The organism is Klebsiella sp. SWET4 (assembly GCF_024296565.1).
Taxonomy (GTDB): Bacteria; Pseudomonadota; Gammaproteobacteria; order Enterobacterales; family Enterobacteriaceae; genus Klebsiella; species Klebsiella variicola.
In genome coordinates this window covers 205,993-262,984 of the sequence record NZ_JANCOB010000003.1, presented here as the reverse complement: position 1 = coordinate 262,984, position 56,992 = coordinate 205,993, and the positions used below count along the sequence as shown (strand labels likewise).

Here is a 56,992-nt window from a genome sequence, read left to right as displayed (position 1 = left end):
TGCAGGCCTACCGTATCGGCCACTGGCTGTGGACTCAGGGCCGACGTGCGCTGGCGATTTTCCTGCAAAATCAGGTCTCCGTCTCCTTCCAGGTGGATATTCACCCGGCGGCGAAAATCGGCCGCGGGATCATGCTCGACCACGCCACCGGCATTGTGGTCGGCGAAACGGCGGTGATTGAAGATGACGTCTCTATTCTGCAGTCGGTCACCCTCGGCGGTACCGGTAAAACCAGCGGCGACCGTCACCCGAAAATTCGCGAAGGCGTGATGATTGGCGCCGGGGCGAAGATCCTCGGTAATATCGAAGTGGGACGTGGGGCGAAGATTGGCGCCGGTTCGGTGGTATTGCAGCCGGTTCCGCCGCACACCACCGCGGCGGGCGTACCGGCGCGCATCGTTGGCAAGCCGGAGAGCGACAAGCCGGCGATGGACATGGATCAGCATTTCAACGGCATCCACCACACCTTCGAGTACGGCGACGGGATTTGATGTATTGTGCCATTTGCCGCTGTTAAGCTCAGATATGTAGCCCGGATAAGGCGCGGTGCGCCGCCATCCGGGAATGGCTCAGGTTAGCTGCGCAACACGGCGCCCGGATACCCCAGCTGGCGCCAGGCCTCATACACCACCACCGACACCGCGTTGGACAGGTTCATGCTGCGGCTGTCCGGCATCATCGGAATACGGATTTTCTGCTCTGGCGGCAGGGCATCGAGGATGCTGGCCGGCAGACCGCGGGTTTCCGGGCCAAACATCAAGAAATCGCCATCCTGATAGCTCACTGCGCTGTGCGCCGGCGTGCCTTTGGTGGTCAGGGCGAACAACCGCTGTGGCTGCGCGCAGGCGAGAAACGCCGCGTAATCCGCATGGCGCTGCACGGCAGTGAACTCGTGATAGTCCAGTCCGGCGCGTCTCAGGCGTTTATCGTCCCAGGTAAAGCCCATCGGCTCAATGATATGCAGACTGAAGCCCGTGTTGGCGCACAGGCGGATAATATTCCCGGTGTTCGGCGGGATCTCTGGTTCGAATAACACGATGTTCAGCATACTGCCCCCTTAATTGCGGGGGGCAGAATAGCAGATATTTGGCGAACCCTCACCCCGGCCCTCTCCCTGAGGGAGAGGGGGAAAACCGGCGCCGGTTGGTGGATCGGAGGGTGCGGGTAAAGGACTCACTCATCAGTCGATACTTCTCGTGGACAGAGGCTCAGGGAAACGCCGCCGCTAACCTGTCTGCCGGACAGTCCCCTCTCCCTTTGGGAGAGGGTTAGGGTGAGGGGAGAGAATGACGCCGCCTACGCGGCGTTGCCCTGCTTCAGCGCATCGAAGGTCTGCAGCGCTTCGGCGTTCTGCACCAGCGAATCACGGCTGATTTCACGGATGGTTTTCGCCCCGGTCAGGGTCATCGCCACTTTCATTTCTTTTTCGATCAGGTTCAGCAGATTCGCCACGCCCTGCTTACCGTGGGTCGCCAGGGCGTACAGATACGCGCGGCCCAGCAGTACGCTGTCGGCGCCCAGGGCAATCATCCGCACCACATCGAGACCATTGCGGATGCCGCTGTCGGCGAGAATGGTAATGTCGCCTTTCACCGCGTCGGCAATCGCCGGCAGGGCGCGGGCCGAGGAGAGCACGCCATCGAGCTGGCGGCCGCCGTGGTTAGAGACCACAATGCCGTCAGCGCCGAAGCGCACCGCGTCGCGGGCGTCCTCCGGATCGAGGATCCCTTTGATCACCATCGGACCGTCCCAGAAATCGCGGATCCACTCCAGGTCTTTCCATGAAATCGACGGATCGAAGTTATTCGCCAGCCAGCCGATGTAATCCTCCAGACCGGTCGGTTGGCCGAGATAGGCGGAGATATTGCCCAGATCGTGCGGGCGACCGTTAAGGCCGACGTCCCACGCCCACTGCGGATGAGTCACCGCCTGCCAGTAGCGGCGCAGGGCGGCGTTCGGGCCGCTCATGCCGGAATGGGCGTCGCGGTAGCGGGCGCCAGGGGTCGGCATATCGACGGTAAAGACCAGCGTCGAGCAGCCGGCGGCCTTGGCGCGCTCCAGCGCATTGCGCATAAAGCCGCGGTCGCGCAGGACGTATAACTGGAACCACATCGGGCGTTTGATGGTCGGGGCGACCTCTTCAATCGGGCAAACGGAAACGGTAGAGAGGGTGAACGGAATGCCTTTGTCGTCCGCCGCGCCGGCGGCCTGCACTTCGCCGCGGCGAGCGTACATGCCGCACAGCCCGACCGGCGCCAGCGCCGTCGGCATCGCCAGCTTCTCATTGAACAGAGTGGTCTCGAGACTCAGATCCGACATATTGCGCAAAATACGCTGGCGCAAGGCCACATCGGACAGGTCCTCGACGTTACGGCGCAGGGTATGTTCGGCGTAGGCGCCGCCGTCGATATAGTGGAACAGAAACGGCGGCAGGATACGCTGTGCGGCGGCGCGATAGTCGCTGGCGGCGGAAATAATCATCACGAGTTCTCCCTGGAATTTTCATTGTGGTCACCGGGCAGGCGGGTAATTCGCGCCTGGCGGGCCTGGTCTTCATCAAAACGTTTAATCGTGGCGTGGACAAAACCTAAGTGGCCCATCATCGCCTGGCGCGCCGCCTCGGCGTCACCGGCAACAATAGCCTCCATAACGGCCTGGTGCTGTTCAGTCAGGCGGGCAAACACCGGCGGCACCAGATACATGCGCTGGCGGCTCTGCTTAACGGAGGAGTGCAGCAGGTCGAAAAAACCGCGCATGGTTTGCAGGAGCACCACGTTATGCGAGGCTTCGGCGATGGCCAGATGGAAGCGGACATCCGCCTGCGAGGCGATATCCGGATCTTCACTCTGGGTCGCTTCAAAGCACAGACGAATTTTTTCTTTATCGGCGTCGGTGGCCCGCATCGCTGCGTGCCACGCGGTGCTGGCCTCGATGGCGTGGCGGGCTTCGAGGATGTCGAAGCTGTAGTCCGGGTCATCGGCCAGCAGCGTCTTCAGCGGCTGGACGATGTTTTGCTCCGACCACGGTTCATGCTGCCAGCGGACGAAGGTGCCGCCGCCGCGACGGCTCAGCAGCACGCCTTCATTGACCAGCATCGCCAGCGCTTCGCGCAGGGAATTGCGCGAGACGCCGAGCTGGGCGGCGAGCTGGCGTTCCGCGGGCAGTCGCATGCCCGCCTCCAGCTGTTGTTCTTCAATCAGCGCCCGGACGCGACGCGCCACGTCGTCGGCCAGGCGTTTAGGCATCACTATCACGGGATCATCCAGGTTAAAACGTAGGCCTGCAGCGTGGTGATCAGGCCCACCATGCAGGTGAAGATCAGGCTGTGTTTGACGGTAAAGCGGAACAGATCCGACTCTTTACCCACCAGGCCTACCGCGGCGCAGGCGATGGCGATCGACTGAGGGGAAATCATCTTGCCGGTGACACCGCCGGTGGTGTTGGCCGCGACCAGCAGAATATCGGAGACGCCAATCTGCTGCGCGGCCGTTGCCTGCAGTGCGGCGAACAGGGCGTTAGACGAGGTGTCCGAACCGGTCAGGAATACCCCCAGCCAGCCAAGGAACGGCGAGAAGAAGGTAAACGCGTGGCCGGTATGCGCCAGCGCCAGGGCCAGGGTCGACGACAGCCCGGAGTAGTTGGAGATAAAGGCGAACGCCAGCACCATGCCGATAGAGTAGATCGGCAGCGCCAGATCCTTCAGCGTCCCGGCGAAGGTGGTCAGCGCGTCTTTTGGCTTCATGCGCAGCCAGACGATGGACAGCAGGGCGGCGAACAGAATGGCGGTGCCGGTTGCCGACAGCCAGTCGAATTTATACACCGCGGCGTATGGCGTCGCGGCGCTAACTACCGGCGGCATACGGGCAACCATTTTGTCGAGGAACGGCACCGAAATATTGATGACGAAGTCATACATTGCGCCGCCCGGTGCGAACAGCGCTTTAAACGGCGGTACGCTCCACAGGGTCACGGTGGCGGTCAGGAACAGGAACGGCGACCAGGCGCGGATCACTTGTCCCGCCGTGTAGCGGGTGCGGGCCAGCGTCATATCCACCTGCGAGGCGCCGATATCGCCGAAGCGGAAGATGCGTACCGGCTGCCAGCGTTTGAGGAACAGGGTCAGACAGACCAGGGAGACCAGCGACGAGATGATGTCCGGCAGCTCCGGGCCAAGGAAGTTAGAGCTGAGGTACTGGGCAATAGCGAACGAACCGCCTGCCACCATCACCGCCGGCCAGGTCTCTTTGATGCCGCGCCAGCCATCCATGATGGCCATGATCCAGAACAGGACGATAATGGTCAGGAACGGCAGCTGACGGCCCACCATCTGGCCGATAGCAAAGCTGTCGATACCGGTCACCTGGCCGGCGACCAGGATCGGGATGCCCATCGCGCCGAAGGCCACCGGCGCGGTGTTGACGATCAGGCACAGGCCAGCCGCATACAGCGGGTTAAACCCAAGGCCGACCAGCAGCGCGGCGGTAATCGCCACCGGCGCGCCGAAACCCGCCGCCCCTTCGAGAAAGGCGCCGAACGAGAAGCCGACGATCAGCATCTGCAGGCGCTGGTCCGGCGTAATCGACAGAATCGATGAGCGGATGATGTCGAACTGCCCGGTCTTCACCGAGATTTTATAGACGAAGACCGCGGCGATAATAATCCACGCGATAGGCCACAGGCCGTAGAAGAAGCCGTAGACCACCGAGGCTAAGGCGCGGTCCACCGGCATTTTATAGAACAGCAAGGCGACGGCCAGCGCAATAGCGACGGTCCAGGTGGCTGCGAGGTAGCCTTTCAGTTTGAGCTTAATCAGCGCAAAAAAGAAAAACAGAATCGGTAGCGATGCGATAAGACTGGATAACCAGATATTACCGGCGGGATCGTAGTTTTGTTGCCAGAGATTCATGCAGGGTCTCCATCGGGCCGCCAGGAGAGGAGGGCTGAGTCTGCGCTCATTGCCGATCCCATCGTAGGTAAAATTGGCCCGGCCAATTAAGGGTATCAGGGTTGATGACAACGAATGGTTAATCAGATGTTGCTCTTAAGCAACGTGTTTGTGATGTATTTTGATGTATTTGTGAACTGCTGGGGGGTAGATGAAATTATTGGTTGGACCAATCGACCTGACTGAGGGTAAAAATGTGGGAAGTGAAGACAGAATGACCCTCTCCGGGCGGAGAGGGCAGGGGATCAGAATTCGCTGCGGGCGAAACCGGTCATCTCTTTCAGACCCATTTCCCGGCCCAGGGCGGTCATCGGATGGACGACCACCAGACCGCGAACGCTTTTCTTCAGCTTGCCCATATCGGCCTGCTCTTTTTTGGTGATCGCGCGGCGGAACGGCAGGCTCATTAGTTTCTGCGCCTCTTTGCTCAGCTTCTGGCTCTGGACGGAACGCAGACGTTCAATCTCCGCTTCCAGGGTGGCTTTTTCTTTTTCCAGCTCGGCGTATTTGTCGGCGGCTTCCACCAGCGACAGCTCGGCCTGCTGATGGCGGATGGCGTCGAGACGGTCGCTCAGGCGCTTGATTTCATTTTTTTCGACTTCTTTCATGATGACTTAATCTGTTAATAAAGGGGCTTCATTCGCCTATAGTATGTGCCGTGACCGCCATTGTTGATAGTTATTTATCAAAAATTCGCCGTTTATCGCCCGCAGAATGCTATACCAGCGCTCGCTAATAATTTGAATTTTATTAATATTCCGCCTAATACCCGTTCTAATTTCATTTCTGTGAAGCCCGTCGGAAGATAAGCACGTTTTCCTTAACCCGCGCCGGTGATTTGGCTAATGCTTAATCAGATTATTCCCAAAAGGAGGACGTGATGGCAAAGATCGGCGACGGCGTACCACGTTTAATCGATAAAGCGGTTGATTTTATGGCTTCCAGTCAGGCGTTTATGGAGTATTTGAAAAAATCTCCGCGTCTGCAGCATATACCGCGAGATATTCCCCAGGATAAGGAAGCGTTGTTTCTGCAGCGTCTGGAATATTATCGTCAGCTTTACCGGCCGACCTGCGACCAGACGGAGCCGGAGTCAGAGCGTTGATTTCTGGAAGGCTTTTTTTAAGCTGATTCGCGAAATCAGCTCAGTCAGGGACAACACCATTGTTGAGCGCACCATCTGCTGGTAACGCAGCTTCTGCATTGCCAGCAGTTCGGCATCGCTATCATCAAACTGCGGCGTTGGCGGCAGGGCGGCGACGCAGTGCAGCTCGCCGAACGGCCCGATAATTTCGTCGTCGGTAAAGCTGTACTCATTGCCGTCGTGGTTAAGCTCTTCGCGCAGGGCCATCAGCAGTTCGGCGTCTTCATATTCGGCACGACTTATCACCCCAAGGCCATAAATCAGCTTCAGGCGTACAGAGAGATCGCCGAGCGGCCCGCTGCCCTCCAGCAAGGGCTCGACGGCGTATTTCACCGCGTAGTCGTCTTTACGGAACACCTGAAGCACCAGAATATTGACCGCTTCCGTTAACAGTTCGACGGTGGCGATCAGGAAGCTTCGTACGGTTTTGCCAGCATTCAGACGCTCAAGCACACGGTTTTCAAATGCTTGTGTTTCTTCCATCATTGCCTGCATATCTGACAGGAGTCGTAATGGGCGCGACGTTGGTCGCGCCAGGTTGTGCATCATTTTTCCGCGTTGTAGTCGTTAACGGCCTCCGCGACGACATCACTTGCGGCATCCAGGCCGGAAATCTGCGCCAGCGCGGCCTGCGGCCCCTTGTCGGCGATCAGTGCCGCCAGCTCCTGCGCCTGCGGATCGTCTTCGCTACGGAAATGCATCGCCGCTGCAATCCCTTTCACCAGGTTGCGGTGCGGCAGACCGTATTCCAGGGTACCCAGCAGCGGCTTAATTAAACGGTCGCCAGCGCTCAGTTTGCGCAGCGGCTGACGGCCAACGCGCTCAACATCGTCTTTCAGGTACGGGTTCTCGAAACGTCCAAGAATTTTCTGGATATAAGCCGCGTGTTTCTGCGGGTCAAAGGCGTAACGTTTGATCAGCACCGCACCGCTCTCTTCCATCGCGCCCTGCACGACGGCACGAATTTTCTCGTCGAGGATCGCGTCGCGAATCGTCTGGTGGCCCGCCAGTTTTCCGAGGTAGGCGGTTATAGCATGCCCGGTGTTCAAGGTGAAGAGCTTGCGTTCGACAAATGCCATCAGGTTATCAGTTAATTCCATTCCCGGGATAGTCGGCAGCGCGCCCTTGAACTGCGTCTTATCGACAATCCACTCGCTGAAGGTTTCCACGGTGACTTCCAGCGGGTCATGGGTGGCGGAAGCCGATGGCGGCACAATACGGTCAACGGCTGAGTCGACAAAGCCGATATGGGCTTCAACCCACGCTTTATCTTCTTCCGCCAGCGCGTTAAACACGTGGCCTTTTAACTGCGTGGTGCCGCGCACCATATTTTCGCAGGCGATAATGTTCAGCGGACGTTCGCTGCCCTGCGCTTTGCGCTTCGCCAGCCCTTTGGCGATGGCCGGGGCGATGCGCTCAAGTACGACGGGACCGACGGCGGTGGTGACCAGATCCACCTCAGCGATCAGGTCCACAACCTCATCGCCGATGCTGCTGACGGCATTGACGCCGGAGACAGTATCCACCTGCTCATTCTCACCGACGACGTGAACCTGATAGCTATGACGGGCATTCAGGGCATCAAGTACGGTCTGATTGACATCGGCGAACGTCAGTTCAATGCCCGCGTCGGCCAGCAATTTACCGATAAAGCCACGTCCGATATTACCTGCGCCAAAATGTAATGCTTTCATAGTATTAACCTTCAATTAATGTTTTTACCTGAGAGGGCTGGGGTGAGGCTTTGCCCCTCACCCAAACCCTCTCCCAAAGGGAGAGGGAATGGACCGCTTTGGTTATTTATTCAACAGTGCCAGAACCTCGTCGACGCTGGTGGTTTTCGCCAGGCGCTCAATCACGGTTTCGTCATCCAGGGCGTTAGTCAGGCTGGTGATAACCTGAATATGCTCGTTGTTGCGGGCCGCGATGCCGATGACCAGACGGGCGACATCGTCTTCATCTTCCCCAAAGCGCACGCCTTCCGGGTACTGGCAGAAGACGACGCCGGTTTTCAGCACACGGTCTTTCGCTTCGATGGTGCCGTGCGGTACCGCGATGGACTCGCCGAGATAGGTCGAGGTCAGTTTTTCGCGGTCCAGCATCGCCTGCACATATTCCGGCTCGACGTAGCCGCCTTTCACCAGCTGCTCGCCGGCGAAGCGAATGGCTTCTTCTTTGGTGGCTGCTTTGCGCCCGAGGAAGATGTTATCCGCACCCAACTGGAACAGGTTTTTGTCGCCATCATCAAAGCTGTCTTTCAGGCTATCGGTAACTTTCACTTCATTCTCGATGTGGCGCTGGGCCGCGACCAGACGCTCAGTCAGGCTGGTGTACAGACCGCTGTCGAGGAAGTTGGTCAGCGAAATATGCTGCGCCTGTGGTACCTGGCGCATCGCCCGCTCGGTCAGGTCACGGTGAGTGATGACCAGGTCAACATCCGGCGGCAGGTTATTGATCGCGCTGTTGGTAACCGAGATGTTACTCAGTCCGGCATCCTGCACTTTCTTGCGCAGCACCCCGGCACCCATGGCGCTGGAACCCATCCCGGCGTCGCAGGCGACGATGATTTTACGCACATGGCTCAGGTCGTTGGTGACATTACCGGCCGCCAGCGGGCTGGCGCCTTTGGATTCCGCTTTCATGTCATGCATACGACGCGTTGCGGCTTCGATATCGTCTTCTTCTTTTACCTTGCTGGTCTTCAGCAGAATCGCAGAGACCACGAAGGAGACCGCCATCGCTGCGATAATCGCGGCGATGTTAGCGAAGTAGGCGCCTTTCGGCGTCATCGCCAGCACCGCCAGGATAGAGCCAGGGGAAGCCGGAGAGACCAGACCGCCATTGAGGATGGTCAGGGTGAAGACACCGGTCATCCCGCCGAGGATAACGGCCAGGATCAGACGTGGGTTCATCAGCACGTACGGGAAGTAGATTTCATGGATACCCCCCAGGAAGTGGATGATAGCCGCCCCGCCTGCTGACTGTTTTGCGCTGCCGCGACCAAAGAACATGTACGCCAGCAGAACGCCCATCCCCGGACCCGGGTTAGCTTCAATCAGGAAGAAGATAGATTTACCCAGCTCGTGGGACTGCTGAATACCCAGCGGCGAGAAGATACCGTGGTTAATGGCGTTATTGAGGAACAGGATTTTTGCCGGTTCCACGAAGATAGACGCCAGCGGCAGCATGTCGTGCGCCACCATAAAGTTAACGCCAGCTGCCAGAATTTTCGACAGAACTTCAACCGCCGGGCCAATGCCGAGGAAGGCCAGAATGGCGAGGATCATCCCGATGATGCCAGCGGAGAAGTTATTCACCAGCATTTCAAAACCGGATTTGATCTTACCGTCTACCCAGTTATCGAACTTCTTGATGCAGTAGCCGCCCAGCGGGCCGGCAATCATTGAGCCGAGGAACATCGGCATATCCGCGCCGACGATAACGCCCATGGTGGTGATCGCCCCGACCACGCCACCACGTTCGCCGCCGACTAATTTACCGCCGGTGTAACCGATCAGCAGCGGCAGCAGGTAGGTGATCATCGGACCGACCAGCTTCGCCAGCGTTTCGTTTGGCAACCACCCTGTCGGAATGAAAAGCGCGGTGATGATACCCCACGCGATAAACGCGCCGATATTCGGCATCACCATATTGCTGAGGAAACGACCAAAGCTTTGCACCTTGATCTTGATATCGGATGACATAAAACACCCCTTCTTCTGTTTTGCGTATCGCGCAGGCTTAAAGCCCGAGGTTTGTTGTTAATGTGGCGGCAGAGGTAGCCGGGCCCTGATTGATAGTGCGAAATCTGGCACTGAATCGTTTAGCTGTCCAGCTAGCGCCCTTTTGTGTGATACGGATCACATGAATATAGGGGGCAAAGCGCTTTTTGTAGTGATGTTGATCACATAATTCCTGTGTAAAAAAACAACACAGCGCCTTTTTAGCCGCTGATCTGCCTTTTTGTGTGATATTTGTCACAATTTTGTTTCGTGGTTTTGTTGTTTGTTTGTGATTTTGATCACAAAGAATTTCACGGTGGATTTTTGCCGCTGTGATCTCGGCCCGGTTTTGCGGCCAGGGCGAGGTGGCTCTGTAACTAAGCAACCTTAACTGCCGAATAACTTTTTTACGCCGGATGGCAAAAATGAAAGGCGTGAATTATGCTCAAAATAGCGGCCCGAATGTCAGTGGGTCGTGAATAAAATTCATATAAATTATTAGCGTAAAGCCGAGGGAATTATGTTTCTCAATTATTTTGCGCTGGGCGTTCTGATCTTCGTTTTTCTGGTCATTTTTTATGGGATTATCATTATTCACGATATTCCTTATTTGATCGCCAAAAAACGCAACCACCCTCATTCCGATGCTATTCATGTCGCCGGATGGGTCAGTCTTTTTACTCTCCACGTCATCTGGCCGTTTTTATGGATTTGGGCCACGTTGTACCAGCCTGAGCGCGGCTGGGGCATGCAGCATAAGGCGAATACGGCCCCTGATGAACCTGAAAAAGAGACCGATATACAACAGCTTCGCCAACGACTGAGCGACCTTGAACACCAGGTGGCGGCCATCCAGCGGCCGCAGTCCACCTCTGCGGCGGAGAAATAATCTATGGATCTGTTGATAATTTTGACCTACGTGGCCATCGCCTGGTCGATATTTAAAATCTTCAAAATACCGGTAAATAAATGGACGGTACCTACCGCGGCGCTGGGGGGCGTATTTATTGTTAGCGCGCTTATTTTATTAATGAACTATAACCACCCTTACACCTTTCTGGCGCAAAAGGCGGTGATATCTATTCCTATTACGCCGCAGGTTACCGGAGTGGTTAACAGCGTCACCGACAAAGCGAATCAGCGCGTCAAAAAGGGTGAGGTGCTTTTTACCATTGACCCGGCACGCTATCAGGCGCGGGTCGACCGTCTGCAGGCCGACCTGGTGACGGCGCTGCACAGTATTAACACCCTCAAGGCGCAGCTCTCTGAAGCCCAGGCCAACACCACCCGCGTGTCGGCGGAGCGCGATCGCTTATACAAGGACTATCAGCGCTACCTGAAAGGGAGCCAGGCGCGGGTGAACCCGTTCTCGGAAAGTGACATCGATAACGCCAGGCAGAATTACCTTGCCCAGGACGCGCTGGTCAAGGCGTCGGTGGCGGAGCAGGCGCAGATCCAGAGCCAGCTGGACAGCATGATCAACGGCGAGCAGTCGCAAGTGGTTAGCCTGCGCGCCCAACTGGCGGAGGCGAAATACAATCTCGACCAGACCACTGTGCGGGCGCCCAGCGATGGGTATATCACCCAGGTGCTGATCCGCCCGGGGACCTATGCCGCCTCGCTGCCGCTGCGTCCGGTGATGGTGTTTATCCCGGAGCAAAAACGGCTGATCGTCGCCCAGTTTAGGCAAAACTCCCTGTTAAGGCTGGAGAAAGGCGACGACGCGGAAGCGGTGTTTAATGCTCTGCCCGGGCAGGTGTTCCACGGCAAACTGGTGAGTATTTTACCGGTGGTGCCGGGAGGAAGTTATCAGGCGCAAGGGGCGTTACAGTCGCTGACCGTGACGCCGGGCAGCGATGGCGTGCTGGCGACCATCGAGCTCGACCCCAATGCCGAAATTGATGCGCTGCCTGATGGTATCTACGCGCAGGTGGCGGTCTACTCCGACCATTTCGCCCACGTCTCGGTGATGCGTAAAGTGCTGCTGCGGATGACCAGCTGGATGCACTACCTCTATCTCGATCATTAATGCGATCGGCGGCAGGTTGAGCGGGACGCTCACCTGCCTTTTGTCCTGCCCTGAGCCATACTCATATCTTTGTTGGCGATAATTTGTTGGCGATAAGGAGCAGGCTATGAAACTGATCGGCAGCTACACCAGTCCCTTTGTGCGCAAAATCTCCGTGATCCTGCTGGAAAAGCGCATCCCTTTTGAGTTTGTCAACGAATCCCCCTACAGCGAAAGCAACGGTGTGGCGCGCTATAACCCGCTGGGCAAGGTACCGGCGCTGGTGACGGACGACGGTGAGTGCTGGTTTGACTCCCCGGTCATCGCCCAGTATCTGGAGCTGCTGGGCGTGGCGCCGCCGATGATCCCCGCCGACCCCAGAGCCGCTCTCAGGATGCGTCAGCTAGAGGCGCTTGCGGATGGGGTGATGGAGGCCGCCCAGGCGCTGGTGCGTGAAAAGGCTCGCCCGGGCGCGCAACAGTCAGAGCAAGAGCTGCTCCGCCAGCGGGAGAAAGTGGCTCGCGGCCTCGACCGGCTGGAAGCCTGCGCGGCAGACGGAACGCTGCGCGGCGACGAGGTTAATCTGGCGACCATTTCCACGGCCTGCGCCATTGCTTATCTGAACTTTCGCCGGGTCGCGCCCGGCTGGTGCGCCACCCGGCCGCAACTGGTGAAGCTGGTGGATGCGTTGTTCCAGCGCGCCAGCTTTGCGCGTACCGAACCGCCGCGGACTTGACCCAGGCAGGTAACAGTTTGCGCAAGGAGGCGTTACAATCGCCGCTGATTGTTGACTCCCTCTCCCGTCGGGAGGGGGGAAAATAACTTACCGCCAGGCCCATTCATGACTACCGATATTCGTGCGCTTTATACCCGGCTTCCGGCCATTGACCGCTTACTACGCGACCCCGCTTTTTCTCCCCTGCTGGCGCAGCACGGCCATTCGCAGGTGGTGGCGCAGCTGCGCCAGATGCTGGATGAGGCGCGGGAACAGATTAGCCAACGGCAGACGCTCCCTGACTGGAGCCATGACTGGCTGCACGCCTGTGAGCAGCGGCTCACCGCCGGCCAGCGGAGCGCCCTGCGTCCGGTGTTTAATCTCACCGGTACGGTATTGCATACCAATCTGGGGCGCGCCATCCAGGCGGAGTCGGCCGTGGAGGCGGTTGCCAGCGCGATGCGCGCGCCGGTGACGCTCGAATATGATCTCGACGACGCCGGGCGCGGCCATCGCGATCGCGCCATTGCCGATCTGCTGTGCCAGATCACCGGCGCGGAAGATGCCTGTATCGTGAACAACAACGCGGCGGCCGTTCTGCTGATGCTGGCGGCCACCGCCAGCGGCCGCGAAGTGGTGGTTTCCCGCGGCGAACTGGTGGAGATCGGCGGCGCATTTCGCATTCCTGATGTGATGCGTCAGGCGGGTTGTCAGCTGCACGAAGTGGGTACCACCAACCGCACCCATGCCAAAGACTATCGTCAGGCGGTGAATGACAATACCGCGCTGCTGATGAAGGTTCACACCAGCAACTACAGCATTGAAGGCTTTACCAAAGCCGTCGACGAAGCGGAGCTGGCGGCCATTGGCCGCGAACTGGACATCCCGGTGGTGGCCGACCTGGGCAGCGGGTCGCTGGTGGATCTCAGCCAGTATGGCCTGCCGAAGGAGCCGATGCCGCAGGAGATGATCGCCGCCGGGGTGAGCCTGGTCAGTTTCTCTGGCGACAAGCTGCTCGGCGGCCCGCAGGCCGGAATTATCGTCGGCAAACGCGCGCTGATTGCCCGGCTGCAAAGCCATCCGCTGAAGCGGGCCCTGCGCGCGGATAAAATGACCCTCGCGGCGCTGGAAGCCACGCTGCGCCTCTATCAGCACCCGGAGGTGCTGACGGAGAGATTACCGACGCTGCGCTTGCTCACCCGTCCGGCGGAAGAGATCCGCCGGCTGGCTGAACGCCTGCTGCCTGACCTGGCGGCACACTATGCTGACTTTGCCGTCAGCGTGGCAGCCTGCCAGTCGCAGATTGGCAGCGGTTCGTTACCCGTTGACCGCCTGCCCAGCGCGGCGTTGACCTTTACCCCGCATGACGGCCGCGGCAGCCGGCTGGAGGCGCTGGCGGCCCGCTGGCGCGCGCTGCCGTGTCCGGTGATTGGCCGCATTGATGATGGTCGGCTCTGGTTGGACCTGCGCTGTCTGGAAGATGAAACCCGGTTTATGGAGATGTTGTTACGATGATTATTGCCACCGCTGGACATGTTGACCACGGCAAAACGACGCTGCTGCAGGCGATAACCGGCGTAAATGCCGATCGTCTGCCGGAAGAGAAAGCGCGGGGAATGACGATCGATCTCGGCTATGCCTACTGGCCGCAGCCGGACGGGCGGGTGCTGGGATTTATTGACGTTCCCGGACACGAAAAGTTTTTGTCCAACATGCTGGCGGGGGTGGGGGGTATTGACCATGCGCTGCTGGTGGTGGCCTGCGATGACGGGGTGATGGCGCAAACCCGCGAACACCTGGCGATCCTGCAGTTGACCGGAAAGCCGACGCTTACCGTGGCGCTCACCAAAACGGACCGCGTGGCGGCCGCCAGGGTGGAGGAGGTCCGGGCGGAGGTCGAGCAGACTCTGCGCGAGCTGGGCTTTGACGCCGTCGCTTTCTTTCCCACCGCGGCGGCGGAAAACATCGGTATTGCCGAACTGCGCAGCCATCTGCTGCAGCTTGCGGAGCGCCCCCACCCGCAGCAGCAGCGGTTTCGCCTGGCGCTGGACCGCGCTTTTACCGTCAAAGGCGCGGGGCTGGTGGTCACCGGGACGGCGCTCTCCGGCGAAGTCCGGGTCGGGGATACTCTGTGGCTCACCGGCGTGAACACGCCGATGCGCGTGCGGGGTCTGCATGCCCAGAATCAAGCGGTTGAGCAGGCGCACGCCGGGCAGCGCATTGCGCTGAATATTGTCGGCGATGCACAGAAAGAGGCAGTGCACCGCGGCGACTGGCTGTTGTCCTCACCGCCGCCGGAGCCTGCGGAACGGGTGATTGTCGAGCTGCAGTGCCATACGCCGCTCAGCCAGTGGCAACCGCTGCATATTCACCATGCTGCCAGCCACATTACCGGCCGGGTGTCGCTCCTCGAGGACAACCTGGCGGAGCTGGTGCTGGATACCCCGCTGTGGCTGGCGGATAACGACCGGCTGGTGCTCCGCGATATCTCTGCGCGTATGACGCTGGCCGGCGCACGGGTGGTGACGCTGGATCCCCCGCGCCGCGGCAAACGTAAACCGGAATATCTGCAGTGGCTGCACGCCCTGGCGGCAGTTGGCGCTGACGATGCGCAGGCGCTTGAGCTGCATCTGCAGCGGGATGCCGTCCGGCTTGAGCGCTTCGCCTGGGCACGGCAGCTCAGCGAAGCCGGAATGGCCGCCCTGATCCAGCGACCAGACTATCTGCAGGCCGGACAGCGCCTGCTCAGTGCGCCGCTTGCCGCCCGCTGGCAGCGAAAATTGTTGGATGCCCTGGCGCGCTACCATGAGCAGCATCGCGACGAGCCGGGCCCTGGCCGGGAGCGCCTGCGCCGCATCGCGCTGCCGATGGAAGATGAAGCGCTGGTGCTGCTGCTGATTGAGCAGATGCGTGAGAGTGGCTTAGTCCACAGCCATCACGGCTGGCTGCATTTGCCGGAGCATAAAGCCGGGTTTACCGACGAGCAGCAGGCGGTCTGGCAGAAGGTGGAAACCCTGTTCGGCGACGATCCGTGGTGGGTGCGCGATCTCGCGCGCGAAGTCCATGTTGAAGAGTCCCTGATGCGCGCGGTGCTGCGCCAGGCGGCGCAGCAGGGGATGATTACTGCGATCGTCAAGGATCGTTACTACCGCAACGATCGCATTGTGCAGTTCGCCCAGCGGGTGCGCGAGCTGGATCAGCTGCGCGGATCAACCTGCGCCGCGGATTTCCGCGACACCTTAAACGTCGGGCGGAAGCTGGCGATTCAGATCCTGGAGTATTTCGATCGGATTGGCTTCACCCGCCGTCGCGGTAACGATCATATCCTGCGCGATAAGGCGTTGTTTCTGTAATCATTCACGCCAGCTCCCCGGCGGACTTCGTGCAGGGGAGCTGGCGAAAAGAACTTGTTAAAACCGCTGCGTGAGACCGCCGAAGCAATTTCGCGTGAGCTGGGTTTCACGGTGCGTGAAGCGTCAGGCAAATGACCACATCCTGCAGGCCATCTGACAAAAAACAGCGCTGATTCCATTCAGGATCAAAGCGCGGGCAGGGACTATTCTGGCACCCTGCGGTTTTATCCCCAGGGAGCAGAGGATGAACCAGTTTCTTATTGCCAATGCCCAGCGGTGTATTGGCTGTCGTACCTGTGAAGTGGCTTGTGCGGTGGCGCACCAGCAGGCGCAGGATGTCGCCGCCCTGTCGACGAACCATTTCGCGCCGCGTATCCGGGTGGTGAAAAGCGGTGACATATCGACGGCGACGGCGTGCCGGCAATGCGAGGATGCGCCCTGCGCCAGCGTTTGCCCGCAAGGGGCGATTCAGCGCGACAATGACGTCTGGTGGGTCGACCAGCGGCGCTGCATCGGCTGCAAAAGTTGCATGGTGGCCTGCCCGTACGGTGCGATGACCGTTACGGTAGTGAACGAGCAGGCGCAGGCGCTGAAATGCGATCTATGCCATCACCGCGCTGAAGGACCGGCCTGCGTGGCCGCCTGCCCGACGCAGGCGCTGCGGGTGATGGTTCCCGCGGAGCTGGAAGCGCTATGCGCGCAAAAACGCCAGCGGCTGGCGCTGGCGTGAGTGGGGGCGCTGACGGGCGTTACCCGCCCGCGGCGTCAAAGACTATGCTTCCTGTTCGCGCCAGGCGAATTCAATCTCTTCGGCGAGAATTTTCACCCCGGCCTCAATTTTTTGCGGGTCTGGCACATAGTTCATGCGCATACACTGGTGAGTGTGCGGCCACGGCTTATCCAGACCCGGGAAGAAGTAATCCCCCGGCACCATCAGCACGCCGCGCTTTTTCAGCCGCTGATACAGCAGCTCGGTGGAGACCGGCAGGTCCTTAAACCATAGCCAGAGGAAAATGGCTCCCTCCGGTTTGTGGATCAGGCAGCGCTCCTCCGGTAAATAACGGCGAATAATGGCGATGGTTTCCTGCACCCGCTGGTAATAGAAGGGCTTGATCACCGTCTCTGACAGGCGCAGCAGATCCTGTCGTTTAATCATTTCGCACATCATTGCCGGCCCAATGCCGCCAGGGGCGAGGCTGATAATGCCGTTCATGTTGCTGATGGCGGTGATGATTTTCTCGTTGGCGATGATAATCCCGCAGCGGCTGCCCGGCAGGCCCAGTTTGGACAGGCTCATACACAGCACGATGTTTGGATTCCACAGCGGTCGAGCGTCGCTAAAGATAATGCCCGGGAACGGCACGCCGTAGGCATTATCAATCACCAGCGGGACCCCGTGCTGATTCGCCAGCGCATCCAGTTTGATCAGCTCTTCATCAGTGATGACGTTGCCGGTCGGGTTGGTGGGGCGCGAGACGCAGATCATCCCGGTCTCTTCCGTCACCTGCAGATGTTCAAAATCAACGTGGTATTTGAACTGGCCTTCCGGCAGCAGTTCGATGTTCGGCCGGGTGGCAACGAACAGATCCTCTTCCAGACCGGCATCGGCGTAACCAATATATTCCGGCGTCAGTGGGAACAGTACCTTACGCGTGGTGCCATCTGCCCGACGGCCTGCAAACAGATTAAATAAGTAGAAAAATGCGCTCTGACTGCCGTTTGTTAGCGCAATATTCTGTGGTTCGATCTCCCAGCCCAGCTCGTCGCGCAGCATGTTCGCCAGCAGGCTCAGCAGCTCGCTTTTGCCCTGCGGACCATCATAATTACAAAGCGCATCAAGGGCTTTGCCATTATCCAGCATGTCGGACAGCAGCTGCTGGAAGTAGTCATTCATTTCCGGGATCTGAGCGGGGTTGCCGCCGCCCAGCATAATAGCGCCCGGCGTGCGCAGACCGTCATTAAGGTCTTCCATCAAGCGGGTGATGCCTGAATGACGGGTGAATTTGTCGCCGAAAAGGGAAAATGTCATCGCGAATAGTCTATCGGTGGTTCTGGAAAGTGGCTAACCATAACGCCAGCGCTAGCGTGGTGCAAATCGGCGGGAGGAGACGGCTTTTTATCTTTATCCTGTAAATTACTATTTTGTTAGCGTTTTGTTCTGAATGGCTCCCCGCCAGGGCGGAGAGCCACCTGTGGATTACTGCTGTTGTCCGGCCCAGATGACCATCACTTTGTCTTCACCGCTCTCACGCACGAACCCGTAACCACGCGGCATCGACAGCGTTGTCTGTTTGCCCATGCCGATTGCCGGATGGCGAGCGCGGAACTGACCGATCTTCTGCCAGTGAGTGACGCTGCGGGCCGCCTTGCCGTTAACATCCTGCCAGTTCATCTGCGAACGGGTGCCCTGCAGCGGGTCCGAGCCGGTGGGGCCGAACGGACGTGATGATTCGTCACCATAGAAAATCTGCACGGCGCCAGGGGCCAGCAGCAACAGCTCCGCCGCGGTGGTGCCGCCTTCGCGGAACAGGCGCGTATCGTGCGAGGAGAGGTAACTCAGGACGTTAAAGCTCTGCAGCTTGTCCGCCATTTGCTGCCAGGTGAGGTCAATATTGGCCATACAGGTCGCCGCTTTCGCCGCCTGGTCCTGGTAGTCGAAATTGATCATCGCATCAAAACCGTGGCGATAGTAATCGCTCTGCATCACCCCGTGTCCCCAGGCTTCGCCGGTCATCCAGAACGGCGCCGCATCCAGCGCTTTATCCGGATTGGCTTTTTTCCACTCCGCCAGCGCGGCGGTGGCCTGGGTTTTTAACTGCTGCCAGGCGTCCATCTCCACGTGTTTAGCGGTATCGACACGGAAGCCGTCGATGCCGTAGTCGCGCACCCACTGGCTCAGCCAGTGCGTCAGGTAGTCGCGCGGCGTATAGCCCGGGATCGCCTTCGCCGCGGTGTCCGGTTTATGGCTATAGAAGTTCGGCAGGCCTGAGGCTTCCTTCGATTCGGTTTTCAGGTCCGGCAGGAAGGCCAGCGACATGGTGAGATCGTCATATCCTGGGTTGTCATAATCGCCGATATCGGTGCGGATCCACTTCTTGCCCCACCATTTCTCCCAGCCGGCTTTGTCGCTGAAGTTGATATAGTCGTTAAAGCTGTGCCAGGTCTGGCCCGCGCCCGGTTTCCAGTCCGTCCAGCGCTCGCCAAGGGTTTTTTTCAGCTCATCGCCTTGCAGATACAGGGCACCGAACTGGAACTCCTGCATGTCGGCCAGGGTAGCGTAACCGGTATGGTTCATCACCACGTCAAACAGGATGCGTATGCCGCGCTTATGCGCTTCATCCACCAGTCGGCGGAGATCCGCTTCGGTCCCCATGTTGGCGTCCAGTTTCGACCAGTCCTGGGTGTAATAGCCGTGGTAGGCGTAGTGCGGGAAATCGCCCTTCGTGCCGCCGCCGACCCAGCCGTGGATCTGCTCGAGCGGGGAGCTGATCCACAGGGCGTTAACCCCCATCTGCTGCAGATAATCCAGCTTGCTGGTTAATCCCTGCAGGTCACCGCCGTGGAAGGTGCCGATCTCCTGCATGCCGTCTTTATGACGGCCATAGCTGTTGTCGTTGGCCGGGTTGCCGTTTACGAAGCGATCGGTCAGGACGAAGTAGACAGTGGCATTGTGCCAGTCAAACGGCGCCGGGGCGGCGGTCTCGGCACGCTCGAGCAGCAGTAGGCCATTGCTGCCGAAGGCGGGCTGCAGGGTGATTTTGCCGCCGCTGACGGTCGCGACATTGCCGCTGTAGAAATCGCGGACCTTGCTGCCCTCGGCGAAGGTTTTGCTGACGTCGATGGTCAGCGGTTTTCCATCCCACTTCGGACACTGACGGATCTGCGGTGCCGCGGCGCTGGCCTCTTTTTCCTCCAGCGAAATCATCATTGTCGGTGTGCCGGAGCGGGTATCCACCTCCAGGGTATACAACCCCTGGCGGAAGATGCGCCATTGCGGCGGGGTGCCACGGCAGGGCTCCATGGACAGCATCTGGTTGAGCTTAATGCCGCCGGAAGGCTGCCAGCACTGCTGGTCAAAATTTAGCTGCAGAGGACGTGTACCCTTCTCAACCACTTTCTGGCTGATGAATCGGCCCGTCCCTTCTTCGGTAAAGGCAGGGAAGTCGGTAGTAGTCCAGGCGGCAAAGGCCATCCCAGGCACGAATAACGTGGCAAGCGCAGCGAGTTTCATTGCGGGATCCTGTGAGCGGTTTTTATCTAGTGTGCCTTGTTGCCGCACGGGTGAACTCCTCCTGGCGGGCGTTTTACCAGGAGGATGAAAAGGGGTGAGTGACACCGCTCAAAAAATAGGCTAAAAATGAGACGAAGCTAGCATTTTCGCACTGGCGATGCGTCGCAGAAACCGATTTCAGATGACACCAATTCGGAATTGGACTATTTCTGTTGATGCTCTCATTGCGTATTTTTGATACTATTAGCGATTCAGCTATCGTTTTTTTGTGAAAAACAAGGTGTTGGAATGCATATATCCGACCAGGAGACCTGATGATATCGAATCCCATACGACGATATGGGGCCGCCATACTTATGTTACTAACCTGTGTATTTTCAGGTAGTGTGTTGGCAACAACGCACACAGCAACAAAGAGTCATAAAGCCCCAACGGTTAAGAAGATCAGTAGTACTAAGGTAAGCAGTAAACAAGAGTATTCTCGCAATAGTGTAAAGAGCAGTTCACTTCCTGACTTGCGAAAATACCCTTCCGGAACACCAAGGAAAAAAGCGTTTCTCCGGACGGTCATGCCTTATATTACCAAGCAGAATCAGGCGATTACTGCGGATCGTAACTGGCTTGTTTCCAAGCAGTACGATGCTCGCTGGTCGCCGACTGAGAAGGCGCGCCTGAAAGATATCGCTGCCCGTTATAAGGTGAAGTGGTCAGGCAATACGCGTCATGTGCCTTGGAACGCGCTGCTTGAGCGTGTCGACATTATTCCGAACAGCATGGTAGCAACCATGGCGGCGGCGGAAAGTGGCTGGGGTACCTCCAAGCTGGCGCGTGAGAACAACAACCTGTTTGGCATGAAGTGCGGCGCCGGTCGCTGCCGCGGGGCGATGAAAGGCTACTCGCAGTTCGAATCAGTGGAGCAGTCGGTGCAGGCTTATGTCACCAACCTGAACACCCACCCGGCTTATTCTTCATTCCGCAAATCGCGCCTGCAGCTGCGCAAGGCGGATCAGGAAGTGACGGCCAGTACCATGATTCATAAGCTGAAGGGTTATTCGACCAAAGGGTCGAGCTACAACAACTATCTCTTCGCGATGTATCAGGACAATCAGCGGCTCATCGCCGCCCATCTGTAATCCGGATGCCCGGCCTTGTCGCCGGGCATTTTTTTGCCCTACAGCATCACCTCGCTGTGCCGGTCACGGTACTCCTTCGGCGTCACGTCGTACTCCTTCTTAAACACCGAATAAAAATATTGCAGCGATGGGTAGCCGCACATCTGTGAAATCTCATTGATCGACAGGCTGGTGGACACCAGCAGGCTGCGCGCCTTTTCCAGTTTCTCGCTGTGGATCACCGTGTGGATGGTCTCCCCGACTTCCTCTTTGAAGCGTTTCTCCAGATTGGAGCGAGAGATGCCCACGGCGTCGAGCACCTGTTCCACCTTGATGCCTTTGCAGGCGTTGTTGCGAATGTAATGCATCGCCTGAATCACGGAGGGATCGTTCAATGACCGGTAGTCGGTGGAGCGTCGCTCAACGACGCGCATCGGCGGGATCAGCTGGCGCTGCAGCGGGAGCACCTCGTTATTCAGCAGCCGGTGGAGTAATTTTGCCGCCTGATAACCCATCTGGCGGGTGCCCTGGGCGACGGAGGAGAGGGCGACGCGAGAGAGATAGCGGGTCAGCTCCTCGTTATCGATGCCAATAACGCACAGTTTCTCTGGCACCGGGATATGCAGCAGCTCGCAGGCCTGCAGGACGTGGCGGGCGCGGGCGTCGGTGACGGCGATGATGCCGGTTTGCGGCGGCAGGGTTTGCAGCCAGTCGGCGAGCCGGTTTTGCGCGTGCTGCCAGTTTTCCGGCGCCGTCTCCAGCCCCTGGTAGACCACACCGCGATACTTCTCCTTCGCGACCAGCTGGCAGAAGGCATACTCGCGCTCTACCGCCCAGCGTTTACCGCTGGAGGTGGGGAGTCCGTAAAACGCGAAGCGGTGCACCCCTTTTTCCTTCAAATGGAGAAAGGCGCTTTCCACCAGCGCAGCGTTGTCCGTGGCAATATAGTGGACCGGCGGGTACTGCTCTGGCTGATGATAAGAGCCGCCGACGCCGACGATGGGCACGTGGACATCGGCCAGCAGCTTTTCAATTTCGGGATCGTCATAGTCGGCGATAACGCCATCGCCCAACCACTCTTTGATGTTTTCGATTCGTGCCCGAAAATCCTCTTCAATAAAGATATCCCACTCCAGCTGGGAGGCTTGCAGATACTCGCCGACGCCCTCAACCACCTGGCGGTCATAAGCTTTGTTGGCATTGAATAACAGCGTAATACGGTGACGCTTTTCAAACATAGATAATGTTCCTGCTCTAACCCCGGTCATACCCCTTCATTCTTGATGTTGCCGATGGCCTGGCTTCCTCACTCACCCGGGCCACGTACGTCGGTACGCGGCCCGGGGGCGTCGTCTGCAACCCGAATGATGTTGGGTATACACTACCGGCTAATGCCCGAGATATTTCAAGCGCCTTGTGGCGAAGTTTGGCGGTAGCGCAAAGAATTCAGACATTCTTCAGAGAGTCTCTCCTCACGCGCGCCGCTTGGTGGCGGAGTCCATCCACACCGCCAGCAGCAAAATGGCGCCTTTAACGATATATTGCCAGAAGGTGGCGACGTCCATCATGCTCATGCCGTTATCCAGGGCTGACATAATAAACGCCCCCATTACCGCTCCGGCGACGCTGCCGATGCCGCCCGCCAGGCTGGTGCCGCCGATGACGCAGGCGGCGATGGCGTCCAGTTCGGCGATATTGCCCGCCGAGGGCGACCCGGCGCCGAGGCGCGAGCTGAGGATCAGCCCGGCAATGGCGACCATCAGGCCGTTAATGGCAAACACCGCCAGCTTGGTACGCTCGACGTTGATCCCTGAGAGGCGGGCCGCCTCCAGGTTGCCGCCGATGGCATAGATGCGACGACCAAAAGCGGTGCGGGTGGCCATAAACAGGCCTGCCAGCAGCAGGGCAGCGAGGATCAGCACCGGGGTCGGCACGCCACGATAGTCATTGAGCAGCCAGATTGCGCCCAGCACAATCACCGCGGTAATGGCCTGACGGCCAACGGCGGCGGTGGAGGACGAGGTCGCCAGACCTAACGCCTGACGGCGCATCCGCCCGCGCCACTGCCAGACGATAAACGCCGCCATGCCGACAACGCCGATGCCAAACCCAATACCGTCTGGCAGATAGCTTTGGCCGATCTGCGCCATCGCCGGGCTGGTGGGCGAGACGGTGGTCCCGTTGGTGATGCCGATCAGAATGCCGCGAAACGCCAGCATCCCGGCGAGGGTGACGATAAACGAGGGAACCTTGCGATAGGCCACCCACCATCCGTTCCACGCCCCGAGCAGCAGGCCCATCACCAGGGTCACCAGGATGGTGAGCGGCAGCGGCCAGCCGAGCCAGACGTCAAAGATTGCCGCGGCGCCGCCCAGCAGCCCCATCATCGAGCCGACGGACAGGTCGATTTCTGCCGAAATAATCACAAACACCATGCCAACGGCGAGGATGCCGGTGATGGCCGTCTGGCGCAGCAGGTTGGAGATATTGCGTGCGCTCAGGTAGGCGCCATCGGTAACCCAGGTGAAAAACAGCATAATGACGACGATGGCGGCGATCATCACAAAGACCTGGAGATTCAGCCCCTTCAGCGCCGGCAAGGCGGCGGGGGCGGTTGGGGTGAGTTTGATTTCAGACGACGTGTTCTTCGACATGGCGTTCGCTCCTCAGCGCGGCTTCCATCACCTGCTCCTGGGTCAGATGTTGATTAACCAAATTGGCTTTTAGTCTGCCTTCGTGCATAACCAGCACCCGATCGCTGAGACCGAGCACCTCGGGCAGTTCTGATGAAATGACAATGACCGCGATGCCCTGCTGCACCAGCTGGTTAATCAGTTTATAAATTTCATACTTTGCCCCGATATCGATGCCACGGGTGGGTTCGTCGAGGATCAGAATGCGCGGATTGAGCAGCAGACAGCGCGCGAGTATCGCCTTTTGCTGGTTGCCGCCGCTCAGGCGGCCAATCGCCAGTTCCGGCGAGGAGGTTTTAATTTTCAAACGCTGAATGGACTGCTGAATGCAGTGCTGCTCGGCGGCGTCGTCCAGGCTGCTCATCGCGCCGGTGAACTGGTTGAGCGCCGCCAGGGTAATGTTTTTGCCCACCGCCATCACCGGCACGATGCCGTCTTTTTTGCGGTCTTCCGGCACCATGGCGATGCCGTGGGCAATGGCCTGCTGGCAGTTAGAAATGCTCACCGGCTGGCCATCAATAAAGATCTCCCCTTGCCAGCGCCCCGGCCAGACGCCGAACAGGCACTGTACCGCCTCGGTACGTCCGGCGCCGACCAACCCGGCAATGCCGAGGATTTCCCCGCGACGCAGGGAAAACGAGACGTCGTTGACGCGTTTAATATGGCGGTTTACCGGGTGCCAGGCGGTTAAATGTTCGACCCGCAGGATCTCCTCGCCGTGGGCGTGCGGCTCGCTGGGATAGAGCGCGGTGAGCTCGCGGCCGACCATCATGGTGATGATATCGTCTTCGCTCATGCCGCTGGCGTCGCGGGTGCCGATGTGCTGGCCATCGCGGATCACGCAGATCGTGTCGGAGATCGCTTTGACCTCATTGAGCTTGTGAGAAATATAAATGCAGGCGATACCGTGGTTTTGCAGATCGCGAATGATCGTCAGCAGCGTCGCGGTCTCTTGTTCGGTTAAGGAAGCGGTCGGTTCGTCGAGGATCAGCAGACGAACCTGTTTATTCAGCGCCTTGGCGATCTCCACCAGCTGCTGCTGACCAAGGCCGAGGTCGCCGACGCGGGTGTCGGGCGATATGGGCAGATTGACCTGCGCCAGCAGCTTCTGACAGCGCAGCGTCATGGTTTCATAATCCAGCAGACCGTGGCGGGAGATCTCGGCGCCGAGGAAAATATTCTCCAGCACGGTGAGATGTTTCACCAGCGCCAGCTCCTGGTGAATAATGGCGATGCCTTTGCGTTCGGTATCGCGAATATGGTTTGCCTGCAGCGTTTCGCCGGCAAAAATAATCTCGCCCTCATAGCTTCCGTGCGGATAGATACCGCACAACACCTTCATCAGCGTCGATTTCCCCGACCCATTTTCACCGCATAACGAGACCACCTCACCCGCGTTAAGACGCAGGCTGACGTTATCCACGGCTTTAACGGCGCCGAAGGTTTTGGTGATGTTCTTCATTTCGAGTAGCCAGGCCATAAAGACTCCGCAAAAGTGATATCCGGCGGGATGAAAATGACGCCCCGGAGCGGGGCGTCAGCCATTACAATTCACTCTTTTTATGGAAACCGTCTTTAATCACCGTGGCGTCAATATTCTCTTTATTCACCTCAATGGGCGTTAACAGGCGCGAAGGGACATCTTTTAAGCCGTTATTCAGCGTGGTATCGGCCTTCGGCTGCTTATCGTTACCCAGCTCAACGGCGATTTCAGCGGCGTTGGTGGCCAGGGTGGTAATCGGTTTATAGACGGTCATCGTCTGAGTACCGGAAATAATGCGCTTCACACCCGCCAGGTCAGCATCCTGACCGGAGATCGCCACTTTACCGGCCAGCCCCTGGGCGGTTAAGGCCTGGATGGCGCCGCCGGCGGTGGCGTCATTGGAGGCGACCACGGCATCGATCTTGTTATTATTCGCCGTCAGCGCGTTTTCCATTATTTTCAGCGCGTTCTCCGGCAGCCAGCCGTCAACCCACTGATCGCCGACAATCTTAATTTTGCCTTCATCCACATACGGTTTGAGGACCTTCATCTGCCCGGCGCGGAACAGTTTGGCGTTATTATCCACCGGCGAGCCGCCCATCAGGAAATAATTACCCTGCGGCACTTTGTCGACCAGACTTTGCGCCTGCATTTCACCGACTTTTTCATTGTCGAAAGAAATATAGAAATCAATATCAGCATTATTAATCATACGGTCATAGGCCAGGACTTTAATACCTTCCTGCTTGGCTTCTTTAATCACGTTGCTGAGTACCTGACCGTTATAAGGAATAATGACTAACACATCGACGCCGCGGTTGATCATATTTTCAATTTGCGACATCTGCGTTTCTTCATTACCGTTGGCGGACTGGACAAAAACTTTGGCGCCTAAGGATTCCGCTTTATTGACGAAAATATCACGGTCTTTCTGCCAGCGCTCCAGACGCAGATCGTCGATGGCCATGCCAATCTTCACTTCTTTCGCCATCCCCGCCATGCTGGCGAGCAGGAGGGAGCTAGCGCAAAGTGTAAGGCAAAGGTTCTTTATCTTCATAATAATGATACCTTTTTTGTAAGGGTAGGTAAGACGAACGGAAAATAATGTTTGATACATGAGGTTGCGGATACGTTACAGATTCTTAACGCGGAAAGCAGGGCTGGCAATTACCGGTTCTTATTTTGCCGTTATGAAATTTCGTTTAATGTGCAAATTATGACGGCGATCGTATTTTATTCATGCACACACTTATTATTGCACTGGACTTCCCCGACAAGGTGCGGAGAAGAGGGAAGAATATTATTTTTTGCGAGCTGGCGCACGTTTGTGGATTCTCTCAATGGCGGTGTGAAATAACGTAATTGAGGAGAAGGAAAGTGAAATTCTATATTGGCTTAAACCCGTCATACTTCAAGTTGTAGGTGGGTTGGTGACATTCGTTGCTCCGACCTCTTGCTGGCGCCAGCGCCTGAGGGTTCACGCTCTTGCCGCCTTCCTGCAACTCGAATTATTTAGGGTATCTGATTGGTTATTCGCCGCATCTCTGAATATGGAGTTCTCTATGCAGACCTATTTCGATCAACTCGATCGCGTTCGTTACGAAGGCCCGAAATCCACTAACCCGCTGGCTTTCCGTCACTACAACCCGGATGAACTGGTGCTGGGCAAACGGATGGAAGATCATCTGCGTTTTGCGGCCTGTTACTGGCATACCTTCTGCTGGAATGGCGCCGATATGTTTGGCGTGGGCTCCTTTGACCGTCCATGGCAGCAGCCTGGCGACGCCCTGGAGATGGCCAAACGTAAAGCCGATGTGGCGTTTGAATTCTTCCACAAACTCAACGTGCCTTACTACTGTTTCCACGATGTCGATGTCTCGCCGGAAGGCGCCTCGCTGCAGGAGTACAGCAATAACTTCGCCCGCATGGTCGAGGTGCTGGCAGAGAAACAGCAGCAGAGCGGCGTGAAGCTTCTGTGGGGGACCGCAAACTGCTTTACCAACCCGCGCTACGGCGCTGGCGCGGCCACCAACCCGGATCCGGAAGTGTTTAGCTGGGCGGCCACCCAGGTGGTCACCGCGATGAATGCCACTCATCAGTTGGGAGGCGAAAACTATGTGCTGTGGGGCGGTCGCGAGGGCTATGAAACCCTGCTGAATACCGACCTGCGTCAGGAGCGTGAACAGATTGGCCGCTTCATGCAACTGGTGGTGGAGCATAAGCATAAAATTGGCTTTAAAGGCACGCTGCTGATTGAGCCCAAACCGCAGGAACCGACCAAGCATCAGTATGACTATGATGCCTCTACCGTTTACGGCTTCCTCAAACAGTTTGGTCTGGAAAAAGAGATTAAACTGAATATTGAAGCTAACCATGCCACGCTCGCCGGCCATTCGTTCCATCATGAAATTGCGACGGCCATTGCGCTGGGGCTGTTCGGCTCCGTCGACGCCAACCGCGGCGATCCGCAGCTGGGCTGGGATACCGACCAGTTCCCGAACAGCGTCGAAGAGAATGCGCTGGTGATGTATGAAATTCTTAAAGCGGGCGGCTTCACCACCGGCGGCCTCAACTTTGATGCGAAAGTGCGCCGGCAGAGTACCGACAAATACGACCTGTTCTATGGTCATATTGGCGCGATGGATACCATGGCGCTGTCGCTGAAAGTTGCGGCGCGGATGATTGAGGACGGTGAGCTGGATAAACGCGTGGCCAGACGCTACGCCGGCTGGAACGGTGAGCTGGGGCAGCAGATCCTTAACGGGCAGATGACCCTCAGCGACATTGCCCAGTATGCCACTCAGCATCAGCTGGCGCCGCAGCATCGCAGCGGCCAGCAGGAACAACTGGAAAACCTGGTCAACCATTATCTGTTTGATAAGTAATCATGCGGCGGCGCCCGGCATGACCGGCGTCGCAACCAGGATGCTCTGTTCGCGCCACGCTTAGCCGTGGCGCGCGTTTAAGGAGAGGTAGTATGTATATCGGCATCGATCTGGGAACATCGGGCGTCAAAGCCATTCTGCTGAATGAGCAGGGTGAGGTAGTGGCATCGCATACCGAAAAACTCACCGTCTCGCGTCCGCATCCGCTGTGGTCGGAACAAGATCCCGAACAGTGGTGGCTGGCGACAGACACGGCGATGAAAGCCCTGGGCGCGCAGCATAGCCTGCGCGACGTGAAGGCGCTGGGCATCGCCGGGCAGATGCACGGCGCCACGTTGCTGGATAAATCGTTACAGGTGCTGCGTCCGGCCATTTTATGGAATGACGGCCGCTGCGCCGAAGAGTGCCAGCTGCTGGAGGAAAAAGTCAGCGCTTCCCGGCAGATCACCGGCAACCTGATGATGCCGGGCTTTACGGCGCCGAAGTTACTCTGGGTGCAGCGCCACGAGGCGGCGGTGTTCAACCAGGTCGATAAAGTGCTGCTGCCGAAGGACTATCTGCGCCTGCGCATGACCGGCGAGCTTGCCAGCGACATGTCTGACGCCGCCGGTACGATGTGGCTGGACGTCGCCCGGCGTGACTGGAGCGATGAGATGCTCGCCGCCTGCGATCTCAGTCGGGATGCGATGCCGGCGCTGTTTGAAGGCAGCGACGTCACCGGGCAACTGCGACCTGAGGTGGCGCAGGCGTGGAATATGCCGCAGGCGCTGGTGGTGGGCGGCGGTGGCGACAACGCCGCAGGCGCGGTCGGGGTCGGAATGGCCGACGCCGGCCAGGCAATGCTGTCGCTGGGCACCTCAGGCGTCTACTTCGCCGTCAGCGAAGGGTTCCTCAGCAAACCCGAAAGCGCGGTGCACAGCTTCTGCCATGCGCTGCCGGGCCGCTGGCATCTGATGTCGGTGATGCTCAGCGCGGCCTCCTGCCTGGACTGGGCGGCGAAATTAACCGGCCTGGCCAGCGTGCCGGCGCTGATCGCGGCGGCGCAGACGGCGGATGAAAGCGCCGGTCCGGTGTGGTTCCTGCCATATCTGTCGGGCGAACGCACGCCGCACAACAACCCGCAGGCCAAGGGCGTCTTTTTTGGCCTGACGCATCAGCATGGGCCGGCAGAGCTGGCGCGGGCGGTGCTGGAGGGCGTGGGCTATGCGCTGGCGGATGGCATGGACGTGGTACACGCCTGCGGCATCAAGCCGCAGAGCATCACGCTTATCGGCGGCGGGGCGCGCAGCGCTTACTGGCGACAAATGCTGGCGGATATCAGCGGCCAGCAGCTCGATTACCGTACCGGGGGCGACGTCGGCCCGGCGCTGGGGGCGGCCAGGCTGGCGCAGCTGGCGGTGCACGACGAGGCAGACCGCGCCGGGCTGCTGAAGCCGCTGCCGCTTGAACAAGCGCATCGCCCGGACGATCGCCGTGTGGCCCACTATGCGCCACAGCGGGAAACCTTCCGCCAGATTTATCAGCAGCTGAAATCGCTGATGTCTTAGCCTCAGTCCGTCCGGCAGCGCCGGGCGGATTCCCTCCCTGAATGTCCCGGCTACATCCATCCAAAAAAGCGTATTTGTTTATTCCGAAATCACCGCTTTGCCGTGCATAACCTGCGGCATCGTCGGGTGACTCGGTCATAATCAGCCCCTGTCGACCAGGGAGGTGAGATGAACACAAAACGCAACATTGCCAGGGTGATGATGGCAGCAGGATCGCTGGTTTATCTGCTCGGTATCTGGCGAACCTGCCCGTTGTTTAGCGGTAAAGGTTATTTTCTTGGCGTACTGGTGATGGGGATGTTTGCCGTCCTCGCCCATCAGCGCGCCAGCCAGTGGCAGGAACAGGACGACGGTTTTATTGCCTTATGTCGGCTGGTGCTGCTGCTATCGGTCGGCCTGCTGCTGGTCGGCGCCTGGTATGTGCCGGCAGACTGGCATGAAAAAGCCGTCTATATCGCGGCATGGTTTGTCTGCTTATATGGCGCATCGGCAACCCCCGAACGGACCCGCGTCGCCCGGGCGATGCAAAAAACGGAATAAGCGCCGCTCCGAGGCGCGTAAAAGGTAAAAAGTGATGGAAAACAAGCACGCGACGTATTCTCCGGCGTTTCATTTGATCTCCTGGATTGCCCTGATCGGCGGCATCGTCACCTATCTGGTGGGGCTGTGGAATGCCGATATGCAGTTGAATGAGAAAGGCTATTATTTTGCTGTCCTGGTACTGGGGCTGTTTGCCGCGGCATCTTATCAAAAGACGGTGCGCGATAAGTATGAAGCCATTCCGACCACCGCGCTGTACAACACCACCTGCCTGGTGGTCTTCGTTATCGCTGTAGGTCTGCTGGTTATCGGACTGTGGAATGCCACTCTGCTGCTCAGCGAGAAAGGGTTCTATGGGCTGGCGTACTTTTTGAGCCTGTTTGGCGCTGTTGCGGTGCAGAAAAACGTGCGTGATGCCTGGGACCCGACGCGCTTACGGGAACCTCTCAGCGTGACGGAAGAGGGGCCTGAGTCGTAAGTCGGGCCCCTCCGGGTGGCGGACCGTTAGCTGACCAGCCGGCGGCTATCAATCCGCTGCACCAGGCCTGACAGCAGCAGGCTGCCGAGCAGGGCGGCGCTAAATATCCACACAATGTCCAGCAGCGGCCAGCGGGACAGCTCCAGATGGCTGGCGCGCAGCGCATGCACTATCAGGGCATGGAAACCGTAGATCCCCAGTGAATGTCGCGCAATGCAGGCGATACCGGGCAGGGGACGTGCGTTAAGCCAGTTTTTGGCCAGCGTCAGCAGGGCGACCGCGCAAACGAACACCGCCGGCCCGCAGTAGAGATACCAGGTGTCGCCAAAGTCTCCGCGCCAGCGCAGCTCATGCAGCGTGCCGCGGGAGATAACCCACACGGCGGCGATGAACAGCGCGGCGCAGAGCGGGGTCAGCCATTTTTTATTGGTGTCCAGGGTGCCAATGGCTCTGCCCAGCACGCCGTAGAGCACGTAGTAGAAGGTATCGCCGTTGATATAGAGGTTGACTGGCAGCCACTCAATCCCGGCGGCTTTGACGCTGACCATATTGGGGTTGGCCAGAATACCGAGGATCGCCATCAGCGCCAGCAGCATTTTACCGCTGACGGACTTAACCTGAATCAGCGGCGAGAGCAGGTAGATGACGGCGATAGCAAAGAAAAACCACAGGTGGTAGAAGACGGGCTTCTGCAGCAAATTCTTTAACGATAGCTCGACGTTGATATGGGTAAACAGCGCGATATACAGCAGAGACAGCGCGCTATAGAACGCAATGCACAAACCAATTCGCCAGAAATGGCGCGGCTGGGCGCTGCGCTCGCCAAAAAACAGGTATCCCGAGATCATAAAAAACAGCGGCACGCTGACGCGGGAGGCGGAATTGAGCAGATTAGCGATGTCCCATTCCATAAGGGTGATGGCATGCGGATGAGTGATATACCAACTGGTACTGTGGATCATCACCACCATCATGCAGGCGATACCGCGCAGGTTGGTGATCCAGTGTATCTTTTCTTGCATCAGTCCCTCAAAGTCTGCTGGCGAAATAAGGTCTGACCCGCCTTATGTCCCGGTGTCGCAATAGATTAGTCTGAGTTTTCGGTCACAGACTTGTCGCGGTTTTATGATATTCGCAAAATACCTGTAATACTGAATCTTTACGATAACAACTTGCTAACAAGGCGGTGGAGGAGTACGTGGTGAAAGGTGTTGTTTCCGTTATGCTGGTGCTGCTCCTCGCGGGCTGCAGCGAGACCATTTCTCCCCCGGCGCAAAAAGCGCAGCGCGCACGCATTACTCCGCAAACGACGCTCAATATGGCCCAGCTTTGCAAGGATCAGGCCGCTATTCGCTACAACACGCAAACGCAGCTCGTTGACGTGAACCATTTTGAACAATTCCAGGCGAGCTATGAGCTTTCGGGGCGGACCGGCAAGAATGAGCGTTTCATCTGTTCCTTTGACCCGGACGGCCAGTTTATGCATCTTTCGATGCGCTGAATCGACCCCGGCTGGCGTAAATTTCGTCCGTTTTCCTGAAACAACGCCGTTTCGTACTGTATATCTCGCAGCCAGCGGGTATACTGACTCCTTCCTTTAAATCCACACGTATCCAGCACGAAATCATATGCAAAAGTTTGATACCAGGACCTTCCAGGGCCTGATCCTGACCTTACAGGATTACTGGGCTCGTCAGGGCTGCACCATTGTTCAACCACTGGACATGGAAGTCGGCGCCGGCACCTCTCACCCGATGACCTGCCTGCGCGCGTTAGGGCCGGAGCCAATGGCGACCGCCTACGTGCAGCCTTCCCGTCGTCCAACCGATGGCCGCTATGGCGAAAACCCGAACCGTTTACAGCACTACTATCAGTTCCAGGTGGTGATTAAGCCCTCTCCGGACAACATTCAGGAGCTGTACCTCGGATCGCTGAAAGAGCTGGGTATGGACCCGACCATTCACGATATTCGTTTTGTCGAAGACAACTGGGAAAACCCGACGCTGGGCGCCTGGGGTCTGGGTTGGGAAGTGTGGCTCAACGGCATGGAAGTGACGCAGTTCACCTACTTCCAGCAGGTGGGCGGCCTCGAGTGTAAGCCGGTGACCGGCGAGATCACCTACGGTCTGGAGCGTCTGGCGATGTACATCCAGGGCGTGGACAGCGTTTATGACCTGGTCTGGAGCGATGGCCCACTGGGTAAAACCACTTACGGCGACGTGTTCCACCAGAATGAAGTGGAGCAGTCCACCTATAACTTCGAATACGCCGACGTCGACTTCCTGTTCTCCTGCTTTGAGCAGTATGAGAAAGAGGCCCAGCAGCTGCTGGCGCTGGAGACCCCGCTGCCGCTGCCGGCCTATGAACGTATTTTGAAAGCGGCTCACAGCTTTAACCTGCTGGATGCGCGTAAAGCCATCTCCGTCACCGAGCGTCAGCGCTATATTCTGCGCATTCGCACCCTGACTAAAGCAGTGGCGGAAGCGTACTACGCTTCCCGTGAAGCGCTCGGCTTCCCGATGTGCAACAAGAATAAATAAGAGGCGGCCATGTCTGAGAATACTTTTCTGGTGGAAATCGGCACTGAAGAGCTGCCACCAAAAGCGCTGCGCAGCCTGGCGGAATCTTTTGCTGCGAACGTGACCGCGGAGCTGGATAACGCTGGCCTCGCGCACGGTAAAGTGGAATGGTTTGCCGCCCCGCGTCGTCTGGCGCTGAAGGTAGCCAACCTGGCGGCGGCGCAAGCCGATCGCGAAGTGGAAAAACGCGGCCCGGCTATTGCCCAGGCGTTCGATGCCGAAGGCAAGCCAAGCAAAGCGGCCGAAGGCTGGGCGCGCGGCTGCGGTATCACCGTCGATCAGGCCGAACGTCTGACCACCGACAAAGGCGAATGGCTGCTGTATCGCGCCCATGTAAAGGGCGAAAGCACTGAAGCGCTGCTGCCGAACATGATTGCCAGCTCGCTGGCGAAGCTGCCGATCCCGAAACTGATGCGCTGGGGCGCGTCTGACGTCCACTTCGTGCGTCCGGTTCACACGGTGACTTTGCTGCTGGGTGACAAAGTGATCCCGGCTACTATCCTCGGTATTCCGTCCGATCGCGTGATTCGCGGGCATCGCTTTATGGGTGAGCCGGAGTTCACTATCGATCATGCCGACCAGTACCCGCAGATCCTGCTGGAGCGCGGTAAAGTCATCGCCGATTACGAACAGCGTAAAGCCAAAATCAAAGCCGATGCGGAAGAAGCGGCGCGTAAGATTGGCGGTCAAGCCGATCTGAGCGAAAGCCTGCTGGAAGAAGTCACCTCGCTGGTGGAATGGCCGGTGGTGCTGACGGCGAAGTTCGAAGAAAAATTCCTCGCGGTGCCGTCCGAAGCGCTGGTTTACACCATGAAGGGCGACCAGAAGTACTTCCCGGTCTACGACAATGCCGGCAAACTGCTGCCGAACTTTATCTTCGTGGCGAACATCGAGTCCAAAGATCCGCAGCAGATCATCTCCGGTAACGAGAAGGTGGTTCGTCCGCGTCTGGCCGATGCTGAATTCTTCTTCAACACCGACCGTAAAAAACGTCTGGAAGATAACCTGCCGCGTCTGGAAACCGTGCTGTTCCAACAGCAACTTGGGACCCTGCGCGACAAGACCGATCGCATCCAGGCGCTGGCGGGCTGGATTGCCGGGCAGATTGGCGCTGATGTGAACCATGCGACCCGCGCGGGCCTGCTGTCCAAGTGCGACCTGATGACCAACATGGTCTTCGAGTTCACCGACACCCAGGGCGTGATGGGGATGCACTACGCGCGCCATGACGGCGAAGCGGAAGACGTGGCCGTGGCGCTGAACGAGCAGTATCAGCCGCGCTTTGCCGGCGACGCGCTGCCGTCTAACCCGGTGGCCTGCGCGGTGGCGATTGCCGATAAGATGGACACCCTGGCGGGTATCTTTGGTATCGGGCAGCATCCGAAAGGCGATAAAGACCCGTTTGCGCTGCGCCGCGCCGCGCTGGGCGTGCTGCGTATCATCGTTGAGAAGAACCTGAATCTCGATTTGCAAACGCTGACCGAAGAAGCGGTGCGTCTGTACGGTGAGAAGCTGACCAACGCCAACGTGGTTGATGATGTGATCGACTTTATGCTGGGCCGCTTCCGCGCCTGGTATCAGGACGAAGGTTACGGCGTCGACACGATCCAGGCGGTACTGGCGCGTCGTCCAACCCGCCCGGCGGATTTTGATGCGCGCATGAAAGCCGTATCGCACTTCCGTACCCTGGAAGAGTCCTCCGCGCTGGCGGCGGCAAACAAACGTGTCTCCAACATCCTCGCGAAATCCGACGAGACGCTGAACGACATCGTTCACGCTTCAGTGCTGAAAGAAGCGGCGGAAATCAAGCTGGCGGGCAATCTGGTGGTGCTGCGCGACAAACTGCAGCCGTATTTCGCCGCAGGCCGTTATCAGGATGCGCTGATCGAGCTGGCTGCGCTGCGCGAGCCGGTGGATGAGTTCTTCGAGAACGTGATGGTTAACGCTGAAGACAAAGATGTTCGCATCAACCGTCTGACGCTGCTGTCCAAACTGCGTGAACTGTTCCTGCAGGTCGCGGATATTTCTCTGCTGCAGTAAGCGTATCGGTAATAATAAAAGACCTGCCTCAGGGCAGGTTTTTTTATACGTGAAATATAAATAGATGAACCGTTAATAATTCTGTCATTGATATCTTCATTATTTACATTCATCGATAAGAAATGTTTTAGGAATATATAAAAATAATTCCGTGAGGTATTTACGCTAGAATGGCGGCGGGTGCTTGAGACTGTGTGTCTCAGGTATTCAGCGGGAGACAGACAGAGAAAAGCCCCACCTGATAGTAATCAAAGTGAGGCTCCCCTATGCATGAACACCATAAGAGTAGCCTCTTACTTGTTGAAAATCAACACTGGAGGCGAGGAATGCCGCAAAAGTATCTGTTGTTTGGCTTAGTAGTGATTTGCTTCACTATTTTATTATTGACCTGGACGGTTCGTGATTCGCTATGTGAATTACAGCTCAGACAGGGAAATATTGAGCTGGTGGCATTCTTAGCCTGTGATATTAAACAGTAAGAGCATCTGGTGGGGATCTATCCCCACCATGCTTGCAGTGTCAGGCATTCTCAATGCACCCTTTCATTGTTCACCAAATAAATCATTTGCCTCCTGATATCAGGAGGCCTTTTTATTTTTACACGATCGTTGAATAAAACAGGCTTGCAACGCATACCGGAGTGTGGCTATCCTATGTCCCGACGAATTCCTCGTCTCACCGGAGCGCGCCCCACAAATGAACAAACACGACTGATGAATTTCACGCCTTACCTCGCAGATGTTGCGGGTAGGGGAGTATTGATTTCATTCAGGAGTGCTTATGGCTCATTGCGCCCATATCCCCGCTTTTGTTTTACATCAGGTCACCTGTCAGTTTGCGACGGGAGATACGCTATTTGGTCCGCTGAATTTATCGCTGGAATCGTCGCTTTGCGGCCTGGTCGGCCGGAACGGCGTCGGCAAGACGTGTCTGCTACGTCTGCTGGCCGGTCTGGATTCCCCCGCCGACGGTCATATTGAACGCGCGGCTTCCATTGCCTGGGTGGCGCAGCAGCCGAACGTCACGCCAGAGATGACCCTCGCGGCGCTGCTGGGCTATGCGCCGATATTTGATGCCTTGTCTCGCCTTGAACAGGGTCAAGTGCTGGCTGCCGATTTCGATCTATTGGATGGCCACTGGGATCTCCCCGATCGCCTGAGTTTAGCTTTCCGTGAAGCCGATCTCCCGCCGTTCTCTGCGGATCGTCCCGTTTTTTCACTCAGCGGCGGCGAGCGGATGAAGGCTCTGCTGTGCGGCGCCTTTGTCTCCGGCGCCGATTATCTGCTGCTGGATGAGCCCACCAACCATCTGGACCGCCAGGGGCGGGAGTGGCTCTATCACCAACTGGAAAGCTGGCAGGGTGGGGCTCTGATCGCCAGCCACGACCGCGAGTTACTGACGCGGATGCCGAGGATTATTGAGCTGACGCCGACGGCGCTGCGCAGCTACGGCGGCAACTATGATGAATATCAGCGCCAGCGTATGGCGGAGCAGCAGGCTGCGCGCGCGGCGCTGGAGCATGCTGTGACCGAGCGACGGCGCACCCGCGCGCGAATGCAAAAGGAGCATGACGCCGCGCAGCGGCGCTCGGCTCAGACGCTGCGGACCGTTGATACGCTAAATATCGCCTCGTTTGAACGTGTGAAGTACAAAGGTGCGGCAAAAGAGCGCCCGGGAACGCTGCGCCGTCAGCATCGTGAACAGAACAGCAGTCTGAATGCCGCCGTGCAGCAGGCACGGGAGCGGGTAGAAGACGACAATCCGGTGATGTTCACCCTGCCGGGTAGCGAAGTGGCCGCCGGCAAGCAGGTTCTGGTGGTGGAAGCATTGCAGCTCGCCCATTCACCCGCTGCGCCGCTGGACTGGCGTATGGATGGTCCGATGCGTATTGCGCTAAAGGGACCGAACGGCTGTGGCAAAACCACTTTGCTGAAAACGCTGCTGGGGCTGGAGCAGGCCGTCTCAGGCGATGTCCGGCTGTCGGTGAGCGCGGCTTATCTGGATCAACATCTGACGCAGCTGGATCTGTCGTTATCGGTCATGGCGCACCTGAGCCTGGACGATACCCCGCTGGATGAGGGCCTTCTGCGCACCCGTCTGGCGCAGCTCCAGCTTGGCGCGGATAAGGTCACTCTGCCGCTGGCGACGCTCAGCGGCGGCGAGCGTCTGAAAGCGGCCCTGGCGTGCGTGCTCTGGAGACGCGATCCCGCTCAGCTGCTTTTGCTGGATGAGCCGACCAACCATCTCGATTTAGCATCGACACAGGCTATTGAAAGCGCGCTGGCGGCGTTTCCAGGCGCGATGCTGGTGGTGTCACATGATGAGGCTTTTTTACACGGTCTGAAGCTGACCCATAGCCTGGCGTGGCGGGAGACGGGCTGGCACTTTTCCCTGCTCTGAATGCCCAACAGCCGCCATCGTATGCTGGCGGCTGTTGGCGACAGATAAAAAAAATCCCCGCCATCAGGCAGGGATTCTCGATTCTTAGCGGCTTGAACTTACAGAGAAGTTACGTTGCCAGCTGCCGGGCCTTTAGCGCCGCTTTCGATGGTGAAGGAAACTTTCTGACCTTCGTCCAGGGATTTGTAGCCATCGTTCTGGATAGCAGAGAAGTGTACGAACACGTCTTTAGAGCCATCGTCAGGAGTGATGAAGCCGAAGCCTTTGTCAGCGTTGAACCATTTTACGATACCAGTCATTTTACCGGACATAGTGAATTACCTTTAAAAAAATAAGTGAGCCTTGCGGCGTAGCGGTCTGGACTACAGATTTAAAGCGATAAAGGGAAAGTTCACTACGGGGGTATCTTTGGATAACCTTAGAAGGACTGCTCTATTCGACTGCTCTGTGGTCTGTACATCAAACCTGCGAGCATTAACGCACGTTCAGCACCTGATAGCAAACTTTTTTTACGGTGCAGCGGCAAAAGCCCCCTTACTGACCCATGCCGCTGCGCGCTGGATTAATCGAGTAACTGTCGTGAAAGCTGTGGATTGGCCTGAATCAGGCGCATCAATTTCAGCTCGGTGGGAGACGGTCTAACCCGTCTCGACTCCCACTCTCTTACCATGGCGACGCTCACGCCCATGACGTTGGCAAAGTCGTCAATCTTAAGTCCAGTGCCTTTACGCAGTTGCTCAAATTCACTAAACACAGTGGACTTACGGTTTGAGGTAAGTTTCTGATTATCATCCTTAAATACGATGTGTTCCAGGCTGCTCAGCAGTTCAAACACGGGATCTTTATATTCCATTGAGAACTCCTTTTATCACACAGCGGAAGAGATTTTTTATAAAGCTCTTTAAGAATAGTCAGAAAATCGTGCAGCGGATGGTAACGTCCGTGATTATTTGCCAACAGGCTATCGAATCGGCCCCGGCAGCCAAACGGCAGTGGAGCCTAAGAGAATGATTACTAACGCGATGAGATGGCTTCGAAAATTTTTGTAAACGGATAAGAAAAAAGCGGCAAAGCCGGCGCGGGCCGCCGGCTTAACAATCAGGCTTTCTGCAGACCTCTCGCGTCGTCTTTCGTCGCCGGCGCGGATTTACTGACCCGGTATTTGATCAGCAGCGCGAGGGCTGACAGGAACGCCGGGATGGCCAGCAGAGTGAAGATGGTTTCAAAGGAGAGCTGCGCCTGCATCAGGAAGGCGCCGCTGAATGCGCCGAGGATCCCGCCGAAGCGGCCGATACCCAGCATCCAGGCGACGCCGGTGGCGCGCCCCTGCGTCGGGTAGAAGCCTGCCGCCAGCGCGGGCATCGACGACTGCGCGCCATTCATAATACTACCGGCGATAAACACCATCACCCCCATCAGCACCAGGCTGCTGGTGGAGAAACCCACCAGGCAGACGCAAACGCCGGTCAGCAACCAGCCGACGGCCACCACCTTGTTGGGATTGATCTTGTCCATCAGGGCGCCAAGGATCAGTACGCCAATCCCGCCGCCCAGCGGGAACAGGGCGGTGATGATGGAGGCCTGACTCATCGAGGCGCCGGTTTCGCGGATCAGCAGCGGCAGCCAGCTGGTCAGGAGGTAGAAAATCAGCAGGCCCATAAAGTAGGTCAGGCACAACATCACGGTACCCACCGCGTAGCGTGGGGAGAAAATGACGCCGATGGCCGATTTCTCTTTCACCTGGCCTGCTTCGCGCAGCTCAAATTCCACCGCCTCCGGCAGCGGCGCGATGCGTTTCAGGATGGCGGCAATGCGCTGCGCCGGCTGCTGCTTCACCACCAGATAGCGGGCAGACTCCGGCAGCAGAAAAATTAACGCTACGGCCAGCAGGAGGGGCATCACGCCGCCCAGCACCAGCACGCTCTGCCAGCCATAGTGCGGGATCATCCAGGCGGATAAAAAGCCGCCCAGCGATGATCCCATCGGAAAGCCGACGAACATCAGGTTCACCAGCAGCGCCCGACGGCGCTCCGGCGCATATTCGCTCATCAGGGTGGCCGCATTCGGCATCGCCGCGCCGAGCCCGAGACCGGTCAGGAAACGCAGCAGCGTCAGCTGATTAAGGCTGGTGGCGAAGGCGGTAAGCAGGCTGAATCCGCCGAACACCACGATCGACATAATCAGCACTTTTTTGCGGCCGATGCGGTCAGCCAGCGGCCCCGCGGTTAAGGCGCCGACCGCCAGGCCCACCAGCGCGGCGCTCATCACCGGGCCGAGCGCCGATTTTTCCACGCCCCATTCCTGTACCAGGTCGGAGGCGATAAATCCGATGATCGCGGTGTCGAATCCGTCCATCGCGACGGTGATAAAGCAGAGCGCAAGGATCATCCACTGGTAGCGGGTGAAGGGGTGCTCGTTGATAAAGGCCTGAATGTCGATGGTTGTCTTAGTCATACGGCTTTCCTGGCAGACTGAGCGAGGGACAGAGGTCTGTTTTTATCGTCGTCCTCGCGTCATTGAGTTTGATTTGTGCGATAATCGAACGTATCGCCGTTAATCGCTCATTCATCAAATCATTGAAGTGGGGGGCAGGCAATGCAGGCGCGCGCCAAAGCGTGCGATTATCGTCCGTTTTAGGACGCCACGTCGTACGGAAACTTTTTTAGTGCCATAAAAATCAGATGGTTATATAAACTTCGCTCGCAGAATGTGATGACTATATTTGTGATGTGCATAACAGACGTTCTACACCGCGACGATGGCGTGCGAAATGGCGTTTTTCCTGCGTAAGATTAGCAGTAAAGGGTATCCTGCGAGGCCGAGCTGGACTATCCTTGTCAGCGTCTGGCACGTGTGTGTCGTTGTGCGCTTTTTTTGGCTGAAAGGAGTAAAAAAATGGCGACAGGAAAGTCCTGCTCTCGCTGGTTTGCGGCTATGGCGGCCTTATTGATGGTGGTTAGCCTGAGTGGGTGTTTTGATAAAGAAGGCGATCAGCGCAAAGCGTTTATCGACTTCCTGCAGAATACGGCGATGCGTAGCGGTGAACGTCTGCCGACGCTGACCGCCGATCAGAAAAAACAGTTTGGGCCTTTTGTCTCTGACTACGCGGTGATCTATGGTTACTCGCAGCAGGTGAGCCAGGCGATGGACGCTGGTCTGCGCCCGGTGGTGGACAGCGTCAATGCTATCCGCGTCCCGCAGGACTATATGACCCAGCGTGAGCCGCTGCGTCAGGCGAACGGCGCGCTGGGCGTGCTCAGCCAGCAGCTGCAGAATGCGAAAATGCAGGCCGATGCCGCGCATAGCGCTCTGAAGCAGGCTGACGATCTTAAGCCGGTCTTCGATCAGGTTTACGCCAAGGTCGTGACCGCGCCAGCTGACGCGCTGCAGCCGCTGATCCCGGCCGCGCAAATCTTTACCCAGCAGCTGGTTCAGGTGGGGGATTTTGTCGCTCAGCAGGGGACCCAGGTGAGCTTTGTGGCCAACGGCATTCAGTTCCCCACCTCGCAGCAGGCCAGCCAGTACAATGCGCTGATTGGGCCGCTGGCGGCGCAGCATCAGGCGTTTAATCAGGCATGGACGGCAGCGGTGAACGCCACCCGTTAATGTCTCATCTGGCTGACGTTGGCTGCGGCGAACGAGCAGGATGATGGATAAGATGCAAAAAGAACCCGGGGAGGGCGATTGCCGCCGCTACCCGGGTTTTTTTATGGCTTATTTGACCTGCGGGTTAACGCAGTTTTTCTCTACATTACCGTTCAGGGCATCGATCAGGTTGTCCACCGCGCAGGCCGCCATGTTGTAGCGCGTCTCATGGGTGGCAGAGCCGATATGCGGCAGCGCGACAACGTTTGGTAGGGTTAACAGCGGCGAGTCTTTTGCCAGCGGTTCGTGTTCGAAGACATCAAGGCCGGCAGCATGAATTTCACCCGCCTGCAGAGCAGCGATCAGCGCCTGCTCGTCCACCACCGGGCCACGTCCGGCGTTAATGAAGATGGCGGAAGATTTCATTTTGGCAAACTGCGCCTGACCGAACAGATGGTGGGTCTCTTCGCTCAGGGGCAGGATCAAGCAGACGAAATCGGCTTCCTGCAGCAGGGTATCGAGATCGCAATAGCGGGCGTTGAAGCGCTCTTCCGCCTGCGGATGCTGGCGGCGCGCGTTATACAGGATCGGCATGCCGAACCCGAAGTGGGCGCGCTGCGCCAGCGCCATACCGATGCGGCCCATGCCGACGATACCTAAGGTTTTATGGTGCACGTCGCAGCCGAACCAGTCCGGGCCAATGCTCTTCGTCCACTCGCCCGCTTTGACGCGCTCCGCCACTTCCACTACCCGGCGCGCGGTGCTCAGCACCAGCGCCATGACCGTATCGGCGACGGTCTCGGTCAGTACGGTCGGGGTATGCATCAGCAGCACCCGGCGAGCGTTCAGCGCCTCGACGTCAAAGTTGTCATAGCCAACGGAAACGGTAGAGGTCGCACGCAGCTTCGGCATCTTCTCCAGCAGCGCGGCGTCAACCTTTTCGCTGGAGCCCAGGAGGCCTTCAGCCTGGGCGAAGGCCTCTGCATGCTGCGAAACGGTCTCCGGCCGCAGGTTTTTTACCTGAGTGACGGAAAAGTGCTCCTCCAGGCGCTGTAGCAGGTCGTCGGGAAGCGTTTTATAGAGAATGACAGACGGCTTCATGCGAATCTCCGTAGTAGAAATAGTTCAGGCGTGGTGAGCGCCAAGCGGAATGTTTTGATTATTAGCAGGCTTAACAATCAAAGTCAGCAATACTGAGGCGAAAAGCGCCACCCCCATAAAAATATAGGAGGCTGCGGGGCTGCCGGTGGCACCGTTCAGGTAGCCGACAAACCACGAGCCGCAGAAGGAGCCCAGAGCGCCCATACTGTTGATCAGCGCCATGGCGCCTCCGGCGACGTTACGCGGCAGCATTTCCGGAATAATGGCGAAGAAGGGGCCGTAAGGCGCATACATTGCCGCACCGGCCACCACCAGCAGGGTATAAGACACCCAGAAGTGGTTGGCGCCGACCGCCCAGGAGCCGATGAAGGCCAGTCCGCCAATCAGCAGCAGCGGCCAGACGAACAGCTTACGGTTCTGCATTTTATCGGAGGCCCAGGAGACCACGATCATGGCGATAGTGGCCGCCAGGTACGGAACCGAAGAGAGCCAGCCCACTTCCACCATCCCCATATTTTCACCGCCGCTGCGGATAATCGACGGCAGCCACAGTACAAAACCGTACACGCCGATACTCCAGGCAAAGTACTGCGCGCAGAGCAGGATCACGTTGCGGGAGCGGAAGGCTTCGCCATAGTTACGCACCGCTTTGATGCCCTGCTGTTCACGATCCAGTTGTTCCTGCAGCGCGGCTTTTTCATTCTCCGCCAGCCAGTTAACCTGCGACGGTTTGTCTTTTACCAGCACCCACCAGCAGAAGGCCCAGATCACTGCCGGCACCCCTTCGATGATGAACATTTCCCGCCAGCCGAAGGCCTGAATCAGGTAGCCGGAGACCACCGACATCCACAGGACCGTCACCGGGTTACCGAGGATCAGGAAGGTGTTGGCGCGAGAGCGCTCTGATTTGGTGAACCAGTTGCTGATATAGATCAGCATCGCCGGCATCACCGCCGCTTCGACGACGCCGAGGATAAAGCGAATGGCCGCCAGCGCCGGGATATTATGCACAACACCGGTCAGCGAGGCGCAGCCGCCCCAGAGGATCAGGCAGATAAAGATCAGTTTGCGAACGCTGCGGCGCTCCGCATAGATAGCGCCGGGGATCTGGAAGAAGAAGTAGCCGAGGAAGAACAGGGCCCCCAGCAGGGAGGAGATCCCCTTGGTGATGCCCAGGTCTTCGGTAATGCCTGCCGCGGAGGCGAAGCTGAAGTTGGCACGGTCGAGGTACGCCAGGCTATACGTGATAAACACGATAGGCATGATGTACCACCAGCGTTTCGTTGCATTTGTTGAGCTATTCATAGGCTTGCCTCTGTCAATGAGGTGACATCCGTCCGTCGAAACGGACGCTGCTGTGCCGCGCTGCAGGTAGGGTACAGGACGGCTGTTATTGTTGCGTATAAATGTTATTCGCCCAGCGCATCGCGGGTGGGGAGCCCCTCGCTGTCGCCCTGGACCTGAATCGCCAGCGAACCGATTTTATTGCCACGGTTCACCGCCTGAAGCAGGGTTTTGCCTTCCAGCAGGGCGCTAATCACCCCGACGGCAAAGCCGTCGCCGGCGCCGACGGTATCGACGACGTTTTCGACTTTAATGGCATCAACCGTTCCCTGTTCGCCGCTGGCGCTCTTGAACCAGGCGCCGTCGCAGCCGGTTTTAATGACTACCGCCTTGACGCCGCGGGAGAGATAAAAATCGGCGATCCCTTCCGGGGTCTGCTGGCCGGTGAGAATCACGCCCTCTTTTAAGCCTGGCAAAACCCAGTCAGCCTGGAAGGCGAGACTGTTGAGTTTCTCCACCATCTCGGCTTCGCTTTTCCACAGCACCGGGCGCAGATTAGGGTCGAAAGAGAGGGTTTTTCCCTCGGCTTTCATCACCTTCGCCGCATGCTCCAGCAGCGCATATGAGCTTTCAGAGAGCGCGGCGGCCACGCCGCTCAGGTGCAGATGGCGGGCGCTGGTGAAGTAGTCGGCGCGAAAATCGTCCGGCGACAGATGGCTGGCGGCAGAGCCTTTGCGGAAATACTCCACAATGGGATCGGTTCCATTTTCGACTTTCGATTTCATCTGGAAACCGGTAGCGAAGCGGTTGTCGATGGCGACAGCGTGGCTATCGATCCCCTCTTTCGCCAGCGATTGCAGTACGAAGCGGCCAAAGCTGTCGTTGCCGACGCGGCTGACCCAGCCGACCTTCAGACCCAGGCGCGCCAGGCCGGTGGCGACGTTCAGTTCGGCGCCGGCGACACGCTTCATGAAATGCTCCACCTCGGCCAGATCGCCGGTTTCGGTGGCGACAAACATGGCCATGGCTTCGCCGATGGTGATGACATCTAAATTTTCCACGGCTTAATCCTCGCGTAACAGGTTGACGTAGCGGCGGGTCACGGCCGTCAGGTCATGGCCAGTCAGCGGGAACTCGATTCCACGCGGCGCGTCGGCAGGAAGATTATCGAGCAGGGCCAGCCAGCGATCGGCGGCCTGATCCGGCGGTACCGCGCGGAATTTCTCATGATGAGGCTCCGCCGCTTTCACATGAATATAGCTGACCGCCGGCGCAAGGTGGCGTGCCGCCTCTTCCGGCGAGTCGCCGACCCACAGCCAGTTGCCCATATCAAACGTTAAGGTGACCGGCAACTGATGGACCCTGCAGGCGGCTTTGAAGCGCTGCATCGGCGCCAGCTGGCCGCAGTCGGTCTGGTCATTCTCTACCACCAACGCCATGCCGCTGTCGCGGAGGATCTCGCGCAGCTCATCCAACTGCTGATTGTGAAGGAAATGGCCAAGGGAGAGCTTTAGCCACAGGGCGTTAAGGGTTTGCGCTTCCGCGAGCAGCGCCGGGAGTTCCGGGTTGAGCTCGCCGTTATCGGCGAACAGCGCCTGCGGCGCGGAGTAGCAGGCCAGCAGGCCGTGGCGCTCAATGGTGGCCGCCAGCGACGGCAGAGCGTTGAGCTCTTCCGCGCTGCACAGCTCGCGGCGGATTTCGACACCGTCCGCACCGGCGTCGGCGATGAACGGCAGGACAGCGGCCTGGCCGCCTAAGGATTTAACATGGTCATTACCATACGCAGCGGTAACGACAATAATTTTTCTGGCCATCGCGCTCTTACTCCCGGCGTTTGTTGCTTAATCTCCTTAATACGCTAGATGGTATCGGTTCCATAAGAAAGGGCGAGATGTTTAATTTATGATCGGCATCACGAAGGATCGTTAACGAGAGGTTGATCCGCGGACGATAAGCTCGCCGGAGAAGACCCGCTCGCGGATGGGGTCGTTAGTGCCGGCAATGCGCCGAATCACCTGTTCGACCGCGGCGTAGCCGATCTGCCACGTCGGCTGTTTGAGGGTGGTAATACCGACGCCAGCCAGCTCCGCCCACTCCAGTTCGTCGAAGCCCAGCAGGCCGATATCGCTCCCCCAGATCAGGCCGACGCGCTTCAGAGCGCGGGCCACCTGCAGCGTCAGGGCGCCGTTGGCGGAGATGACCGCTTTGCGCATCCCGCGGTGACGGGCGTGGAACTGGCGCAGGACGTTGTCCATCATCGCGCCGTCGTTGAGCTGCACTTCGGCGTTTTCAGCCACCACGCCGTGGTGACGAGTGAGGGTAGCGCGAAAAGCGCTCAGACGCTCGCGGCGGGTATTCACCGAGCCCAGCGGTTCGCTGAGAAACAGGATGGCCTCAAACCCTTTCTCCACCAGGTGTTCGGTGGCGGTGGTGGCGGCCTGGGCGTTATCAAGCCCGACCACATCGCAGGCGAAGTCGGGGATTTTACGGTCAATCAGCACCATCGGCAGGGCCGACTGCTGCAGGCGGTTCAGGCCATCCTCCCGCATACCGACTGCGTTGACCACGATGCCTTCCACCTGGTAGCTGCGCAGCAGGTCCAGGTAGTGCAGTTCCTGATCCAGCTCGTTATTGGTATTACACACCAGCAGGGTGAAGCCTTTTTCCCGGCAGGCCGCTTCAATGCCGCTCATGACATTGACCGAGTAGGGGTTGGTGATATCGGCGATGATCAGGCCAATAAGGCGGGTTCGGCCGTGCTTGAGGCCGCGGGCCATCAGGCTGGGGCGGTAGTCGAGTTCGGCAATGGCTTTTTCAATACGTGATAACAGATCGTCGGAAAGCAGATGCTTCTCGCCGTTAAGATAACGTGAAATGCTGGTTTTGCCGGTCTTTGCGGCTTTCGCCACATCGCTGATAGTTGCACGCGCCGCTTTCGCCATGGTGGCTTCCTTTGCTGAAAATCTGCCAACACCTTAGCGCGAAAAATAGCGATATCAAGCATTTTGCCCGGCAGAGCGGCTGCCGGGCGACATGAGGATGCGCTTATTGCAGCGGGCTGAGGGTAATTTCCACGCGACGGTTCTGCGCTTTGCCTTCCGCCGTGCTGTTGCTGGCGATAGGATTCGCCGGCCCCATGCCGGTGGTGCGAATGCGATTGGCCGCCACGCCCTGAGTGATCAGCGCGCTGGCGACGCTGTCTGCACGCTGTTGCGACAGACGCATATTCAGATCCTTGCTGCCGGTGCTGTCGGTGTAGCCGACGACGTTAACAGCGGTTTTCTCGTACTCTTTCAGCACCATGGCCACGCCGGTCAGGGTGTTGGCGCCGGCCGGCTTCAGGTTGGCGCTATTGCTGTCGAAGGTGACGTTATTCGGCATGTTCAGCACGATATTGTCGCCATTTCGCGTCACGCTGACCCCGGTTCCCTGCATTTTGTCGCGCAGCTTCGCTTCCTGCACGTCCATGTAGTAACCAATGCCGCCGCCGAGCGCCGCGCCAGCCGCTGCGCCAATCAGCGCGCCTTTGCCGCGGTCATGTTTGGAAGAGGAGAGCGCGCCGACGCCAGCGCCCACTAAGGAGCCAATACCTGCGCCAATACCGGATTTACCTGCTTCACGTTCACCGGTATAGGGGTTGGTGGTGCAGCCAGAAATGGCCAGAGTGCCGCTGACCAGCGCCGCAATCATAAGTACGCGTTTTTTCATTTAATGTCCTTAATCCTTTTTATTCTTTGTCACAGCGAACGTGACGGTTGATTATGACGCGTGATTACGTAGAAAATTCCCCGGATACCATCTCATTTTGTAAATAACATTGAACGGTTGCCCATCACGCCGTCATGACACCTGCATTCGCTGACCAGGAGCCGCCCTTGCCAACCTCATCTGCAACCAAAACCATCTTAACCGCCGCCCACTGGGGACCGATGCTGGTGGAAACGGACGGTGAAAACGTCCTCTCTTCCCGCGGCGCGCTGGCGACACCGTTTGCCAACTCGCTGCAAACGGCGGTGCGCGATCAGGTCCACAGCAAAACCCGCGTGCGCTATCCGATGGTGCGCAAAGGCTTCCTTGCTTCACCGGACAAGCCCCAGGGGGTCCGCGGTCAGGATGAATTCGTGCGGGTGAGCTGGGATCAGGCGCTGGATTTAATTGACGCCCAGCATCGACGGATCCGCGAAAGCTACGGTCCGCAGTCGATTTTCGCCGGCTCCTACGGCTGGCGCTCTAACGGCGTCCTGCATAAGGCGGCCACCCTGCTGCAACGCTACATGAGCCTGGCGGGCGGCTATACCGGCCATCTTGGCGATTACTCCACTGGCGCGGCGCAGGCGATCATGCCTTACGTCGTGGGCGGGAATGAGGTGTATCAGCAGCAGACCAGCTGGCCGCTGGTGCTCGAGCACAGCGAAGTGGTGGTGCTGTGGAGCGCCAACCCGCTGAACACCCTGAAAATTGCCTGGAACGCCTCCGACGAGCAGGGGATCCCGTGGTTCGACCGGCTGCGCCAGAGCGGTAAGCGCCTGATCTGCATCGATCCGATGCGATCGGAAACCGTCGATTTCTTTGGCGATTCGATGGAATGGATCGCGCCGCATATGGGCACCGATGTCGCGCTGATGCTGGGGATCGCCCATACGCTGGTGGAGAATAGCTGGCAGGATGATGCGTTTCTTACCCGCTGCACCAGCGGCTACGATATTTTTGCCCGCTATCTGACCGGCGAAAGCGACGGCGTAGCGAAAACCGCTGACTGGGCGGCGGCGATCTGCGGCGTGCAAGCGGATAAGATCCGTGAACTGGCGAAAATTTTCCATGAAAATACCACCATGCTGATGTCTGGCTGGGGCATGCAGCGCCAGCAGTATGGCGAGCAGAAGCACTGGATGCTGGTCACCCTGGCCGCCATGCTGGGGCAGATTGGCACCCCGGGAGGCGGGTTTGGTCTTTCCTATCATTTCGCCAACGGCGGCAACCCGACGCGCCGCGCGGCGGTACTGGGCTCGATGCAGGGAAGCGTCGCCGGGGGCGTGGACGCGGTGGAGAAGATCCCGGTCGCGCGGATCGTCGAGGCGCTGGAGAATCCGGGGGCAGAGTATCAGCACAACGGCATGGCGCGTCGCTTCCCCGATATTCGCTTTATCTGGTGGGCCGGCGGGGCCAACTTTACTCATCATCAGGACACCAACCGCCTGATTCAGGCCTGGCAGAAGCCGGAGCTGATCGTCATCTCCGAATGCTTCTGGACCGCCGCCGCGCGCCATGCCGATATCGTCCTGCCGGCGACCACCTCGTTTGAGCGCAACGATCTGACCATGACTGGAGATTACAGCAATCAGCATCTGGTGCCGATGAAGCAGGTGGTCGCCCCGCGAGATGAAGCGCGCGACGATTTCGCGGTCTTTGCCGACCTCAGCGAACGCTGGGAGGTGGGCGGCCGCGAGCGCTTCACCGAAGGGAAGAGTGATTTGCAGTGGCTGGAGACCTTCTATCAGATCGCCGCCCAGCGCGGGGCTCACCAGCAGGTGACGCTGCCGCCGTTTGCCGAATTCTGGCAGGCTAACCAGCTGATTGAGATGCCAGAGGAGCCGGAAAATGCCCGTTTTGCGCGCTTCGCCGCCTTCCGCGCCGATCCGCAGGCTAATCCGCTGAAAACGGCGAGCGGTAAAATTGAGATCCACTCGCCAACCATCGCCGCCTTTGGCTACGCCGATTGCCCGCCGCACCCGATATGGCTGGAGCCCGACGAGTGGCATGGCAACGCTGAGGCGGGGCAGCTGCAGCTGCTGTCGGCCCATCCGGCCCACCGTCTGCACAGTCAACTGAACCACACCGCGCTGCGCGAACGCTATGCTGTCGCCGGACGCGAACCGGTGACTATTCATCCGCAGGATGCCCGGGCCCGGGGGATTGCCGATGGCGATCTGGTGCGGGTGTGGAACGCCCGCGGTCAGGTGCTGGCCGGCGCGGTGGTGACGGAGGGGATCCGCCCGGGGGTGATTTGCCTGCATGAAGGGGCATGGCCCGACCTGGATCCGCGGGTGGGCATCTGCAAAAACGGGGCGGTGAATGTCTTAACCAAAGATATCCCGACATCCCGGCTGGGCAACGGCTGTGCCGGGAACACCGCCCTGGCGTGGCTGGAGAAATATACCGGCCCGACGCTGCCGCTTACAGCATTTGATCCGCCGGCCAACGCATAATCCACGTCGGGTGCTGAGTGTCGTCCTGCCATGCGCAGTCTTCAATCCGGAAGCCCTGCGCATGGTAGAAACTGACCGCCGATTCGTTCTTCTGGTAAACCTCGAGACTCAGCCAGGCGTAGTGCTGTTTGACTTCATCCAGCAGCGCCCGGCCAATGCCCTGGCGGATGGCGTCCGGCGCGACAAACAGCGCGCCGACGAAGCGGGAGTCCAGCACGCTAACAAAGCCTTTTAATTCCCCATCGCGTTCCCAGACCCAGGTGCTGGCGGCGGGAAGATAGACATCCCGTACCACCGCGACGCTGTCGCGCCAGTAACTTTCGCTGATAAAAGGATGGGCATGAATCGTGCTGTCCAGCCACAGGGCCAGCAGCGGCGCGGTATCTTTAGTGTCCCACTTGCGGATCATCCTGACCTCCAGGGTGACAGAAGCAGCCGGTGATATGGTCGTTGACCAGCCCACAGGCCTGCATAAAGGAATAACAGATTGTCGAGCCGACAAATTTAAAGCCGCGTTTTTTCAATGCCTTCGACAGCGCATCGGAGGCCGGCGTCGTGGTGGGGATCTCCGCCAGCGTCGCGGCGCAGGTCACCTGCGGCTCATTGTTGACGAAGGACCAGACAAAATCAGTGAACGACTCGCCATTTTCTTCCATCGCCAGATAGGCGCGGGCATTGCCGATAATGGCCTGGATTTTTCCCCGATGGCGAATGATGCCGGCATTCTGCAGCAACTGCTCGACATCGTCTTCCCCCATCGCTGCCACGCGCACCGGATCGAAGTGGTGAAAAGCCTGACGGTAGTTCTGCCGTTTTTTTAACACCGTGATCCATGACAAACCGGCCTGCTGGCCCTCCAGGCAGATCATTTCAAACAGCTGGCGGCCCTCTTTTTGCGCCACACCCCATTCGGTATCGTGATATTCGATATATAACGGATCCTGACTCACCCATCCGCAACGTTGCATAGCTATTTCTCCCTCTGCGCTAAAAAAGTGGACGCCCCGGCTTGACGGCTGAAAGATAAAGATAATAGTTAATACAGGGAAATCGTATCCCCAAAAAAAACACAGCAATATTGCCGATTCGGCTCTTTTCTGGAGTCGCATTAATGATAATAAAGAAATGCAATGGCCTCCGGGGCTTCTTGTTCCCGGCGAGCGTATCCGTCTGGATGACGTGTGTCTCTGGAGCGAATGCCTGGCAACAGGAATATATCGCTATCGATACAAAAAGTAATACGCCGGAACGCTATACATGGGATAGCGATCACCAACCACGTTACGAAGATATTCTCGCTGAGCGGATGAAGTCCTCAGAGACGCCTGGCGGGCTGGCATTAAACCAGGCGCTGGCGCCACCGGACAGCAGCCGTGGTCAGAGCGTTGGCTGGAATTATCTGCTGGCAAATGGCATGACCTCCGGGCCGGTGGCCAGCCTGCGCAGTGACGTCACCGCGCCAGTGACGAGAAGCGCTGGCGAGACGGGGTATGTCAACACGCTCGGCTGGCGCATGGATTATCAGTCGCTGTGGGGCGTGCATCCCTGGGCTCAGGTGAGCTATAACCAGTCGCTTACCAGCGATGCCTGGTCGCCGACGACCCGCGCCAGAGAGGGCGGCTGGAGTGATGTCACCCTGGGCGCCGATATGCGGTTGGGATCCCATGTTGCGGCATGGGCGACGCTGTCGCAGGCGGACAATGTCCCATCCGGGGAAAATACGCTCTATTTGATGGGCGTCAGCGCCAACTTTTGACCGATATTGTTACGCGTTTGAAACGACGCGGTTATTGTTAAATCTCAGTAATGGCGCATTTCTGTGAGATAGCGCACACTAACTTTTTTCCTGAAATTCGCGGAATGAATGTTTTGCAATGTCATTCGTTCCGCCATTAATGCATTTCATTCCCTGCTGGTGGCAGTTCATGCCTTTTTCCCCACAGGATGAGGGGCCTTCGCTATTGTGGCGGCAGTTAATTTATCAGGACAACTGCTATGAACGCTGCAAACCGTCAATCGACCCGCTGGCTTACGCTAATCGGCACCATCATCACCCAATTTGCTCTCGGTTCGGTCTATACCTGGAGCCTGTTTAATAGTTCGCTGTCTGACAAACTGGGCGAGCCGGTCAGCCAGGTGGCTTTCTCCTTTGGCCTGCTGAGCCTCGGGCTGGCGCTCTCCTCGTCGGTCGCCGGGAAGTTGCAGGAACGCTTTGGCGTTAAGCGTGTGACCATGGCCTCCGGGATACTGCTCGGTTTGGGCTTCTTCCTGACCGCGCACTCCAACAGCCTGATGATGCTGTGGCTGAGCGCGGGCGTGCTGGTGGGGCTGGCGGACGGCGCCGGCTATCTGCTGACCCTGTCGAACTGCGTGAAGTGGTTCCCGGAGCGTAAAGGGCTGATCTCTGCTTTCTCCATTGGTTCCTATGGGCTCGGCAGCCTGGGGTTCAAATTCATTGATTCCCATCTGCTGGCCACCGTCGGCCTGGAAAAAACCTTCGTCATCTGGGGCGCTATCGTGCTGGTGATGATCGTCTTTGGCGCGACCCTGATGAAAGATGCGCCGAATCATACGGCGACCACCGCGGCCAACGGCGTCGTGGAAAATGACTTTACTCTCGCCGAATCGATGCGCAAACCGCAGTACTGGATGCTGGCGGTGATGTTCCTGACGGCCTGCATGAGCGGACTGTACGTGATTGGCGTGGCGAAAGATATTGCCCAGGGGATGGTCCACCTGGATGTCGCCACGGCGGCAAACGCGGTAACCGTTATCTCGATTGCTAACCTCAGCGGCCGCCTGGTGTTAGGCATCCTGTCCGACAAGATCTCCCGCATTCGTGTGATTACCCTCGGTCAGATCGTGTCGCTGGTAGGGATGGCCGCGCTGCTGTTCGCCCCGCTGAATGCCATGACTTTCTTCGCCGCCATCGCCTGCGTCGCCTTTAACTTCGGCGGCACCATCACCGTCTTCCCGTCGCTGGTGAGTGAGTTCTTTGGCCTGAACAATCTGGCGAAAAACTACGGCGTGATTTATCTGGGCTTTGGTATCGGCAGCATCTGCGGCTCTCTCATCGCTTCGCTGTTCGGCGGCTTCTACGTGACCTTCTGCGTGATCTTCGCCCTGCTGATTCTGTCGCTGGCGCTGTCCACCACCATCCGTCAGCCGAAAGGCAGTGTTTATAGCGAGGCGCACGCCTGAAACCTGCAGCGCGAAACGTGCCCCTGGTTAATCCCCTAAGCAAATAGTGCCAATCCAGCCAAATGTTTTGTAAATGTTTGGCTGGATCACATTCCCTCCTGATACTTTTCCCGTTCCCTGTGGTCTACTTATCGCGCTTTGTAGAGGTTTCTGATAACCAACCCTAACGCACCCTATTAGCCTACTGACTCATGCCACAGCGTCAGGCGGTGTTTTATTCTTCTTTTTCCAGGTTTGCTTGCATGAAATATATTAGAACGATGACGCAGCAGAAGCTTAGTTTTTGGCTGGCGCTGTACATCGGCTGGTTTATGAACATCGCCGTTTTTTTCCGGCGTTTCGATGGTTATGCTCAAGAGTTCACTTTCTGGAAAGGGCTTTCCGGTGTCGTTGAACTGGTCGCCACGGTCTTTGTCACCTTCTTCCTGTTACGTCTGCTGTCACTGTTTGGTCGCCGCATCTGGCGCATTCTGGCGACGCTGATTGTCCTGTTTTCCGCCGCCGCCAGTTACTACATGACGTTCCTCAATGTGGTGATTGGCTACGGAATTATCGCTTCGGTGATGACCACCGATATCGACCTGTCGAAAGAGGTCATTGGCTGGCACCTGATCCTCTGGCTGGTGGTGGTGAGCGCGCCGCCGCTGCTGTTCATCTGGAGCAACCGCTGCCGCCATACGCTGCTGCGCCAACTGCGCACCCCGGGGCAGCGGGTTAAAAACGTATTGATCGTCGTGCTGGCCGGGCTCATTGTCTGGGGTCCCATCCGCCTGCTTGAGCTGCGTCAGCATGATGTGGAGCGCCATTCGGAAGTGGATATGCCGAGCTATGGCGGGGTGATCGCCAACTCCTATCTGCCATCTAACTGGCTGTCGGCGCTGGGGCTGTACGCCTGGGCGCAGGTGGATGAATCCTCGGATAATAAATCGCTGATTAACCCGGCGAAGAAGTTTACCTACGTCGCGCCGGAAGGCCTGGATGACACCTACGTGGTGTTTATCATTGGCGAAACGACCCGCTGGGACCATATGGGCATCCTTGGCTATAGCCGCAATACCACGCCAGAGCTGGAGAAAGAGAAGAATCTGGTCGCCTTCCGCGGCTACTCCTGCGATACCGCCACCAAGCTGTCGTTACGCTGCATGTTTGTGCGTCAGGGCGGGGCGGAGGATAACCCGCAGCGGACGCTCAAAGAGCAGAACGTCTTTGCCGTGCTGCATCAGCTGGGCTTCAGCGGCAATCTGTACGCCATGCAGAGCGAGATGTGGTTCTACAGCAACACGATGGCTAACAATATCGCCTACCGCGAGCAGATTGGCGCCGAGCCGCGCAACCGTGGTAAGAGCGTTGACGATATGCTGCTGGTGGATGAGATGAAGCGCGGTATGGCGCAGGGCAACGCCTCCGGTAAGCATCTGATCATTCTCCACACCAAAGGCTCCCACTTTAACTACACCCAACGCTACCCGCGCAGCTTCGCCCAGTGGAAGCCGGAGTGCGTCGGCGTCGACAACAAGTGCTCGAAAGCGGAGCTGATTAACTCCTACGATAACAGCGTGACCTACGTCGATCACTTTATCGTCAGCGTCCTCGACCAGCTGCGGGATAAGAAAGCGATTGTGTTCTATGCCGCCGATCATGGGGAGTCGATTAATGAACGCGAACACCTGCACGGAACGCCGCGCAAGATGGCGCCGCCGGAGCAGTTCCGCGTGCCGATGATGGTGTGGATGTCGGATAAATACCTGGAGAACCCCGATCATGCCGCCGCGTTTGCCCATCTGCAGCAGCAGGCTGCGATGAAGGTGCCGCGCCGTCACGTCGAGCTGTATGACACCATTATGGGCTGTCTCGGCTATACCTCGCCGGATGGCGGGATCAATGAGAATAACAACTGGTGCCGGTGGAAAAAGTAAGGCACGGGGTTTATTTTCAGATTCTCGGGTCTGTTCTCCCTTCCTGAGCCCAGGATAAGCTAATCCCTCGCCGGCTGACGCCGCGCGAGGGATTTTTTTCGCACAGTGGATGTGTCTGGCAGGTTGCCTCTTCTTCTTTGATTACCCTCCAGTTTTCTCGCTCCCCCTGTGCACGAACTTTTCATGGAGAGAAAGGATGAAGGTGATAAAGGGGTTGGCCTTACTGTGCCTGTTGATGCTCGCGGGCTGCCAGTCTGAGGAAGAGACCAGCCAGTTCCTGCTGGCCTGTAAATACGATGCGCCAGCGACGATCGAAGCCATGCTGAATAACGGCATTGATGTGGATGGTCAGGATAAAACCGGCTTAAGTGGCCTGATGGTCGCTGCCGCGGAAAATCGTCGTGATGTGGTAGCGTTACTGCTTAAGCGTCAGGCGAAGCCGAATCTCCAGACGCGCCAGGGCGTCACGGCGCTGATGCTGGCGGCGGCGCGCGGCAGCGATGCCGCGATTATCGGCGATCTTCTCCAGGCCGGCGCGTCGGTAAATCAGACCAGCGTCGAGAAGAGTACGGCATTGATGTCCGCCATTGCCGACGGCGGGGACGTCAGAAAGGACTATCAGCATATTCTGGCGATGAAAAAGCCCGATGCGCCTGTCGAGAAGGAGAGCGCGCTGGATAAAATTGTCGGCGCAACGGCGGCGAAATCGCTGGCGACGGGTAACCGCGCGCTGATGACCGAAGACATGGCGTTACAACTGGCGCCCGGCGCGTTTAAGAAGAACGTCGACGAGATCGTGGCGCTGCTGATCAGGCATGGGGCGGACGTGAAGGCCGTCAATGCGTCAGGGGAATCGGCCTTTTTCCTCGCGGTCGATCACGCGCGTTCGACGGAAACCATCACGACGCTGGCCAACGCCGGGGCGGACACCAGCCTGGCGGATAAATCCGGCACCACCCCGCTGATGCTGGCGGCGGCGGGGGATGATCCCAATCTGGTGCTGGCGCTGTCGGCCTCCGGTGTGGAGGTGGATAAGCCGAACCGTGAAGGACTCACGGCGCTGCAGGTGGCGGCGGGTCAGGGGTCGCCTGCGGTGATCGCGGCGCTGGTGCAGCGCGGCGCAAAGGTGGACCAGCTCTCCGCCAACGACCTCAGCCCGCTGATGCTGGCGGTCAAAATGAATAATAAAGCCAATGTCGAGGCGCTGCTTGAGGCTGGCGCCAGCGTCAACCTCAGCAATAAGGCCGGCTATACGGCGATCGGCTACAGCCGGGCCGGCGAGGTTCGCCAGCTGCTGCTGGCGCAGCATGCCGAGCTGAAGGGGCAGGCCGCGCATATGGCGCAAAGCGAACTGCAGTTTTGTGCTAATGCCTTTGCCGACAAGCTGGCATACAGCGACATCGCCCGCGCGGTGAATAACGATACCCGCCCGGATATTATGCGTCATCAGCAATCCTGCCCGGAGCTGGGGGAACTGACGATGCTGCTGGGGGAATTTAAATTCAACCCGGCGGGCTCGACCTATCTCGGTGAGCCGGTGACCTGTAAGGTATCCGAGTATCGCAAAGCGTTTGAGGTGACCTGCCGCTGAAAACGATGACCAACCGGCGATTCGCTGCTCAGGCTGCTGAGTTTCTCGCCGGTTGAGCGATTTTTTGAAAATAAGGCATTGACGGGTAGGCATCCCAGCAGTAAGATGCGCCCCGCATTCGGTGATTGGCGCAGCCTGGTAGCGCACTTCGTTCGGGACGAAGGGGTCGGAGGTTCGAATCCTCTATCACCGACCAAATTCGAAAAGCCTGCTCAACGAGCAGGCTTTTTTGC

50 protein-coding genes, 1 tRNA gene and 1 pseudogene (1 of these 52 cut by a window edge) are annotated in these 56,992 nt (G+C 58.1%); 26 read left to right on the top strand and 26 right to left on the bottom strand.

Features of this window, described 5'->3' with window-relative positions:
- Positions 1-491: the 3' portion of a serine O-acetyltransferase gene (gene cysE, locus NKJ21_RS10350; RefSeq protein WP_002922426.1), read on the top strand. Its footprint begins 331 nt before the window's first position; 491 of the gene's 822 nt are visible here — the last part of the coding sequence; its start codon lies off the left edge, out of view; the stop codon is at positions 489-491.
- A gap of 83 nt (positions 492-574) precedes the next feature.
- Here the strand turns inward: cysE and trmL are convergent, their stop codons facing one another.
- The 5 genes from trmL to NKJ21_RS10325 all read right to left on the bottom strand — a co-directional run bounded on the left by trmL (position 575) and on the right by NKJ21_RS10325 (position 5,553).
- A complete protein-coding gene (gene trmL / locus NKJ21_RS10345; protein ID WP_110235966.1) occupies positions 575-1,048 on the bottom strand; it encodes a tRNA (uridine(34)/cytosine(34)/5-carboxymethylaminomethyluridine(34)-2'-O)-methyltransferase TrmL in 474 nt (157 codons plus the stop codon).
- Between the two features lie 248 nt (positions 1,049-1,296).
- Positions 1,297-2,481 carry an FMN-dependent L-lactate dehydrogenase LldD gene (gene lldD / locus NKJ21_RS10340; RefSeq protein WP_016161950.1) on the bottom strand — a complete coding sequence of 395 codons (1,185 nt, stop codon included), beginning with the start codon at positions 2,479-2,481 and terminating at the stop codon, positions 1,297-1,299.
- Positions 2,481-3,254 (bottom strand): transcriptional regulator LldR, encoded by a 774-nt coding sequence (gene lldR / locus NKJ21_RS10335; protein WP_008806859.1) that lies wholly within the window; start codon positions 3,252-3,254, stop codon positions 2,481-2,483. The genes lldD and lldR overlap by 1 nt, the downstream gene beginning before the upstream one ends.
- Positions 3,251-4,906: an L-lactate permease gene (gene lldP / locus NKJ21_RS10330; RefSeq protein WP_008806860.1), complete on the bottom strand. Its 1,656-nt coding sequence runs from the start codon at positions 4,904-4,906 to the stop codon at positions 3,251-3,253. Before lldP ends, lldR begins: the two co-directional genes overlap by 4 nt.
- Positions 4,907-5,190: 284 nt before the next feature.
- Positions 5,191-5,553, bottom strand: coding sequence for a YibL family ribosome-associated protein (locus NKJ21_RS10325; RefSeq protein ID WP_008806861.1), 363 nt, complete (start codon positions 5,551-5,553; stop codon positions 5,191-5,193).
- 272 nt (positions 5,554-5,825) lie between these two features.
- On the opposite strand from NKJ21_RS10325, the gene NKJ21_RS10320 reads away from it, so the two are divergent.
- Positions 5,826-6,050: a hypothetical protein gene (locus NKJ21_RS10320; protein ID WP_012540317.1), complete on the top strand. Its 225-nt coding sequence runs from the start codon at positions 5,826-5,828 to the stop codon at positions 6,048-6,050.
- On the opposite strand, the gene mtlR is transcribed toward NKJ21_RS10320, so the two are convergent.
- The 3 genes from mtlR to mtlA form a co-directional block, all read right to left on the bottom strand.
- Entirely contained in the window at positions 6,039-6,635 is a 597-nt protein-coding gene (gene mtlR / locus NKJ21_RS10315) for a mannitol operon repressor MtlR (RefSeq protein ID WP_002922401.1), read from the bottom strand. The genes NKJ21_RS10320 and mtlR overlap by 12 nt on opposite strands.
- Positions 6,635-7,783 carry a mannitol-1-phosphate 5-dehydrogenase gene (mtlD, locus tag NKJ21_RS10310; protein ID WP_008806863.1) on the bottom strand — a complete coding sequence of 383 codons (1,149 nt, stop codon included), beginning with the start codon at positions 7,781-7,783 and terminating at the stop codon, positions 6,635-6,637. The genes mtlR and mtlD overlap by 1 nt, the downstream gene beginning before the upstream one ends.
- A gap of 102 nt (positions 7,784-7,885) precedes the next feature.
- Positions 7,886-9,793 carry a PTS mannitol transporter subunit IICBA gene (gene mtlA / locus NKJ21_RS10305; RefSeq protein WP_254732884.1) on the bottom strand — a complete coding sequence of 636 codons (1,908 nt, stop codon included), beginning with the start codon at positions 9,791-9,793 and terminating at the stop codon, positions 7,886-7,888.
- Between the two features lie 538 nt (positions 9,794-10,331).
- Between mtlA and NKJ21_RS10300 the strand changes: the two genes are divergently transcribed.
- The 7 genes and pseudogenes from NKJ21_RS10300 (at position 10,332) to NKJ21_RS10270 (ending at position 16,617) form a co-directional block, all read left to right on the top strand.
- Positions 10,332-10,700: a DUF3302 domain-containing protein gene (locus NKJ21_RS10300; protein ID WP_004152044.1), complete on the top strand. Its 369-nt coding sequence runs from the start codon at positions 10,332-10,334 to the stop codon at positions 10,698-10,700.
- A gap of 3 nt (positions 10,701-10,703) precedes the next feature.
- Positions 10,704-11,840 carry an HlyD family secretion protein gene (locus NKJ21_RS10295; RefSeq protein ID WP_032417669.1) on the top strand — a complete coding sequence of 379 codons (1,137 nt, stop codon included), beginning with the start codon at positions 10,704-10,706 and terminating at the stop codon, positions 11,838-11,840.
- Positions 11,841-11,946: 106 nt separating this feature from the next.
- Positions 11,947-12,555, top strand: coding sequence for a glutathione S-transferase (locus NKJ21_RS10290; RefSeq protein WP_004145238.1), 609 nt, complete (start codon positions 11,947-11,949; stop codon positions 12,553-12,555).
- 105 nt (positions 12,556-12,660) lie between these two features.
- Entirely contained in the window at positions 12,661-14,049 is a 1,389-nt protein-coding gene (selA, locus tag NKJ21_RS10285; RefSeq protein WP_008806866.1) for an L-seryl-tRNA(Sec) selenium transferase, read from the top strand.
- Positions 14,046-15,887, top strand: a complete 1,842-nt coding sequence (selB, locus tag NKJ21_RS10280) for a selenocysteine-specific translation elongation factor (RefSeq protein WP_110221746.1) — start codon at positions 14,046-14,048, stop codon at positions 15,885-15,887. Before selA ends, selB begins: the two co-directional genes overlap by 4 nt.
- A gap of 42 nt (positions 15,888-15,929) precedes the next feature.
- Positions 15,930-16,022 (top strand): annotated as a pseudogene (locus NKJ21_RS10275) (IclR family transcriptional regulator); the annotation flags it as partial.
- Between the two features lie 109 nt (positions 16,023-16,131).
- Positions 16,132-16,617, top strand: coding sequence for a 4Fe-4S dicluster domain-containing protein (locus NKJ21_RS10270; protein ID WP_008806868.1), 486 nt, complete (start codon positions 16,132-16,134; stop codon positions 16,615-16,617).
- Between the two features lie 42 nt (positions 16,618-16,659).
- Here the strand turns inward: NKJ21_RS10270 and avtA are convergent, their stop codons facing one another.
- Both avtA and NKJ21_RS10260 read right to left on the bottom strand, forming a co-directional pair.
- Positions 16,660-17,916, bottom strand: a complete 1,257-nt coding sequence (gene avtA / locus NKJ21_RS10265; protein ID WP_008806869.1) for a valine--pyruvate transaminase — start codon at positions 17,914-17,916, stop codon at positions 16,660-16,662.
- A 168-nt stretch (positions 17,917-18,084) separates the two neighbouring features.
- Positions 18,085-20,118 carry an alpha-amylase gene (locus NKJ21_RS10260; RefSeq protein ID WP_008806870.1) on the bottom strand — a complete coding sequence of 678 codons (2,034 nt, stop codon included), beginning with the start codon at positions 20,116-20,118 and terminating at the stop codon, positions 18,085-18,087.
- A 314-nt stretch (positions 20,119-20,432) separates the two neighbouring features.
- On the opposite strand from NKJ21_RS10260, the gene NKJ21_RS10255 reads away from it, so the two are divergent.
- Positions 20,433-21,251, top strand: a complete 819-nt coding sequence (locus NKJ21_RS10255; RefSeq protein WP_008806871.1) for a protein bax — start codon at positions 20,433-20,435, stop codon at positions 21,249-21,251.
- Between the two features lie 38 nt (positions 21,252-21,289).
- Here the strand turns inward: NKJ21_RS10255 and xylR are convergent, their stop codons facing one another.
- The 4 genes from xylR to xylF form a co-directional block, all read right to left on the bottom strand.
- Positions 21,290-22,468, bottom strand: coding sequence for a D-xylose utilization transcriptional activator XylR (xylR, locus tag NKJ21_RS10250; protein ID WP_008806872.1), 1,179 nt, complete (start codon positions 22,466-22,468; stop codon positions 21,290-21,292).
- A 234-nt stretch (positions 22,469-22,702) separates the two neighbouring features.
- A complete protein-coding gene (xylH, locus tag NKJ21_RS10245; protein ID WP_008806873.1) occupies positions 22,703-23,884 on the bottom strand; it encodes a xylose ABC transporter permease XylH in 1,182 nt (393 codons plus the stop codon).
- Complete coding sequence (locus NKJ21_RS10240; RefSeq protein WP_012540329.1) at positions 23,862-25,403, bottom strand: xylose ABC transporter ATP-binding protein; 1,542 nt, start codon at positions 25,401-25,403, stop codon at positions 23,862-23,864. Before NKJ21_RS10240 ends, xylH begins: the two co-directional genes overlap by 23 nt.
- A gap of 64 nt (positions 25,404-25,467) precedes the next feature.
- Positions 25,468-26,463 (bottom strand): D-xylose ABC transporter substrate-binding protein, encoded by a 996-nt coding sequence (xylF, locus tag NKJ21_RS10235; protein WP_004210164.1) that lies wholly within the window; start codon positions 26,461-26,463, stop codon positions 25,468-25,470.
- A 505-nt stretch (positions 26,464-26,968) separates the two neighbouring features.
- Here xylF and xylA point away from each other — a divergent pair.
- The 4 genes from xylA to yiaA all read left to right on the top strand — a co-directional run bounded on the left by xylA (position 26,969) and on the right by yiaA (position 30,856).
- The gene (xylA, locus tag NKJ21_RS10230) at positions 26,969-28,291 is read left to right on the top strand and encodes a xylose isomerase (protein ID WP_008806876.1); all 1,323 of its coding nucleotides are present in this window, start codon (positions 26,969-26,971) and stop codon (positions 28,289-28,291) included.
- Positions 28,292-28,383: 92 nt separating this feature from the next.
- Positions 28,384-29,838, top strand: a complete 1,455-nt coding sequence (gene xylB / locus NKJ21_RS10225) for a xylulokinase (RefSeq protein ID WP_022064580.1) — start codon at positions 28,384-28,386, stop codon at positions 29,836-29,838.
- A 168-nt stretch (positions 29,839-30,006) separates the two neighbouring features.
- Positions 30,007-30,378, top strand: a complete 372-nt coding sequence (gene yiaB / locus NKJ21_RS10220; protein WP_008806878.1) for an inner membrane protein YiaB — start codon at positions 30,007-30,009, stop codon at positions 30,376-30,378.
- 31 nt (positions 30,379-30,409) lie between these two features.
- Positions 30,410-30,856, top strand: a complete 447-nt coding sequence (gene yiaA, locus NKJ21_RS10215; RefSeq protein ID WP_254732882.1) for an inner membrane protein YiaA — start codon at positions 30,410-30,412, stop codon at positions 30,854-30,856.
- A gap of 26 nt (positions 30,857-30,882) precedes the next feature.
- Here yiaA and NKJ21_RS10210 read toward each other — a convergent pair whose 3' ends face one another.
- The gene (locus NKJ21_RS10210; protein WP_022064581.1) at positions 30,883-31,878 is read right to left on the bottom strand and encodes an acyltransferase; all 996 of its coding nucleotides are present in this window, start codon (positions 31,876-31,878) and stop codon (positions 30,883-30,885) included.
- 179 nt (positions 31,879-32,057) lie between these two features.
- Between NKJ21_RS10210 and NKJ21_RS10205 the strand changes: the two genes are divergently transcribed.
- The 5 genes from NKJ21_RS10205 (at position 32,058) to NKJ21_RS10185 (ending at position 37,875) form a co-directional block, all read left to right on the top strand.
- Positions 32,058-32,357, top strand: coding sequence for a YsaB family lipoprotein (locus tag NKJ21_RS10205; protein WP_077598891.1), 300 nt, complete (start codon positions 32,058-32,060; stop codon positions 32,355-32,357).
- Between the two features lie 127 nt (positions 32,358-32,484).
- Entirely contained in the window at positions 32,485-33,396 is a 912-nt protein-coding gene (glyQ, locus tag NKJ21_RS10200) for a glycine--tRNA ligase subunit alpha (protein ID WP_004205014.1), read from the top strand.
- 9 nt (positions 33,397-33,405) lie between these two features.
- Positions 33,406-35,475 (top strand): glycine--tRNA ligase subunit beta, encoded by a 2,070-nt coding sequence (gene glyS, locus NKJ21_RS10195; RefSeq protein ID WP_012967074.1) that lies wholly within the window; start codon positions 33,406-33,408, stop codon positions 35,473-35,475.
- Between the two features lie 326 nt (positions 35,476-35,801).
- Entirely contained in the window at positions 35,802-35,954 is a 153-nt protein-coding gene (gene hokA / locus NKJ21_RS10190; protein WP_110221747.1) for a type I toxin-antitoxin system toxin HokA, read from the top strand.
- Positions 35,955-36,255: 301 nt separating this feature from the next.
- On the top strand, positions 36,256-37,875 hold the full coding sequence (locus tag NKJ21_RS10185) for an ATP-binding cassette domain-containing protein (RefSeq protein WP_022064582.1): 1,620 nt from the start codon (positions 36,256-36,258) through the stop codon (positions 37,873-37,875).
- Between the two features lie 98 nt (positions 37,876-37,973).
- Here the strand turns inward: NKJ21_RS10185 and cspA are convergent, their stop codons facing one another.
- The 3 genes from cspA to NKJ21_RS10170 form a co-directional block, all read right to left on the bottom strand.
- On the bottom strand, positions 37,974-38,186 hold the full coding sequence (gene cspA / locus NKJ21_RS10180; protein WP_000014594.1) for an RNA chaperone/antiterminator CspA: 213 nt from the start codon (positions 38,184-38,186) through the stop codon (positions 37,974-37,976).
- Positions 38,187-38,437: 251 nt separating this feature from the next.
- Positions 38,438-38,728 carry an HTH-type transcriptional regulator gene (locus NKJ21_RS10175; RefSeq protein WP_002921931.1) on the bottom strand — a complete coding sequence of 97 codons (291 nt, stop codon included), beginning with the start codon at positions 38,726-38,728 and terminating at the stop codon, positions 38,438-38,440.
- Positions 38,729-38,973: 245 nt separating this feature from the next.
- Positions 38,974-40,329 carry an aromatic acid/H+ symport family MFS transporter gene (locus tag NKJ21_RS10170; RefSeq protein WP_008806885.1) on the bottom strand — a complete coding sequence of 452 codons (1,356 nt, stop codon included), beginning with the start codon at positions 40,327-40,329 and terminating at the stop codon, positions 38,974-38,976.
- 441 nt (positions 40,330-40,770) lie between these two features.
- Between NKJ21_RS10170 and NKJ21_RS10165 the strand changes: the two genes are divergently transcribed.
- On the top strand, positions 40,771-41,481 hold the full coding sequence (locus NKJ21_RS10165) for a DUF3053 domain-containing protein (RefSeq protein WP_012540337.1): 711 nt from the start codon (positions 40,771-40,773) through the stop codon (positions 41,479-41,481).
- 108 nt (positions 41,482-41,589) lie between these two features.
- Here the strand turns inward: NKJ21_RS10165 and ghrB are convergent, their stop codons facing one another.
- The 6 genes from ghrB to NKJ21_RS10135 form a co-directional block, all read right to left on the bottom strand.
- On the bottom strand, positions 41,590-42,561 hold the full coding sequence (ghrB, locus tag NKJ21_RS10160) for a glyoxylate/hydroxypyruvate reductase GhrB (RefSeq protein ID WP_008806887.1): 972 nt from the start codon (positions 42,559-42,561) through the stop codon (positions 41,590-41,592).
- A 24-nt stretch (positions 42,562-42,585) separates the two neighbouring features.
- On the bottom strand, positions 42,586-43,866 hold the full coding sequence (locus NKJ21_RS10155) for an MFS transporter (protein ID WP_254732880.1): 1,281 nt from the start codon (positions 43,864-43,866) through the stop codon (positions 42,586-42,588).
- Positions 43,867-43,970: 104 nt separating this feature from the next.
- A complete protein-coding gene (locus NKJ21_RS10150) occupies positions 43,971-44,906 on the bottom strand; it encodes a sugar kinase (RefSeq protein ID WP_110221749.1) in 936 nt (311 codons plus the stop codon).
- Positions 44,907-44,909: 3 nt separating this feature from the next.
- The gene (locus tag NKJ21_RS10145) at positions 44,910-45,659 is read right to left on the bottom strand and encodes a sugar phosphate isomerase/epimerase (RefSeq protein ID WP_008806890.1); all 750 of its coding nucleotides are present in this window, start codon (positions 45,657-45,659) and stop codon (positions 44,910-44,912) included.
- A 111-nt stretch (positions 45,660-45,770) separates the two neighbouring features.
- A complete protein-coding gene (locus tag NKJ21_RS10140) occupies positions 45,771-46,787 on the bottom strand; it encodes a LacI family DNA-binding transcriptional regulator (protein WP_008806891.1) in 1,017 nt (338 codons plus the stop codon).
- Positions 46,788-46,890: 103 nt separating this feature from the next.
- On the bottom strand, positions 46,891-47,553 hold the full coding sequence (locus NKJ21_RS10135; RefSeq protein WP_002921917.1) for an OmpA family lipoprotein: 663 nt from the start codon (positions 47,551-47,553) through the stop codon (positions 46,891-46,893).
- A gap of 167 nt (positions 47,554-47,720) precedes the next feature.
- Between NKJ21_RS10135 and NKJ21_RS10130 the strand changes: the two genes are divergently transcribed.
- Positions 47,721-50,051: a molybdopterin guanine dinucleotide-containing S/N-oxide reductase gene (locus NKJ21_RS10130; protein WP_110221750.1), complete on the top strand. Its 2,331-nt coding sequence runs from the start codon at positions 47,721-47,723 to the stop codon at positions 50,049-50,051.
- On the opposite strand, the gene NKJ21_RS10125 is transcribed toward NKJ21_RS10130, so the two are convergent.
- Together NKJ21_RS10125 and tag are read right to left on the bottom strand one after the other, a co-directional pair.
- On the bottom strand, positions 50,020-50,460 hold the full coding sequence (locus NKJ21_RS10125) for an N-acetyltransferase (RefSeq protein ID WP_008806893.1): 441 nt from the start codon (positions 50,458-50,460) through the stop codon (positions 50,020-50,022). The two genes, NKJ21_RS10130 and NKJ21_RS10125, sit on opposite strands and share 32 nt — an antisense overlap.
- A complete protein-coding gene (gene tag, locus NKJ21_RS10120) occupies positions 50,438-51,019 on the bottom strand; it encodes a DNA-3-methyladenine glycosylase I (protein WP_012540342.1) in 582 nt (193 codons plus the stop codon). The genes NKJ21_RS10125 and tag overlap by 23 nt, the downstream gene beginning before the upstream one ends.
- Before the next feature lie 206 nt (positions 51,020-51,225).
- Between tag and NKJ21_RS10115 the strand changes: the two genes are divergently transcribed.
- From NKJ21_RS10115 to NKJ21_RS10095, 5 genes are all read left to right on the top strand, one after another.
- Positions 51,226-51,807: an autotransporter outer membrane beta-barrel domain-containing protein gene (locus NKJ21_RS10115; RefSeq protein WP_162493230.1), complete on the top strand. Its 582-nt coding sequence runs from the start codon at positions 51,226-51,228 to the stop codon at positions 51,805-51,807.
- Between the two features lie 239 nt (positions 51,808-52,046).
- Positions 52,047-53,252, top strand: a complete 1,206-nt coding sequence (locus NKJ21_RS10110) for an MFS transporter (protein ID WP_012540343.1) — start codon at positions 52,047-52,049, stop codon at positions 53,250-53,252.
- A gap of 242 nt (positions 53,253-53,494) precedes the next feature.
- Positions 53,495-55,168, top strand: coding sequence for a kdo(2)-lipid A phosphoethanolamine 7''-transferase (gene eptB / locus NKJ21_RS10105; RefSeq protein WP_008806897.1), 1,674 nt, complete (start codon positions 53,495-53,497; stop codon positions 55,166-55,168).
- A 196-nt stretch (positions 55,169-55,364) separates the two neighbouring features.
- The gene (locus NKJ21_RS10100; RefSeq protein ID WP_012967080.1) at positions 55,365-56,759 is read left to right on the top strand and encodes an ankyrin repeat domain-containing protein; all 1,395 of its coding nucleotides are present in this window, start codon (positions 55,365-55,367) and stop codon (positions 56,757-56,759) included.
- Between the two features lie 119 nt (positions 56,760-56,878).
- Positions 56,879-56,955: transfer RNA gene (locus NKJ21_RS10095), tRNA-Pro, on the top strand.
- The last annotated feature ends 37 nt before the right edge of the window (positions 56,956-56,992 follow it).

What these genes read in the sequence shown, in the direction of transcription:
- trmL (WP_110235966.1), bottom strand. Translation starts at nt 1,048, where the DNA reads ATGCTGAACATCGTGTTATTCGAACCAGAGATCCCGCCGAACACCGGG.
- lldD (WP_016161950.1), bottom strand. Translation starts at nt 2,481, where the DNA reads ATGATTATTTCCGCCGCCAGCGACTATCGCGCCGCCGCACAGCGTATC.
- lldP (WP_008806860.1), bottom strand. Translation starts at nt 4,906, where the DNA reads ATGAATCTCTGGCAACAAAACTACGATCCCGCCGGTAATATCTGGTTA.
- NKJ21_RS10325 (WP_008806861.1), bottom strand. Translation starts at nt 5,553, where the DNA reads ATGAAAGAAGTCGAAAAAAATGAAATCAAGCGCCTGAGCGACCGTCTC.
- NKJ21_RS10320 (WP_012540317.1), top strand. Translation starts at nt 5,826, where the DNA reads ATGGCAAAGATCGGCGACGGCGTACCACGTTTAATCGATAAAGCGGTT.
- mtlR (WP_002922401.1), bottom strand. Translation starts at nt 6,635, where the DNA reads ATGCACAACCTGGCGCGACCAACGTCGCGCCCATTACGACTCCTGTCA.
- mtlD (WP_008806863.1), bottom strand. Translation starts at nt 7,783, where the DNA reads ATGAAAGCATTACATTTTGGCGCAGGTAATATCGGACGTGGCTTTATC.
- mtlA (WP_254732884.1), bottom strand. Translation starts at nt 9,793, where the DNA reads ATGTCATCCGATATCAAGATCAAGGTGCAAAGCTTTGGTCGTTTCCTC.
- NKJ21_RS10300 (WP_004152044.1), top strand. Translation starts at nt 10,332, where the DNA reads ATGTTTCTCAATTATTTTGCGCTGGGCGTTCTGATCTTCGTTTTTCTG.
- NKJ21_RS10295 (WP_032417669.1), top strand. Translation starts at nt 10,704, where the DNA reads ATGGATCTGTTGATAATTTTGACCTACGTGGCCATCGCCTGGTCGATA.
- NKJ21_RS10290 (WP_004145238.1), top strand. Translation starts at nt 11,947, where the DNA reads ATGAAACTGATCGGCAGCTACACCAGTCCCTTTGTGCGCAAAATCTCC.
- selA (WP_008806866.1), top strand. Translation starts at nt 12,661, where the DNA reads ATGACTACCGATATTCGTGCGCTTTATACCCGGCTTCCGGCCATTGAC.
- selB (WP_110221746.1), top strand. Translation starts at nt 14,046, where the DNA reads ATGATTATTGCCACCGCTGGACATGTTGACCACGGCAAAACGACGCTG.
- NKJ21_RS10270 (WP_008806868.1), top strand. Translation starts at nt 16,132, where the DNA reads ATGAACCAGTTTCTTATTGCCAATGCCCAGCGGTGTATTGGCTGTCGT.
- avtA (WP_008806869.1), bottom strand. Translation starts at nt 17,916, where the DNA reads ATGACATTTTCCCTTTTCGGCGACAAATTCACCCGTCATTCAGGCATC.
- NKJ21_RS10260 (WP_008806870.1), bottom strand. Translation starts at nt 20,118, where the DNA reads ATGAAACTCGCTGCGCTTGCCACGTTATTCGTGCCTGGGATGGCCTTT.
- NKJ21_RS10255 (WP_008806871.1), top strand. Translation starts at nt 20,433, where the DNA reads ATGATATCGAATCCCATACGACGATATGGGGCCGCCATACTTATGTTA.
- xylR (WP_008806872.1), bottom strand. Translation starts at nt 22,468, where the DNA reads ATGTTTGAAAAGCGTCACCGTATTACGCTGTTATTCAATGCCAACAAA.
- xylH (WP_008806873.1), bottom strand. Translation starts at nt 23,884, where the DNA reads ATGTCGAAGAACACGTCGTCTGAAATCAAACTCACCCCAACCGCCCCC.
- NKJ21_RS10240 (WP_012540329.1), bottom strand. Translation starts at nt 25,403, where the DNA reads ATGGCCTGGCTACTCGAAATGAAGAACATCACCAAAACCTTCGGCGCC.
- xylF (WP_004210164.1), bottom strand. Translation starts at nt 26,463, where the DNA reads ATGAAGATAAAGAACCTTTGCCTTACACTTTGCGCTAGCTCCCTCCTG.
- xylA (WP_008806876.1), top strand. Translation starts at nt 26,969, where the DNA reads ATGCAGACCTATTTCGATCAACTCGATCGCGTTCGTTACGAAGGCCCG.
- xylB (WP_022064580.1), top strand. Translation starts at nt 28,384, where the DNA reads ATGTATATCGGCATCGATCTGGGAACATCGGGCGTCAAAGCCATTCTG.
- yiaB (WP_008806878.1), top strand. Translation starts at nt 30,007, where the DNA reads ATGAACACAAAACGCAACATTGCCAGGGTGATGATGGCAGCAGGATCG.
- NKJ21_RS10210 (WP_022064581.1), bottom strand. Translation starts at nt 31,878, where the DNA reads ATGCAAGAAAAGATACACTGGATCACCAACCTGCGCGGTATCGCCTGC.
- glyQ (WP_004205014.1), top strand. Translation starts at nt 32,485, where the DNA reads ATGCAAAAGTTTGATACCAGGACCTTCCAGGGCCTGATCCTGACCTTA.
- glyS (WP_012967074.1), top strand. Translation starts at nt 33,406, where the DNA reads ATGTCTGAGAATACTTTTCTGGTGGAAATCGGCACTGAAGAGCTGCCA.
- hokA (WP_110221747.1), top strand. Translation starts at nt 35,802, where the DNA reads ATGCCGCAAAAGTATCTGTTGTTTGGCTTAGTAGTGATTTGCTTCACT.
- NKJ21_RS10185 (WP_022064582.1), top strand. Translation starts at nt 36,256, where the DNA reads ATGGCTCATTGCGCCCATATCCCCGCTTTTGTTTTACATCAGGTCACC.
- cspA (WP_000014594.1), bottom strand. Translation starts at nt 38,186, where the DNA reads ATGTCCGGTAAAATGACTGGTATCGTAAAATGGTTCAACGCTGACAAA.
- NKJ21_RS10175 (WP_002921931.1), bottom strand. Translation starts at nt 38,728, where the DNA reads ATGGAATATAAAGATCCCGTGTTTGAACTGCTGAGCAGCCTGGAACAC.
- NKJ21_RS10170 (WP_008806885.1), bottom strand. Translation starts at nt 40,329, where the DNA reads ATGACTAAGACAACCATCGACATTCAGGCCTTTATCAACGAGCACCCC.
- NKJ21_RS10165 (WP_012540337.1), top strand. Translation starts at nt 40,771, where the DNA reads ATGGCGACAGGAAAGTCCTGCTCTCGCTGGTTTGCGGCTATGGCGGCC.
- ghrB (WP_008806887.1), bottom strand. Translation starts at nt 42,561, where the DNA reads ATGAAGCCGTCTGTCATTCTCTATAAAACGCTTCCCGACGACCTGCTA.
- NKJ21_RS10155 (WP_254732880.1), bottom strand. Translation starts at nt 43,866, where the DNA reads ATGAATAGCTCAACAAATGCAACGAAACGCTGGTGGTACATCATGCCT.
- NKJ21_RS10145 (WP_008806890.1), bottom strand. Translation starts at nt 45,659, where the DNA reads ATGGCCAGAAAAATTATTGTCGTTACCGCTGCGTATGGTAATGACCAT.
- NKJ21_RS10140 (WP_008806891.1), bottom strand. Translation starts at nt 46,787, where the DNA reads ATGGCGAAAGCGGCGCGTGCAACTATCAGCGATGTGGCGAAAGCCGCA.
- NKJ21_RS10135 (WP_002921917.1), bottom strand. Translation starts at nt 47,553, where the DNA reads ATGAAAAAACGCGTACTTATGATTGCGGCGCTGGTCAGCGGCACTCTG.
- NKJ21_RS10125 (WP_008806893.1), bottom strand. Translation starts at nt 50,460, where the DNA reads ATGATCCGCAAGTGGGACACTAAAGATACCGCGCCGCTGCTGGCCCTG.
- tag (WP_012540342.1), bottom strand. Translation starts at nt 51,019, where the DNA reads ATGCAACGTTGCGGATGGGTGAGTCAGGATCCGTTATATATCGAATAT.
- NKJ21_RS10115 (WP_162493230.1), top strand. Translation starts at nt 51,226, where the DNA reads ATGACGTGTGTCTCTGGAGCGAATGCCTGGCAACAGGAATATATCGCT.
- NKJ21_RS10110 (WP_012540343.1), top strand. Translation starts at nt 52,047, where the DNA reads ATGAACGCTGCAAACCGTCAATCGACCCGCTGGCTTACGCTAATCGGC.
- eptB (WP_008806897.1), top strand. Translation starts at nt 53,495, where the DNA reads ATGAAATATATTAGAACGATGACGCAGCAGAAGCTTAGTTTTTGGCTG.
- NKJ21_RS10100 (WP_012967080.1), top strand. Translation starts at nt 55,365, where the DNA reads ATGAAGGTGATAAAGGGGTTGGCCTTACTGTGCCTGTTGATGCTCGCG.